Origin of the sequence: Algibacter lectus, from assembly GCF_004368925.1 — a bacterium.
Classification (GTDB): domain Bacteria; phylum Bacteroidota; class Bacteroidia; order Flavobacteriales; family Flavobacteriaceae; genus Algibacter; species Algibacter lectus.
Genome location: NZ_SORL01000007.1, coordinates 1227656 through 1285326, shown reverse-complemented (window position 1 = coordinate 1285326; position 57671 = coordinate 1227656). Strand labels below are relative to the sequence as shown.

General features: G+C 33.4%; 34 protein-coding genes (2 of these 34 running past the window's edge). 21 read left to right on the top strand and 13 right to left on the bottom strand.

The window, feature by feature from the left end; genetic code table 11:
- A protein-coding gene (locus DFQ06_RS05995; RefSeq protein WP_133966664.1) for a 6-phosphogluconolactonase crosses the window boundary here: on the top strand, positions 1-355 show its 3' portion. It extends 407 nt beyond the left edge of the window; only the last 355 of its 762 coding nucleotides appear in the window; its start codon lies off the left edge, out of view; its stop codon occupies positions 353-355.
- Between the two features lie 16 nt (positions 356-371).
- Positions 372-1931, top strand: coding sequence for a family 20 glycosylhydrolase (locus DFQ06_RS05990; protein WP_206672767.1), 1560 nt, complete (start codon positions 372-374; stop codon positions 1929-1931).
- 43 nt (positions 1932-1974) lie between these two features.
- On the opposite strand, the gene DFQ06_RS05985 is transcribed toward DFQ06_RS05990, so the two are convergent.
- On the bottom strand, positions 1975-2997 hold the full coding sequence (locus tag DFQ06_RS05985) for a LacI family DNA-binding transcriptional regulator (RefSeq protein WP_133966662.1): 1023 nt from the start codon (positions 2995-2997) through the stop codon (positions 1975-1977).
- Positions 2998-3281: 284 nt separating this feature from the next.
- Here DFQ06_RS05985 and DFQ06_RS05980 point away from each other — a divergent pair, with 284 nt between their 5' ends.
- Positions 3282-4886: a beta-N-acetylhexosaminidase gene (locus DFQ06_RS05980; RefSeq protein WP_074935676.1), complete on the top strand. Its 1605-nt coding sequence runs from the start codon at positions 3282-3284 to the stop codon at positions 4884-4886.
- 319 nt (positions 4887-5205) lie between these two features.
- On the opposite strand, the gene DFQ06_RS05975 is transcribed toward DFQ06_RS05980, so the two are convergent.
- The 10 genes from DFQ06_RS05975 to DFQ06_RS05930 all read right to left on the bottom strand — a co-directional run bounded on the left by DFQ06_RS05975 (position 5206) and on the right by DFQ06_RS05930 (position 19924).
- On the bottom strand, positions 5206-6414 hold the full coding sequence (locus DFQ06_RS05975; RefSeq protein ID WP_133966660.1) for a glycoside hydrolase family 117 protein: 1209 nt from the start codon (positions 6412-6414) through the stop codon (positions 5206-5208).
- A 24-nt stretch (positions 6415-6438) separates the two neighbouring features.
- Positions 6439-7452 (bottom strand): L-rhamnose/proton symporter RhaT, encoded by a 1014-nt coding sequence (locus DFQ06_RS05970; protein WP_042504568.1) that lies wholly within the window; start codon positions 7450-7452, stop codon positions 6439-6441.
- Positions 7453-7493: 41 nt separating this feature from the next.
- Positions 7494-8528: an aldose epimerase family protein gene (locus DFQ06_RS05965; RefSeq protein WP_133966658.1), complete on the bottom strand. Its 1035-nt coding sequence runs from the start codon at positions 8526-8528 to the stop codon at positions 7494-7496.
- A 24-nt stretch (positions 8529-8552) separates the two neighbouring features.
- Positions 8553-9647: a mandelate racemase/muconate lactonizing enzyme family protein gene (locus DFQ06_RS05960; protein ID WP_133966656.1), complete on the bottom strand. Its 1095-nt coding sequence runs from the start codon at positions 9645-9647 to the stop codon at positions 8553-8555.
- 15 nt (positions 9648-9662) lie between these two features.
- Positions 9663-11849 carry a glycoside hydrolase family 3 C-terminal domain-containing protein gene (locus DFQ06_RS05955; RefSeq protein WP_133966654.1) on the bottom strand — a complete coding sequence of 729 codons (2187 nt, stop codon included), beginning with the start codon at positions 11847-11849 and terminating at the stop codon, positions 9663-9665.
- Between the two features lie 63 nt (positions 11850-11912).
- On the bottom strand, positions 11913-13367 hold the full coding sequence (aldA, locus tag DFQ06_RS05950; protein WP_133966652.1) for an aldehyde dehydrogenase: 1455 nt from the start codon (positions 13365-13367) through the stop codon (positions 11913-11915).
- A gap of 17 nt (positions 13368-13384) precedes the next feature.
- Entirely contained in the window at positions 13385-15919 is a 2535-nt protein-coding gene (locus DFQ06_RS05945) for a glycoside hydrolase family 2 protein (RefSeq protein WP_133966650.1), read from the bottom strand.
- Positions 15920-15940: 21 nt separating this feature from the next.
- The gene (locus DFQ06_RS05940; RefSeq protein WP_208326566.1) at positions 15941-16705 is read right to left on the bottom strand and encodes an SDR family NAD(P)-dependent oxidoreductase; all 765 of its coding nucleotides are present in this window, start codon (positions 16703-16705) and stop codon (positions 15941-15943) included.
- 38 nt (positions 16706-16743) lie between these two features.
- Positions 16744-17760, bottom strand: a complete 1017-nt coding sequence (locus DFQ06_RS05935; RefSeq protein ID WP_074935668.1) for a zinc-dependent alcohol dehydrogenase — start codon at positions 17758-17760, stop codon at positions 16744-16746.
- 508 nt (positions 17761-18268) lie between these two features.
- Entirely contained in the window at positions 18269-19924 is a 1656-nt protein-coding gene (locus DFQ06_RS05930) for a tetratricopeptide repeat protein (protein ID WP_083415688.1), read from the bottom strand.
- A gap of 351 nt (positions 19925-20275) precedes the next feature.
- Between DFQ06_RS05930 and DFQ06_RS05925 the strand changes: the two genes are divergently transcribed.
- From DFQ06_RS05925 to DFQ06_RS05885, 9 genes are all read left to right on the top strand, one after another.
- The gene (locus tag DFQ06_RS05925; protein WP_133966646.1) at positions 20276-22786 is read left to right on the top strand and encodes a T9SS type A sorting domain-containing protein; all 2511 of its coding nucleotides are present in this window, start codon (positions 20276-20278) and stop codon (positions 22784-22786) included.
- 362 nt (positions 22787-23148) lie between these two features.
- Positions 23149-24624 (top strand): sulfatase-like hydrolase/transferase, encoded by a 1476-nt coding sequence (locus DFQ06_RS05920; RefSeq protein WP_133966644.1) that lies wholly within the window; start codon positions 23149-23151, stop codon positions 24622-24624.
- Positions 24625-24658: 34 nt separating this feature from the next.
- Positions 24659-25591 (top strand): family 16 glycosylhydrolase, encoded by a 933-nt coding sequence (locus tag DFQ06_RS05915; protein WP_133966642.1) that lies wholly within the window; start codon positions 24659-24661, stop codon positions 25589-25591.
- A gap of 487 nt (positions 25592-26078) precedes the next feature.
- A complete protein-coding gene (locus DFQ06_RS05910) occupies positions 26079-29162 on the top strand; it encodes a SusC/RagA family TonB-linked outer membrane protein (RefSeq protein WP_042504622.1) in 3084 nt (1027 codons plus the stop codon).
- A gap of 19 nt (positions 29163-29181) precedes the next feature.
- Entirely contained in the window at positions 29182-30915 is a 1734-nt protein-coding gene (locus DFQ06_RS05905; RefSeq protein WP_042504573.1) for a RagB/SusD family nutrient uptake outer membrane protein, read from the top strand.
- A gap of 12 nt (positions 30916-30927) precedes the next feature.
- Positions 30928-32511 (top strand): hypothetical protein, encoded by a 1584-nt coding sequence (locus tag DFQ06_RS05900; RefSeq protein WP_133966640.1) that lies wholly within the window; start codon positions 30928-30930, stop codon positions 32509-32511.
- Positions 32512-32603: 92 nt separating this feature from the next.
- Positions 32604-33782, top strand: a complete 1179-nt coding sequence (locus tag DFQ06_RS19545) for an Ig-like domain-containing protein (protein WP_235833500.1) — start codon at positions 32604-32606, stop codon at positions 33780-33782.
- A 360-nt stretch (positions 33783-34142) separates the two neighbouring features.
- On the top strand, positions 34143-35336 hold the full coding sequence (locus DFQ06_RS05890) for an HYR domain-containing protein (protein ID WP_133966638.1): 1194 nt from the start codon (positions 34143-34145) through the stop codon (positions 35334-35336).
- 286 nt (positions 35337-35622) lie between these two features.
- Complete coding sequence (locus tag DFQ06_RS05885; protein ID WP_133966636.1) at positions 35623-36426, top strand: T9SS type A sorting domain-containing protein; 804 nt, start codon at positions 35623-35625, stop codon at positions 36424-36426.
- Positions 36427-36516: 90 nt separating this feature from the next.
- On the opposite strand, the gene DFQ06_RS05880 is transcribed toward DFQ06_RS05885, so the two are convergent.
- Positions 36517-39084, bottom strand: a complete 2568-nt coding sequence (locus tag DFQ06_RS05880; protein WP_235833499.1) for a glycoside hydrolase family 2 TIM barrel-domain containing protein — start codon at positions 39082-39084, stop codon at positions 36517-36519.
- Between the two features lie 236 nt (positions 39085-39320).
- The gene (locus tag DFQ06_RS05875; protein ID WP_042504575.1) at positions 39321-40190 is read right to left on the bottom strand and encodes an AraC family transcriptional regulator; all 870 of its coding nucleotides are present in this window, start codon (positions 40188-40190) and stop codon (positions 39321-39323) included.
- A 217-nt stretch (positions 40191-40407) separates the two neighbouring features.
- Here DFQ06_RS05875 and DFQ06_RS05870 point away from each other — a divergent pair, with 217 nt between their 5' ends.
- The 9 genes from DFQ06_RS05870 to DFQ06_RS05830 all read left to right on the top strand — a co-directional run.
- A complete protein-coding gene (locus DFQ06_RS05870) occupies positions 40408-43650 on the top strand; it encodes a DUF1553 domain-containing protein (protein WP_133966634.1) in 3243 nt (1080 codons plus the stop codon).
- A gap of 31 nt (positions 43651-43681) precedes the next feature.
- Entirely contained in the window at positions 43682-45196 is a 1515-nt protein-coding gene (locus DFQ06_RS05865; protein ID WP_133966632.1) for a DUF1501 domain-containing protein, read from the top strand.
- 11 nt (positions 45197-45207) lie between these two features.
- Positions 45208-46314 carry a twin-arginine translocation signal domain-containing protein gene (locus tag DFQ06_RS05860; protein ID WP_074935656.1) on the top strand — a complete coding sequence of 369 codons (1107 nt, stop codon included), beginning with the start codon at positions 45208-45210 and terminating at the stop codon, positions 46312-46314.
- Positions 46315-46335: 21 nt separating this feature from the next.
- Complete coding sequence (locus DFQ06_RS05855) at positions 46336-47730, top strand: DUF2231 domain-containing protein (protein WP_133966630.1); 1395 nt, start codon at positions 46336-46338, stop codon at positions 47728-47730.
- Between the two features lie 11 nt (positions 47731-47741).
- Positions 47742-49229: an alpha-L-fucosidase gene (locus DFQ06_RS05850; protein ID WP_133966628.1), complete on the top strand. Its 1488-nt coding sequence runs from the start codon at positions 47742-47744 to the stop codon at positions 49227-49229.
- A 184-nt stretch (positions 49230-49413) separates the two neighbouring features.
- A complete protein-coding gene (locus DFQ06_RS05845; RefSeq protein ID WP_042504578.1) occupies positions 49414-52548 on the top strand; it encodes a SusC/RagA family TonB-linked outer membrane protein in 3135 nt (1044 codons plus the stop codon).
- 17 nt (positions 52549-52565) lie between these two features.
- The gene (locus tag DFQ06_RS05840) at positions 52566-54380 is read left to right on the top strand and encodes a RagB/SusD family nutrient uptake outer membrane protein (RefSeq protein WP_042504579.1); all 1815 of its coding nucleotides are present in this window, start codon (positions 52566-52568) and stop codon (positions 54378-54380) included.
- A gap of 11 nt (positions 54381-54391) precedes the next feature.
- Positions 54392-55954 (top strand): hypothetical protein, encoded by a 1563-nt coding sequence (locus tag DFQ06_RS05835; protein ID WP_042504580.1) that lies wholly within the window; start codon positions 54392-54394, stop codon positions 55952-55954.
- A gap of 156 nt (positions 55955-56110) precedes the next feature.
- On the top strand, positions 56111-57671 hold the 5' portion of the coding sequence (locus DFQ06_RS05830) for a sulfatase family protein (RefSeq protein WP_133966626.1). Its footprint extends 122 nt past the window's final position; only the first 1561 of its 1683 coding nucleotides appear in the window; it begins with the start codon at positions 56111-56113; the stop codon falls past the right edge of the window.

Below are 57671 nucleotides of genomic sequence, written 5' to 3'. Positions count from 1 at the left end.
GAATGGCCATTTGGCTTTTAACGATCCGCATGTAGCCGATTTTAACGATGCTGAAATTGTAAAAGTAGTTGAGTTAGATGATGCATGTCGCATACAACAAGTCAATGATGGTTGTTTTGAGTCTTTTGAAAAAGTGCCTGAGAAAGCAATCACATTAACCATTCCAACGCTATTAAAAGGAACACATTTATTTTGTGTAGTTTTAGGAGCAAAAAAGAGTGAAGCTGTTAAAAATGCCCTTACTGAACCTTTAAGCACATCTTGTCCTGCGTCTATTTTAACAACGCATGCCGATTGTAATTACTATTTCGATAAAGCTGCCTATAAAGGCATAGAATCTTTAGAAAACGCATAAAATTGTAGATTAAGATATGATGAATTATAAAAATATTTTTAAATTATTATTACTAGTAACTTTGATGTTTGCTAATACTGTAAATATCACAGCGCAAACAATAGCTTCTACGGAAGATTTTAAAGTCAAAGGGTTTCATTTGGATCTTCGAATACAGGTGATGACTCCAGAGGCGCTTAAAACTTTAGCGAATGAGCTTTCTGAAATGGGTATTAATACCTTAATTATGGAATGGGAAGGTACGTACCCTTATGAAAAACATGCCGTTATCTCAAACGAATATTCATATACTCGAGAAGAAGTAAAAGATTTTGTTTCCTACTGCGGTGGCTTAGGGATTAAAGTAATCCCTTTACAACAAAGTTTAGGGCATGTAGAATACATTTTAAGAAACCCAAGATATAGCAACTTAAAAGAAGATCGAAAAGATATTTCTCAATTATGTCCAATGGAAGCTATGGAAAGCAAAGCGCTTTTTAGAGATTTATTTTCAGATTTGGTAGAAACTCATAATTCAGATTATATCCATATTGGAGGGGATGAAACCTATTTATTGGGGCATTGTGAAAAATGTCAAGCAAAAGTAAAAGAAGAAGGTAAATCTAAATTGTTTGTAGATTACATGAAGATGATTACTGAACTCGTTATTGAATTAGGTAAAAAACCTGTTATGTGGGCTGATATTATTTTGAAACACCCAGAAGCAGCTTCAGAATTACCAAAAGAAACCATTTTTATAGATTGGAATTACGGGTGGAAAATTAATCATTTTGGAGATATTCCAAAGCTTCAGGAAATGGGATTCGAATTTTGGGGAGCGCCAGCCATTAGATGTCATCCTGATAATTGGTATGTAACCGATTGGACAACGCATTTTAAAAATCAAAAAGAATTTATTCCGTATGCAAGAGAGGCTGGGTATGAAGGCATGGTTATAACCTCGTGGTCTACCACAGGTGTATATGGTTTTACTTGGGATGTTGGGTATGATGTTATAGATATGGTTCAAATAAGAAACACCTATCCATTATCGGCTTTTCGTATTTTAATAGCGAGCTATACTAAGGCTTTAAATATGAAAGAAGCTTTAAACCCTGAAGATTTTGTTACCGAATATGGCAGAACAAGGTTTGGTTTAAATAAAAAAGATGCTTCAGTTTTATGGCATTTTTTATCAGCAGAACCAGAACTTATAAGTAATGGAAAACCTACTAAGAGTGAAAATATCGCTGAGGTTAAAACTAAATATAATGTGCTTAGAGAAGCATTATTGAAATTAAAACCAAAACAAAATGAAGCTGAACTAGATCAATTTAAATTAATGGCCGATTTAAGAGTACATTATTTAGATTTTAAAGAAGTGGAGTCTAAATATAATGCGCCTAGTTTTGTGTGGTCTCAAGCACCTATTTTGCTTAAAGCACTAGATATTATTTTAGCAGATGCGAAAGAACTGAATAAAAGATTTATTGCACTCAATAAAGGATTTTTGTATGATTCCGAATTAGAAGAACAAAATGAATTACGCGTGCAAGCGGTTCATGTACTTTATGATCGATTGGCTAAATTGAAATAAATACAAGACTATTATTAATTTATAGTTTAATCAGCTGAAACTACTATTTTATACTGGATTCACGAATTATTAGTTCTGTTTTTAAGGTAATAGTTTCAGAAGATATAGACTCATCTTTTTCTTCTATTTGACGAATTAGTAATTTAGTTGCAGCTTCCCCCATTTGAAAGGCGCGATCATTAATTGTTGTTAAGTGAGGCTCTATAATTTTAGAAATAGGATAATTACTAAAGCCTACAATGGCTACATCTTCAGGTATTTTTATTCCAGCCTTTCTAAAAACTTGAATAACACTTACGGCAGTATAATCATTAGCACAAAAAATGCCATCTGGTTTTGTTGTACTTTTTAGGTATGTTTCAGCGCATTTAACCCCTTCTTCGTAGCTAAGGTTATTTGTGAATAATATTAATGATTCTTCTACGGGTAATTTGTAATGCTTAAGAGCTGCTTTATAGCCTTCTAAACGTGCTTTGAAAATATTAGTAGTTTGGCTACCAGAAATATGTCCAACTCGCTTACATCCACTTTTTACAAGATGTTCAGTCGCTAAATAGGCAGATTCAAAATCATTGATAATTATTTTGTTTGTGTCAAAATCAGTGGGCACTCGGTCATAAAACACCAATGGGATGCCTAGTTTATTGATTTTTTTAAAATGATCACAATTTTTGGTTTCTATACTTAAGCATACAATAATACCATCAACCATTTTATTCTGAAGAATTTTTATAATTTCTTTTTCTCTTTTAAGTGAATCTTTAGATTGAAATATAGTAACATTATAACCATTGTTATACGCAAACTCTTCGATACCACTTATAACTAAAGAGTGAAAGTGAATATCAATTCTAGGGGCAATAACTCCAATAGTTTGGGTTTTTTTCTTTCTAAAGCTAGAAGCTATAGAGTTTGGTCTAAACCCCAATTCTTCAGCCATTTTTTGTACTCTTTTTTTTGTAGCATCACTAATGGCAGGATGGTTTCCTAAAGCTCGAGAAATGGTAGAGGGAGAAAGGTTCAAATCTTTTGCTAAATCTTTTAAAGTAATTCTTGAGTTCTTCATATTAATGGAAACAAACGTTTGCGGTTAAAGTTATCTCTATTATTTATTGCTAATTTAAAATTTACAGTGTTTAGGATTTTTCCTTGAAAAGGAATACAAATTAAATCAATAATAGTTGATAAATGTGTTTAAAACAATAAAATAGTTATGCAAACGTTTGCATAACTGTTTTATTGTTTTAAATTTGTTATTCACTATCAAAGTATTCGCTATTGTTTATAGTTTTTAATAGTAACGATAAAGTGAGATAGTTTTATACTTAAAATTCTAACCTTAACTATATTATGAAAACATTTAAAATATTCTATATTTTTCTTCTTTTTTTTATTTCTTTAGGAAATGCTCAAGTTAATATAATACCGCGCCCTCTAGAAGTTTCTACTGAAGATGGTTTTTTTGAATTGAACAATAAAATTGCTATCATATCTGATAAAGCTTCTAAAAATCAGGCAGATTATTTGGCTGCTATTTTAGATAAAGCTTTTGATATAAAAACAACCATTAAGAAAAGGGGGGTGGGGATAATTTTAAAAATAAATTCTGATCTAGAAATAACGTTAGGTAAAGAAGGATATCACCTTACATCTTCTAAAAAAGAAATTGTAATTGAAGCATCATCAAATACAGGTTTGTTTTATGGTATTCAATCACTGAGACAATTATTACCTAGTAATTTTGAGTTTTCTAAGCAATTGAACAAAAAAGTTTTAATTCCACAGGTAGATATTAAAGATAAACCACGTTTTGGATGGCGTTCTTTCATGCTTGATGAGTCTCGCCATTTTAAAGGAAAAGAGGTAGTTAAAAATTTATTAGATCAAATGGCTCTTCTTAAAATGAATGTTTTTCATTGGCATCTTACAGACGATCAAGGTTGGAGAATAGAAATAAAAAAGTACCCGAACTTAACTAGAGTAGGTAGCTATAGAGAAGATACTCAGTTAAGTAGAAAAAGTGATGAGCGTTATGGGTATTCACATCAAGGGTTTTATACACAGGAGGATATAAAAGAGATTATTGCTTATGCTGAAGAAAGACAAATTTTAATAGTTCCTGAAATTGAAATGCCGGGTCATGCAATGGCTGCGATAGCATCTTACCCTTGGTTGGGGATTTTAGGAGCAAATACTAAGGTGCCTGAGTTTTTTGGTAAATTGGACGATTCTTTCAATATAGCCAATCCAAAAGTATATCAATTTCTAACAGATGTTCTTGAAGAAGTATTTAAACTTTTTCCAGGGAATGTTGTCCATATTGGAGGAGATGAGGTGATGTTTGATATTTGGAAAAACTCCGAAATGATTCAAAATAAAATAAAAGAAGAAGGCTTGTCTTCTCCTGCCGACCTACAAATATTTTTTACAAATCAAATGTCCGCTTTCATGGAAAGTAAAAACCATAGAATGATGGGATGGAATGAAATATTGGGTGCCAATGTGCATGAATGGCAAGAAGACTCGGATGTAAAAGTAGAACAAAAATTAGCTAAATCTGCTATAGTTCATTTTTGGAAGGGTAATGTAGAACTTATCAATGAGGCGGTTAGCAATGGATATGATATTGTAAATTCTTTACATTCTATGACTTATTTAGATTATAATTATGATAATTTACCCCTTTCTAAAGCTTACTCTTTTGATCCTATTCCAGAAGGAGTAGATGAAAAATACACTAATAAAATACTTGGGTTGGGTTGTCAAATGTGGAGTGAATGGATACCTTCAGTACAACAAATGAATAATCAAATATTCCCTCGAATCGCGGCTTATGCAGAAGTCGGTTGGACTACTAAATCTAATAAAGATTATGAGGTTTTTAAAGAATCTCTAAATAGATACAAGAAGCGTTGGGAGCTATCAGGTATAGAATATCATAAAGATTTTAAATAATAATTAAATGAAGAAATCTTTAATAATAAGAAGTCTTTTGAAGTTATAAAACGCAATATGGATGTTCGTGAATACTAATTATAATTAAATAATTAGAAGCTTAATTCAATATATTCCTGACCAATGAGCATAGTGGAATACTAAACATTATTAAAGAAGATTAATATTTTTAGTTTTGGGAGAATTATAGATTAATTTTCCCAAAACTAAAAATATAGTATTAAATAGATAAGAAGTATTTTTAGCTAACAAACTATCTATAAAGGTTTCAAAAAATTTATAAATATCCTTATATTAAGGGCTGTTTATATAAAACAGTTTATTCCTCACCCACACCTTTAGCAGTATGCTTTTTCATTCTCCATGTTTTAAAACCTCTAATATATTGGTAATCGGAGTTTTTATATTCATGTGTTAAACCCCAACGTAATATTTCGGTAGGTTCTTTTTCGTTATCAGCAGTTCTATCTAAACCTATAGCATGTGGAGCTCCTTTTACTACACCTTTAATATCAAAGTTAATACCATCTGGAGACCATTGTACCGTGTTTTTCTCTGGACCATCTGTAGTAATTAATGCTGCTATACCGCCATTATAAGGCCAAACACAAATTTCGTGTCCGCTATTTGAAATCGGGTTGTATGGAGATTTTACGTAAGGTCCTTTAGGATTATCAGCAATGGCAACACCATGTCTAATTTGTCTGCCTCCAAAAGTAATAGCTTCTCCCATTTGTTCACCTTTATAGTACAAGTAGAACTTACCTTTGTATGGAATAATGCAAGGATCGTGTACTTTATGGCTATCAAAATCACCTTTCTTTTCTACAGCAAAGCGGTCTTGTTTTTCTCCTTTCCAAATACCATTATCAGCAGGACTTAAAATAGGCTCTTCACTCTTAGTCCAAGGACCATTTGGTGATTTAGACCAAGCTAAACCTACTTGATTTTTAACACGAACACTATATGGATTTTTAACCGTTTGGTAGCATAAGTAGTAGGTGTCTTCGTGTTTCATGATTTCTACGGTAAATACCGAGCGATCATCATAAGCGCCAGCTTCTCCTCGAGCTACCGCTAAGCCTTCTTCTTTCCATGTAATTCCATCTTCTGAAGTTGCATACCAAATATCACAACGATCCCAAGGGAACACTTTATCTTTAACTACATCGCCGCCAAATCCTTGAGAAGGACCAGTACTTCTACTGTACCAAACATAGTATTTTCCATCTTCTTTAATTAATGCGCTAGGGTCTCTTCTTACAACACCTTCTTCATAAGCTAAATCGCCTTTTAAATCGAAAACTTGATATTCAAAAAACCATTCATTTCCTAAATCTGTTGGCCATTTAAGAGCTCTTTTTGAAGCAGCACTTAAATATTCTTTATTGGTGATGCCTAAAAAATCTTGTTGTTCGTCAGAAATTAAAGTCTCAGTTTCTGTAACATCTTGTTTTTTTTCTACGTTATTGCATGAGGTTAAATTCATTGCCATAGCAATAGTTAATGTGTATATTATTTTTTTCATTTTCTAATGATTTAATTTTTTTATTTATGAAATTCCATTTCCGTATGCCACAATCACAATACCGACTACCATGCATACTAATCCAAAATATAAAAAGCTTTTTGCTTTTCCTGAAGCCTTTATCCATTCTTTAGTAATAATACCACTCAAAATAGCTGTAACTACACAAGATGTATTAAAGATAGCATAACCAACAGTATTTCCACTTTCTCCTAACTTAAAGGCGGCAAATGCAAATAAAGCTGAAGCCGCATAATGAAAAACGGCCATGATTAAAATAAGCATAAAGTTTTTGCTAAATGCAGGTGTTTTAAATTCTCCCCATGCTTTTTTCTGAGATAACTGCCACAAGAAATAAGCCGTCATTACAATACCTCCACTAATAAAAATAGGAAACATAACGGCAACAGCAGTAATCCATTCTGCATTACCAGCCGCTTGACAAGCCTCATGTAAATACGGGCGACCCGCAGCATTGGCATAACTAAAACCAGTGGCTAATAAACCTCCAATAATAGCAATTAAGATACCTGTAAGCATAGAGCCTTTTTTCTCCTTTTTTTCAGAAGAATTAGCCTCGTCTTTTTCACGTAGTAAACCTGCTTTTCCATTAGCAAAAACACCAACTAAAACAACAGCTAAACCTATTAGAATAGTGGTTAGTACGTTTGTTGCAGGTAAACCTTCTTCAATGTAAGGTAATAGAGAACCTACAAGAATAATGGTGCCTATAAATAAAGAAAACCCTAAAGATAACCCAATGTGATTAATGGCTTTACTCCACATCATAACACCAATTCCCCATAGAAAACTTGTTAGACCCATTTTAACCCAAATATCGGTGGGCATGTTTCCAAAAATATCACCGAAACCATTAATTAAAGTTATTGAAGCGATAATTGGCACGACAAACATGGTTAGTAAAAAAAATAAACTCCAAGTATTTTCATACTTAAAATCTTTGGTAAATTTTTCTGGGAGTGCGTACAATCCCAACATTAATCCTGCGAAAATCGCTAATAAAACGCCTTCAATCATAATTGGTTTTTTTAGTTATTAATTTAGTTCTGTTATTGTAATTACCATCCAAATTTAAAGATGGTAGTACTTTTAAATTCTTCACCCGCTTTTGTTATTGATTTTGGTGAGTTTTCAATGTTTGGCCCATTTTGATATCGATGAGTTTCACAACAAAAACCGCGGTATTTTCCATATTGTTCACCATTTTCTCTTTTAATAGCGTCCGATGTGTATTTTCCAGTATATAATAACATACAAGGTTCTGTTGATGATACTGTTAATGTTCTTCCAGATTCATCCGATGTAATTTGAGCTACTTCTTGAAGTTTAAAATCAGGATTATCAAATACATAAAAATGCTCAAATCCATCACCCATTGCAGTGTGTACATCTCCAATGCTTTTTCCTTTAGATAAATCATCAATCTTACCTTCTATATTTTCAATTGCTCCCGTTGCCGCACCTGTATCGTCCATTTTGTGCCTTTTAGTTGTATTTATTTTAGCATTATGGTTTTCTACATTTGAAGAAAAAGCATTTAAATTGAAATACGTATGATTTGTTAAAGAGAGCGGAGTGTCCTGATCTGGTTTGGCAGAATAGTCAATCCTTAACTCATTATTTGATGATAATGTAAATGTTACAGAAACTTCAACGTTTCCAGGGAATCCTTCTTCTAAATCCTTACTATAAAGAGACATTTTTACGGCATTATCAAAAGTTTCAGCTTTCCATATTCTTTTATCAAACCCAAGAACGCCACCATGAAGATTATTTTCTCCACAATTTTTAGCTAAATGATATATTTTTCCATTTAAAGTAAATTTTGAATCTTTTATTTGAGAACAATATCTTCCAATAGTACCTCCAAAGTATGGTGAGTTTTCAACATATTCTTTACCGAAATAACCATCTAAAGTATCAAAACCACAGGCAATATTTTCAATTTCGCCCTTTTTATTTGGAACCGTTATTGAAGTTATAGTTGCTCCATAATTAGTTATTTTCACTTCAATACCATGTTCATTTTTCAATAAAAACTGTTTAATTTCTTCACCTTGGTAATTTCCGAAAATTGAAATCTTTGCACTCATAAGATTTTTTTTAGATTTAACTTATTATTTAGCTTCAAAAGGCGCTAATTTTTCCCAATCGAAAATCACACCAATTCCTGGGTAATCTGGGGCAACAGCTCTATGGTTTTCTACCACTAAAGGTCTTGTTGTATATTCATCTATTGGAAAGCTATGTACTTCTAACCAGCCTGAATTGGGTTGTGCAGATACTAAACTTACATGCAATTCTTGCATACCGTGAGAGCAAGCAGGAACCCCATGTTTATCTGCCAATCGTGCTGCTGCTAGCCAACCAGTAATACCGCCACAGTTTGAGGCATCTGGCTGAATAAAGGATAGCTTAGCTTGGTCAAAAGCATATTCGAATTCATGAATAGTATGCAGATTTTCTCCCATAGCTAGCGGGAAACCTGTTTTATCGACAATTTCCCCAAAGCCTTTGTAATTATCTGGAATAATTGGTTCTTCAAACCAAGTGATATCATATTTTTTAAAACCTTCAATAGCTTTTATGGCTTTTTCAACAGTCATAGAATAATTAGCATCAACCATAAACGTAACATCTGGACCAATAAATTCTCGAACTGCCTTAATACGGTCTAAATCTTCTTGAAGATTATCTCTACCTATTTTAATCTTAACCGCTTTAAATCCCTTAGCTAAATAGCCTTCCATATTCTTTAAAAGCTTTTCAATAGGAAACATTAAATCAATACCACCACAATACGCTTTACAGGTATTATTAACGCCCCCAGCCATTTTCCATAATGGTAATCCTGCTTTTTTACATTTAATATCCCATAGGGCAATATCCACCGTAGAAATAGCAAAAGATGCAATACCACCGCGGCCTACGTAATGTACATGCCATTCTAAAAAGTCGTAAATACCATCAATATCGGTTCCGTCTTTACTTATTAAAACATTTGCAAAATCATGTTCAATCATGGCTTTAATGGCATAACCACCTTTTCCTCCAGTATAGGTATATCCTGTGCCTTCGCTTCCATCTTCTAAAGTGATGGTTGTGGTTACTAGCTCAAAATGATAATGGTCGCCATGTTTAGCATCCGACATAACTTCGGGTAATGGTACCGTAAATAGACGTACATCTACTTTTGAAATTTTTGTACTCATATTATAAGTCTTTTACTATTTTAGTTTAATTGTTATTTCAATAGGTTTTGCTGCTCCAAGTTTTAAGCTTCTTTTACTTGGTAACGCATTGCCTATCATTAATTTGTAATTTCCTTTTATCCACGCCTTTTCTCCTTCTAAATTAGTTTGATAGAAATCTTCATTAGAAATATTAAAGCTTATGTTTTTTGTTTCGCCTGCAAGTAATTCTACTCTTTTAAAGGCTTTTAAAGAATATTTTGGTAAGAAGCCTTGAGTATCTTCAGGCACTAAATAGACTTGAATAACGTCTTCAAAGTTTACTTTACTAGTATTCTTAATATCTACAGAAAAGGAGAAATCTTGTTTTTTACTAATACTTTTTAAATTGCCGCAAGCATTGGAGAACTCTGTTTGGCCATAAGTTAGTCCGAAACCAAAAGGATACATAGGTTCTTTTTCCATGTATTTATAGGTTCTGCCTTTCATACTATAATCATCAAAAGCAGGTAATTGATCTACGTTTTTAGGAAATGTAATTGGTAAGTGACCAGAAGGAGATACATCGCCAAATAGAATATCGGCAACGGCATTGCCGCCTTGCTCTCCGGGATACCACATTAATACAATAGCATCTACATAAGGTTCTACATCTTCTAGCGAAACTGGGCTGCCTGTGCCGATAACTAGAACTAATGGACCTTTTTTTACTTCACTTATTTCTTTTATATAATCTATTTGGCTTTGCGGTAGTTTTAAATCTTTTCGGTCACCTTTATGTTCAGATGCAATAGCATCAACTTCTTCACCTTCAATTTCGTTCGAAATACCAACAACTAGAATGGTAGCGTCAATTGTTTTTGCAACATTTGGTGCCCAATTAAGAGGATTTAAATTCTTTTGAAAAGGTAATACGCCTTGTCTGTAATTTAAAGAGGTTCCTAACGATACTTTTTCTGTAACACCTTCCAAAACCGTTACTAAATTGGAAGACATACCATAGTAATTTGCTATTAAAATATTACTTGAAGAGGAAAATGGTCCGGTGACATAAAGTGATTTTATTTTTTTATCAAGCGGTAAAACGTTATTATCATTTTTTAATAGAACTATAGATTGTTGCGCTACTTTTCGAGCAAGTTCTTTATTTTCTTCAGAGTTGATAACTTCACTACCTATACTATTATATGGATTACTTTCATCTTTATCAAAGAATCCTAATTTGAAACGTATTAAAAATAATTGTTTTAAACGTTCATCTAATAAGGACTCAGATATAAGTCCTTTTTCAACAGCAGATTGAATTTCATTATAAACCCATCCGCAGTTTAGGTTAACACCGGCAATAAGTGCTAATGCCGCTGCTTCTTCAATAGTTTTTGCCTTTTTATGGCCCTTTAAAATATCTCCTAAAGCACCACAATCGGAAACTATATAACCATTAAAACCCCATTGTTTTTTTAAAATATCATCTAACAAGAAAGTACTACTTGTTGATGGTTCTCCATATACCGCATTGTACGCACCCATAACACCTTGTACATTTGCTTGTGTAACTAAGGCTTCAAAAGCAGGTAGGTAAGTTTCGTTTAAATCTAATTTTGAAGGATTAGCATTAAAACTATGTCGTAGTTCTTCGGGGCCAGAATGTACCGCATAATGCTTTGCACAAGCTGTAGTTTTTAAGTATTTTGGATGATCACCTTGTAAACCTTCCACATAAGCAATACCTATTTTTGAAGTTAAAAAGGGATCTTCTCCGTAAGTTTCTTGTCCGCGCCCCCAGCGAGGGTCTCTAAATATATTCACATTTGGAGACCAGTAGGTTAAACCGGCATATTGACCTCTATTATTTATAGATTTTGAAACTTGAAATTTGGCTCTGCCTTCATCTGAAATTGCAGTTGAAACTTCCTTTATTAATTCAGGATTAAAAGTGGCTCCCATAGCTATTCCCTGAGGGAAAATAGTTGCCTTTCCGTTTCGTGCAACACCATGTAGAGACTCATTCCACCAATTGTATTCTGGTACGTCTAATCTTGGTATTGCTGGTGATGCTGAAACAAATTGACTGCATTTTTCTTCAAGAGTCATGGCTTGAACCAATAAATTGGCTCTCTCATTAAAGGGGATACTTTCATCATACCATTTAAAGTTATTTTGAGCATAACTTTGCAGGGTTAGAATAAATAGAATTATAAAGATTAAAACGTTGTTTTTCATTTAAATTTAATGCTATTAAATTGAATTGGTTTTGATTCATTCAAAACCAATTCAATTCACTAATTAGGCTTTATGTTTTATGTAAAAAGTTTTCTTTTCCATGTACTGTTCAAAACCATATTTACCATCTTCACCACCAGAACCAGATAATTTGTAACCGTTATGAAAGCCTTGGTGTTGTTCTCCATGACCTCTGTTTACGTAAATTTCTCCGTATTCTAACTCATCATTACATTTCATTATAGTATTCATGTTATTTGTAAAAACCATAGCCGCTAAACCATATTCACAATCGTTAGCATAACCAATAACCTCTTCAAAAGTTTTGAATTTTAAAACAGGTAAAATAGGACCGAAGGATTCTTCATGAACAATAGTCATATCTTGTTTAACGTTGGTTAAAACGGTTGGCTCAAACCAATAGCCTTTTTCAAATTGAGAACCTTCTGGTCTTTTACCACCAGTAGCAACAGTTGCACCTTCTTCAATACTTACAGCAACCAAATGTTCCATATGTTTTAATTCCGAAGCATTTACTTTTGGTCCCATATCTGTATCGTCTAACATCGGGTCTCCAACTTTAAGCGCTTTTGTGGCAGTAATAAACTTTTCCATAAAAGTTTCATAAATATCTTCATGAATATACATGCGCTCATTACAAGTACACACTTGGCCACAGTTATCAAAACGAGAATGTAAAGCCGATGCTACAGCAGCATCAATATCAGCATCTTCGAAAACAATAAAAGGTGCTTTTCCTCCTAATTCTAATTGTACATGCGTTAAGTTTTGTGCAGCGTTTTTAGCAATTTGTTGACCAACAGGTGTAGACCCAGTCATGGTTACCATTTTGCAGATAGGGCTCTCAACTAAAGCATTACCCATTGCTCTACCTGGGCCAGTAAGAATATTAATAACACCGGCAGGAATACCTACTTTATTAGCTAGATTTCCTAACTCTAAAGTTGCCAAAGGCGTTTCAGAAGTTGGTTTTATAACAATAGTATTTCCTGCTACTAGGGCAGGACCTAACTTACGTCCAGCTAATGCTAAAGGGAAATTCCATGCTGTAATAGCAACTACAACTCCTCTAGGTATTTTTTGAATCCATATTTGCTCGTTAGGATTATCTGAAGGGATAATATCGCCTTCAATTCTTCTAGCACCTTCGCAAGCATATTCAATAAAAGAAGCTGTAACAGCAACTTCCATTTTTGCTACCTTTAATAATTTACCTTGCTCTTTTACTAGCAATTCAGCTAAATAATCAGAATTTGCTTTAATTTCCGCAGCTAATTTATATAGTAAATCTGCTCTAGAGCGTGCAGGTAATTTTTTCCATTCTTTTTGTGCTTTATCAGCAGCTTTTAGAGCTTCAATAGCTTCTTCAGCAGTACCGTTTTGTACACGTGCTACTATCTCTTCAGTAGAAGGGTTTACAATATCAATGGTATCACCAGAAGTTGAAGTTCTCCATTCGCCATTAATAAATAATTGGTATTCTTTAATTTCTGCCATTTTAGTATATTTTTTGTTTAATTTTTAGTTTTAAATCCTCTTGCAATAATTGTGTCTGTTTCACTTTCATAAACTTCTCCATTTTCGCCAGTTAGTTTATCAAAAAACTGATTATAGTTGGAGTATTTATATGTTGCATTTCTTTGTCTAATTTCATTTCCCATGGCCTTAAACTCTTTAGCAGCAGCAGTATGGTTGCCGATTAAAAGCATGTATTTGTTTTTAGAAATTAAGTTGCTATTTTTATCTTTTAATTCTAAATTCACATGGAAATTATTTTTTACTTTTTTTAACACATCTACATTTAAATCCAACCATTTTTTAGAACTATTTTCATCAATTTTATCTATTTTAAATGATCCTTTGTTTAAAACAACAGCGTTATCATTGGTAATAGTATAACTTGCAATACAATCTTTGTATTCTTTATAAAAATCGTTTACAATCCAAATTTTACCATTAAAAGCTTCGTTGTTAGACCATCTTCTTTTTTCGAATTGAAGATTTATTAAAACAGGCTGATAAGCTGTTTTAACATAATTGAAGGAGCGCTTTTTTTGCTGATAATTATCAACAATACCCCATTTCATATCTGGCCAATAAGTAATAAAATGACAGAGTGCAATTCCACTTGTTTTTGGTTTGTTTCTTCTAAAATGCTCTATTGATAATTGAAAAATAATACCTTGAGCATCTTGAGTTGCATCAACAAATTCCTGAAGAGAACCTGTTTTTTCACTTCCAAAAGTGTCGAAATTTTGAGCTCGTAAACGGTCTAAATCTGCCCAATGATGTCCCCAGCTTGGACCTGGTGGCCATATTTCGTTTTCAGGGATAAATTTTCTTAAGCTTTCAACATTTGGTACTGAAGTAATAGCTAGTTCGGGTACAATAGGAAAATCTAATTTATTAATCCAATCTTCCATAGGAGCATGGCCCATGTTATAAAAATATGCTAAAGCATGAACTGCTTCTTTGGGTTTGTAGCCAGCTTCTTGTGAAGCTTCACAAGTTAAAGGTGAATCAGGAACATATGGTAAATCTATATTTTCTTGTAATGTTTTACCTAAACGCTCTAAAAAGTCTCTAGTGAATTTTGGATCTCCAGAACGTAAAAACATTTCTTCACCACCTTCCATCATTATTAAAGAAGGATTATTTCTACGTTCTTTAATTACAGCTACACCTTCAGCAATAGTTGTTGCTATAAAATCTTCATCATGTGATAAATTTCCAGTTCCTAGAGGTATAACGTCGTTCCAAACAGTAATACCAGCTTCGTTACATAATTCATAAAATAAAGGGATTTCAGAAGGGTGCCATCCAAAAATTCGAATGTTATTCATGTTTGCCTCTTTTGCTAACTGAATTAATTTTTTGTATTTTTCTTTAGACGTTCGACCTGTAAAAATATCTGGAGGCCCTCCCCAACAGGCAGAACGTATAAATATTTTTTTACCATTGATAAGTGTTGTTCTAGGGAAACTTACTTCATCTTTAGTAAAACCAGGATTCCATTCCATTTTAACTTCACGTATACCAAAAGTAGTTTCCTTAAAATCATGATTAATTTTATTTTCAGATATTGAAAGTTTAGATATATATAAGTTTGGTTTCCCTATATCCCAAGGCCACCATAATTTGGCGTCTTTAATTGAGATGTCTTTTTTAATTGTATGTTTACCAGGGGCAATTTTTTCTGTAAATACCGTGGTAATAATATCTGATTTAAAGTTTTTACCCTGAATTGTAGATGTAAAAGTTATGTCTTTTGCCTCAGCTTCTGTATTTTCAACTTCTACTTCGAGCGTTACCTTTGCGTTATTATTAGCTTCAATCTTAGGACGTAAGTAAACATCTTTAATTCTTGTTTTACCTGTATATACCATTTTTATTGGTCTATAAATCCCAAAAGGAATTAAGTCTCTCCAATAATCACCAAACCAAGGTGTTTTTCTGCCGGCTACTTTAGCATTAACTTGTGGAGGAGGAGCAAGCCTAATCATTAAAATATTAGAACTAGCTAGATATTTTTTACTGCTTCGTATGGCATGATTAATATCAAATGAAAAACCTGAAAAAGCTCCTTCATGACTTCCTAAAAAATGACCATTCAACCAAATATCACAGGCATAATCAACACCCTCAAAATCTAACCGTACTAATTGGTCGGTTAGATCTTGAGTAACATTGAATTGAAGCGAATACCACCATTCATAGTGCATAACCCATTGGGCTTTTACGCTGTTTCTTCCAAAATATGGATCATCAATAGCTCCAATTTTCCATAAATCGGTATAGACATCACCTGGCACTTGAGCAGCATTCCAAACTAAAGTTTCAATATCTTCAGGAGGAAGTTCGTGCAATCCTGCTTTTACACCTTCTCCCGGAAGCATCATTTTCATTTTCCACTTAAAACCACTCAAATCTTGCGATAATTGACTGTTGTTTTTGTGTGAAACTTCAGATCCGGGTTGTGCTATAGCTGCTAGAGATATAAAGAATACAAAATTTAAAATTATTAATTTTATTTTTTTATTGTATTTCATGGTTGTTTTGAATTTGTTGCATTATCGCCCCATCCAGCCACCATCTACTAGTGTGATAGAACCATGCATATAATCTGATGCTTTTGATGCTAGGAATACAATAGGTCCTGCAAAATCTTTAGGTTCTCCCCATCTACCAGCTGGTATACGCGCTAAAATAGAATCTGCTCTTTCTGGGTTGTTACGTAATGCTTCTGTATTATCGGTAGCAATATATCCTGGCGCAATACCATTTACATTAACACCTTTACCTGCCCATTCGTTAGCAAAAGCCATAATCATTTGGCCAATAGCACCTTTACTTGCTGCATAACCTGGTACTGTAATACCACCTTGGTATGTTAATAATGATGCTGTGAAAATGATTTTACCAGAACCACGAGCAATCATATCTCTTCCAAATTCACGAGTTAATATAAATTGTGAGTTTTGGTTTACTTCAATAACTTTATCCCACATATCATCTGGATGTTCTGCCGCTGGAGTTCTTAAAATAGTTCCTGCATTATTAACCAAAATATCTATTTGAGAGTGATTCGCTTTTACACTTTTTATAAATGTGTATAATGCTTTTCTATCTGAAAAATCACATTGATAAGCTGTGAATTTTTTTCCTAGGGCAGTTACTTCTTTTTCGATAGCACTACCTTCTAATTCTAATGTAGCCGATACTCCAATGATATCTGCACCAGCTTCGGCTAAAGCAATAGCCATACCTTTACCAATACCTCTTTTGCAGCCCGTAACTATAGCTGTTTTTCCTTCTAAACTGAAACTATTTAAAATACTCATCGTTTATATTTTTATGTTTTTTACTTAATTTATTACGCTTGACAGTCCATAAGTACCTTTAAACCATCAGGGTTATTGTCTATGTTTTCAAATACTTGTTGAATATTGCTTAGAGGCTGCACATCTGTAATCATATCTTCAAATGGTAATTCGTTTGCCGTGATTAGAGTAATTGCTTTTTCATAATCCTCTTTTTCATAAACACGAGCACCAATTAATTTTAATTCTTTCCAGAAGAATTTAAATAAATCAACTTCTTTTTTAACACCATGTATGGCAACCATAACAATACGTCCGCGAATACCTGCTACTTCACACATTACATCTAATGCAGGTTGTACACCAGCAACTTCAAAAACTACATCGGCTTTTCTACCCTCCGTTTTGCCACTCACATAATCAACAAGATCGACATCGATAGGGCTTACAGCATCAAAACCTAATGATTTTGCTTTTTCAATACGTTTTGGGTTTACTTCGGAAATAATAACTTGAGCACCAGCTTCTTTAGCAACCATAGCAACTAATAAACCAATAGGGCCACCTCCTAAAACTACAGCAGTTTCACCTTTAACTAATCCGCTTAAGCGTACATCGTGTGCTGCAACAGACAAAGGTTCTATTAAAGCTGCTAATTTTAAATCTGTATTTTCTTTTAGTTTGTGCAATGTAAATGCTGGCACATTCCAATATTGTTGCATAGCACCAGGGCTATCAATACCAATAAATTTTAACTCTTCACAAATGTGATTAAATCCTTTATCAGACGCTTTTACTTTTCTGTCATCCAATGGGCGAACAACTACTTTTTCACCTACCGAAAAACCACTTACTCCTTCGCCAACAGCTTCTATAACTCCAGACATTTCATGACCAATAGTTTCTGGAATGTTCACACGTTTATCCATCATACCATGATAAATATGCACATCTGTTCCACAAACGCCAACATAGGCTACTTTAATTTGAACTTCTCCAGTTTTTGGTTGTTCAATTTCTTTGTCGATTACTTTGAAGGTTTTATTGCCTTCGTAAACTGTTGCTTTCATTATTATAGATTTTATTTTATGTGAGTTTGTCTGTTGTTTAAAATTTGATGCTTTGCCAGAATTTTACCAGTAGAAATTCCCTTGTATAAGTGTTTAAAATTTTACTGGTACATCAGCAGGACAATTTTAATTAATTTATAAGCCGAGCTGTATCTGATATGGTTTTAGATATATCTCATATTGTCATTTCAAACAAAATCTAGCTTACTCCGTATACTTTGGTTATATTTTTTATAGCCTTTAGTAACTTAATTAGCCTCATAAAAAAGAACACATGTGTTGTGTGCATTAATTTTTAATTGAAAAGATTTTAATGAGATAAATGTTTAATACATACACGTGCTAAAACCTTTAGTAGTCTTAAATACGGACTAATAAAAGGTTTAAAAGCAGTGTAGTATCGAGCATGGCTAAATTAGAAGATAGAGCCATAAATAGCGTTTAAATCAACTTGATTTAAACTTTACAAAGGAGTTGAGAGTGCGTTTTAATACTGACAAAAACTATACTATAAAGAATTTATGTAATCTTCGAGGTTTATATTTCTATCTAGGTTCATTTTTTTTCTAATGCGGTGTCTTGAAGTGTGTACAGACTCAACAGAAATACCTAGCAATCGAGACATTTCTTTACTAGACATATTTAATTTTATTAAGGCACAAATTTTTTGATCGCCTTGACTGAGTTTTGGATATTTGGCAAAAATAATGTCATAAAAGTCCTTGTTAACTTCTATGAAACGTAATTTAAATTCTTCCCAATAATTGGTGTTATCCACAGATACAGATCTTAAAATTTTATTTAATTCACTTTTTTTAATGGTTGGTTCGCCTTCTCTAATTTTTGTTTTAAGGTTTTTCATGAACTCATCCTTTTCTATCAATTGAAGCGCAGAAGCTGCTAGTTCTTTGTTTTTAAGTTCTAAAAGTTCTTTAGCTTTCTTTATTTCCAACTCTTTATTACGCCTAATAAGTTGTTTTTCTGCTTTGTGTTTTGTTCTTAGATTTTTTATGTAGAAATACCCAATAATAAGGATAAAAACAACCGATACAAGTAAAATAATTCTTTGTAGATTTTTTATCTCGTCTTCTTGCTCTAGCTGTCTTAAATGCTGAGCTTGTATAAGTTTTTCTTGTCTGTCTTTTTCAAGTCTGTAAGAATCCTTGATTTCCAAAAGAAAATGATTGTTAGGGCTACGACTATCAAAGAATTTGGCATCCAAATCTTTTGCTTTTTGCAAGTTTGCAAAAGCATTTTTGTAATCATTTTGTTTTAAATATAGCTCTGTAAGTTTTTCGTAAATTAACGGTGTAAAGTCAATATGACTTTCGTATTCTGAAGATACGTTTAGCGCCTTTTTGTATAATGTTTCACTTTTATCAAGTTGCATTAAATTGAGATAAATATCACCCCAAAATTTGTAAAACAAGACTAAATATGAAGGTTCATTTTCCACAAACCACGGATGTATATCTTTAAAAATTACCAGCGCTTCTTCATTTTTATCTTGTAATGCCATAATATTGGCCTTTTCAAATTCTAAAAAAGACTCTGCTATAGCTGGTTTACTTTTAGAGAAATATAAATAGCTACTATCTAGGTATGTTTTAGCGAGCTCCGTTTTTTTTAACTCTCTATAACTTGTAGTTATTGAAAAATAGTAGGGTACCAGGCCTGATGCTGGAATTTTGTTTTGTTTTACCAAAGACTTGTGAATTTCTAATGCTTTTTTTAAGTATTCTAAAGCCTTGTCTTCTCTTTTAAAATAATTATATATACTACCTAATCTATTATAAACAAGAGATTTTGTTGTTTCGAGTTTTGTGTTATCGGTAAGTAATAAAGCATTCCATAATACATTATAAGAGTTGGCATATTGGGCTCTATTTCCATAAACTAGAGATAATTCCATTAAACTTTTTATAGCATTAACGGTGTCTTTATTTTTTAAGTAAGCTTCGTGGCTTTTTTGAAATAAGATGATTGAACTATCTGGCTTTTTAAAGCGCAAATCCATCGCCCTATCAAATGATTGTTTTGTATTGTTTTGAGCACTTAGACTTCCAGTAATTAAAAAGAGAATAAGTGCTAAAATATTTAAAACTCTAGTGCTTTTTAGGTGTTCTAAATTGTTGTAAAACTTAATATTTTTTTTTACCATCATTAATTTGTTTGTAATGCTGTTTAGTTATTAAAAATATAAACTTATTAAGTTAATGTTGAAAATAATACAAAATAAGTCTTGTTTTTAAAGAATTGTGTAATTGTTGGTGTGGGTAAATATATAATTTTGAATTTAAATTTAAGTATATATATGATTTCTTATATAGAAAATTATTTATACAAAGGAGTAAATATATTTTATTTAGTTGAATGTTAAGTATATCTAAAGGTGCGCAAATACTAAGAAGTTGGTTTGTCAAGTTTTTGTCAAGTTGAAATTAATGATATGCCTATGTGATTTATATACATTTATCATTAATACTTACAAAAAATCAATTTTATATAAAAAATCATGAAAAAAATTACCCTATTATTTTTTTTTGCATCAACTATTTTAGCTGCACAAAGTTCAATTTCTTGGACAAATGCACCAACAAACTTAACATTTTCACCTGGGCAGGTTGTAGATATGGAACTAACCTATAATACGCCTGATTTAGATTATATATGTGTTTGGATTCGCGAAGTTGATGCAGCAGAAAACACGGTTGTTCAATATGGAGCTTTCATGACTTGCCCGCTTGGTGGATCACCTACAGATACACATGCAAATAGTGATGTTATAAATTACAATTACGCAATTCCGGCTAATGTACCCGAAAGTAATACTTTGGCAGCCGGACATTTTTATAAAATAATTATTTTTTTGGTTGATGATGGCGGAGGCTCTGCGAACGGCAGTGTTGATGTTACCGTAGCATCAAGCATTAATGCTAATTCTAAAGTTACAGCGATCCTGAATGCAAAGCATATTGTAGGAGGTATTGAAATATTAGACCGTTCCAAATTTATTACAATTCATGCGAGTCAAACTGAAAATGAATGGAACGGAACTAATTTTACAGCAGATTTAAGAGATCATTTTTTGAATGGTTACGATGTTTACATGGGTAGAGATACTGGTGGTGTATCGTGGTTTTCAAATCAAATGCAAGAAGATCCAGCTAGAACAGGTTACGCTAATCCGGCACATATAGCATCACTAGGTTTAAATAGACGTAATACTTATGCGTCTCAAACAAATTTACATCCTTATGAAGCCAGAAATACTTTAATTTTAGGTGCTCAAAAATATCCATTTTGGACAGGCGAAGGACAAAAAGCAACAAACCAAGGTTGGAGTTTTGCTAACGGAACTGCAACTGGTGAATATATGGGGCGTTATATCAATGAGTTTCATGGCAATAATGGTCAACCCGTTCCCGAGTTTGTTGAAATTATAAATGAACCTGCTTACGAACACCTCGGCGGACCAGAGGATTATACCAATTCATTACAAGAAGTTGCAGATTTTCATAACGATGTCGCCATAGCTATAAAGGCTCAAGTACCCAATGTTAAGGTAGGTGGTTATACTGCTGCTTTTCCAAATTTTGAGAAAGGCGATTTTCAACGTTGGATAAATAGGGATAAGCTATTTATGGATGTTGCAGGTAATAACATGGATTTTTGGTCTATACATCTATACGATTTTCCTTCAATAGGAGGTGGGCAGAAAAAGTTACGCTCGGGTAGTAATGTTGAAGCTACTCTTGATATGATGGAGCAATACAGTTATATGTCTTTTGGAGAAGTAAAACCATTTGTAATTTCAGAATATGGCGCACAAATGCACGATTATTCAAATCAACAATGGAGTCCGTATAGAGATTGGCTTCATTTAAAAGCGCAAAATGCTCAATTAATGTCTTTTCTAGATAGACCAAATAATATTGCTTCTGCTATCAATTTCGTGATAGTAAAGGCTGAGTGGGGTTATAATAATGGCATTCCTTACAATCATCGTTTAATGCGTAAAGAAAACGAACCAACGAGTTATACAGGGCAGTGGGTATATACCGATATGGTAAAGTTTTATCAGTTATGGAGTGATGTTAATGGTACTAGAATAGATACGTTTTCAGATAATTTAGATATTCAAGTTGATGGTTATGTAGATGGTAATAAAGCTTATGTTATACTCAATAATTTAAATTTTACAGATGAAGAAATTGATTTAGATGTAATAGAAATCGATGGTTTATCTATTGCTTCTTTAATAAAAAAGCACTTGTATTTGGATGGAAGTAATTTACCTCAGTTATTAGAAGAATCTATAGCAGTAAATACTTCAACTGTAACTTTAAATGCTGAAAGTACCATGATTTTAGAGTATACTTTTAGTAATGCTATTTTAATTGATGAAACAACTACCGAAACAAAATATTATGCTACAACGTATTTACAGCCTATTATTGCAAATCAAACTACAAATTTTCAAGTAAATGATGTGTTAAAAAGCACGTTTGGTGAAGCTGTTTTAAGAGTAGGTTTGGGTAGATTGCATGGCACATCTTTACAACCTACAATAAAAGTAAATGGTACTTTGGTTGATGTACCAGAGAATTGGAGAGGAGATAATCAGGCACAACGTGAACGCTTTTTTGGAGTTTTAGAAATCCCTGTTCCTTTTAGTTTAATTCAAGCAGATAATACGGTTTCCGTAGAGTTTGGAGATACCGGTGGGCATATTAGTACATTAACTTTACAAGTATTTAATTTTAGTAGTGATTTAAGAAATTTAACTTTAGATGTTCAGGATAACAAATTAGCGCCTTCAATAAAGCTATATCCTAATCCAACTAAGGGTGTTATTAATTTTAAAGGAGCCGTAAACTACAATAATATTCATGTTTATAATATTGCAGGCTTAAGGGTTAAATCGTTTAAAAAGAATACCGAAATAGATATATCCGAACTTACTAACGGTATTTACTTTTTAAAAACAGATACAGGACATCATTTTAAAGTGCTAAAAAAGTAGTTTTTTCGAATTGTCTAATTTATGTGAAGTACCTTTTCTAATATTTACTTAAATAAAATATTTGATTTGTTATATAATTAATCTAAAACTAAATAGTATGAAAAAATTATTTTATTATTGAGTGGGACATTTGCTTTTGCTCAAAAAAATGTTTCATGGCCTCCATAAACGATCAGGCCAGACCAGGCTTTTTTTTAATTTAAGGCAGGAACTAATGCAACGCTAAATGTTGCACTCAGTTATGATTTCACTATCGATTATTCAGGTCAAGATGTTTCTGATCCAAATAATGTGATTTTAAACTTATAAAAAGCACGTGTTTTTTGTAAGTACTCGTTAAATAAAACCTTTAAGTTTAAAATATGAAAAAGAAAGTTTCAATTATATCTCTTCTAATTGTTTCGTTTTTGTGCGGGCAATCTACACTTCTTACGGCACAAAATCGTCCTAATGTATTAGTAATACTGGCCGATGATTTGGGGTATCACGATGTTGGATTTACTGGATGTAAAGATATTTTTACACCACAATTAGATAAATTGGCAAATAATGGTATTGTGTTTACAAATGGTTATGTAACACATCCTTATTGTGGTCCCTCTCGTGCAGGACTTATAACAGGTAGGTATCAGGCTAGGTTCGGAATGGAAATCAATTCAACCTATTCTCCTTTTGATCTGTATATGGGTTTACCGCTTGAAGAAAAAACCTTTGCCAAACGTATGCAGGAAACCGGTTATAGAACGGGAATTATTGGTAAATGGCACTTAGGTGCGGCAGCTCCTTACCATCCTAATAATAGAGGTTTTGATCATTTTTATGGGTTTTTATCAGGTGGACATACCTATTTTCCAGAACAAGTAAATACTATTATACCCCTAGTAAATAAAAAAGGAAAACCTAATTATGGAGCCAACGAAGGAGATTTTTATCCACTTGTTTTAAATAATGGGGCAGGAGAATTTAATGAATATCTTACCACGGCCTTAAGTCGTGATGCTGCCAAATTTGTTAAGGAATCAGATACGCCTTTTATGTTGTATTTGGCTTATAACGCTCCGCACATGCCACTGCAAGCTCCAAAAGAAACTATTGAAAAATATAAGCATATCGAAAGTAAAGAACGTCGCATTTATGCGGCCATGATTGATAAGATGGATGAAGGTATTGGTATGGTTGTGGATGCGCTTAAAGAAAGTGGAAAATTAGACAATACTATTATTTTCTTCCTTTCCGACAATGGAGGGGTCGCAACTACCGGATATAATAAAGAGATTTTTTCTAGTAATTATCCATTTAAAAAAGGTAAAGGCTCTATGTACGAAGGTGGGAGTCATGTTCCATTTATAGTGCACTGGCCTAATGGAGTTAAAAAACCTAGACAGTTTGAGGGGTTGGTTTCATCATTGGATATTGCAGCAACAGCTATTGCAGTTTCTGAAGCTGACACCGAGAATGCAAAACTTGATGGTGTGAATTTGTTGCCATACCTACAAAATGAAGTAAAAGGCTCTCCTCATAGTGCACTGTTTTGGCGAGCATCAGAAGGTAAGGGATGGGCTGTAAGAACTTCAACTTCAAAATTTTTATTAGAGAATAAAAATATGGCGCTTTATAATATGGAATTAGACCCATTTGAATCTAATAACCTTATAGAATCTAGTAACCTACAGCGAAAGAAAATGGCGAATTTGTGGAATAATTGGAATGCCAATAATCAACCTGTTATCTGGCTGCAAGCTAATGCCTATCAAAAAAAGCGATTAGAAATGTATAGAGAATTACATGAAGAATTAAAAGTAGAAGCTTTAAAACGTACTCCAAAAACAATTGAATAATTTGATTTTCACATTTTTAAAAAAGATAAAAGAAATGAAACATATAAGTTATATAATATTAGTGTTATGCGTTTTTGCTTTCAGTTGTGAGAAAGCTAATTCTCTTTTAAAAGAAGTTGAAGAGCAGGAACAAACTGATATTGAAGATTTAGGCTATGAAACTGAAGATAAATATATGCTTCCTGAGCAATTACCTATACCAAATGAAGGTAAGTTTTGGAAATATCAAGATAAATTCTCAAACGAATTTTCATCCGATAAATCATCTGCTGAATTTACAACTAACTGGCAAGATAAATTTTTTAACGGATGGAGAGGTCCTGATAAAACCAGGTATACCCCTTCTCGTTCCGCTATTAGTAATGGAGAGTTGATATATGAAGCGGCCATAATTAATGGAACTGTGGAAACAGGTTGCATTAGCTCAAAAGAAATGGTTAAATACCCTTTATATATGGAGGTTCGGGCAAAAATAAGTAACTCGCCTTTAGCGTGTGCTGTGTGGATGCTAAGTGAAGATTCTACTCAAGAAATAGACAATCTTGAAGCTTATGGTGATGTAACTAACGATTATTTTTCTAAGAGATTGCATTTAAGTCATCATGTTTTTATTAGAAGTCCATTTCAAGATTATCAACCTACAGGTGCAGAAACTTGGTATGCTGATGGTGAAAATACAGTTTGGTCCCAAGATTACCATAGGTATGGTGTATTGTGGTGGGGCCCCAAAGATTTGCGGTATTTTGTAGATGGCAAAGAGGTTAGAAGAACTCCAGAGAATCAAATAGACCCAGAGAACTACACAAATAGTACAGGTTTAAATAAGCCTATGTATTTAATTCTAAGTCAAGCAGCGCAAGGTTGGAGAGAAAGTAATGGTATTGACTACCTTACCGATCCAGGTGTAACAAACCCTGAAAGAACAAGAAATTATTTTGATTATATAAGGGTTTTTAAACCTGAGTAAATTGGTTAACAGTTTTAATAAAATTAAATTAAACCAGAGAAGTTAATTTCTCTGGTTTTTTTGTTCCAATTTTAAAAAGAAAAGTACAAATTACTGCTCTTTATAAAATAGTAAAGTGCTAAAAAAATAATTGTATAGTTTTCGAAGTAGTTGTGCATTTATTGATCTAGGCTGTATTTTAATACAGCCTATTTTTTTAACAACAATGACATTTTTGTTTTTTCAATTTAAACTGAGCAAGAAGCTCTTAATTTTTGCAATAAAAGCTTAATAATCTAAAATTTGAGATATGTTGTGTTCGTATTTTGTGTTTAAGGTGTTGGTTTTTAGGTGTTTGTTTTGTTTTTTTGGCTATTAATGTCAAGGTCATGTCAAGTATAAAAATGTTAAATTATTGTAGGGTAAAGTTCATGTCAAGTCAGTATTTCGCCATTTTTTTATCAAATTTATAATATTGGGGTATCAATTTTATAAACTAAATAAACTTATGAGTATTAAACTAACAATTATGAAATACGGGTTAGCGTTCATGCTGTTTATGAGTTATGGACTCATGCACGGCCAAAACCTAACAATTAAAGGAAAGGTGACCTCCGATGGGCAACCTTTGCCTGGTGTAAATGTTTTAGTAAAAGGAACAACCAAAGGTACTGTAACCGATTTTGATGGGTTGTATGAAATTAAAGCTGGAGGCGGCGAGGTCTTAGAATTTAGCTTTATAGGTTTTAAAGCAAAAAATGTTTCGGTTAATGGCAAAACACAAATTGATGTCGTTCTAGAAGAGAACTTATCTGAACTAGATGAGGTTGTAATTGTTGGGTATGGAACTCAAAAAAAGAAAGAAGTTACTGGGGCGGTTGTTAATGTAAGTTCTGAGGATATTGTTAGCGTAGCAACTTCAGATTTAGGTTCGGCCATTCAAGGAAAAGTAGCCGGTGTTAATATTCAGGCATCGAGTGGACGACCAGGAGAAGCAGCCAACGTACAAATTAGAGGACTAGGTTCTATAAGTTCAGGCGCTTTAGGGCCACTTTACGTTGTAGACGGCATTCCCTATGAAGGAAATCCAAACATTGCTCCAGAGCAAATTGAAAGTATCGATATCCTTAAGGATGGTGCTGCAGCTTCCGTTTATGGTACAAGAGCATCAAATGGTGTTATTTTGATTACTACCAAAAAAGGTAAAGTTGGTAAAATGCAAATTGACATTAATACGTATTCAGGTATTCAAAATATTACTTCAGGGACACCTTTAATGAATACTGTTGAGCAATTATATCTTTTAGAAGTAACTACCGAATTGTTGGGAACAGAACCATTAACGTTTTTCTTCAATGCAGATCCTTTAGATTATGATACCGATTTTGTGAGCGATGTTCAAAATAACAATGCTACTATTCAAAATCTAAATTTAAATATATCTGGAGGTCTAGAAAACTTAACGTTAAATTTTGCTACAAACTACTTTAAGCAAGATGGTGTTTTAATAAATTCTGGGTTTGATAGATTATCAAATAGATTAACGGGACAATTCACTAAAGGAAAATTTAAAGCTTTTGCTACTGTTGGTTATACAGTAGAGAATCGTACACAAGAACCTTGGTCGCTTTATGAGTATGGCGTAGGGCAGCAACCATGGTCTAGACCATTAGGCGCTATTCCATCTGTTGGTGAAAATAGTGTAGAGCTAGATGTGGGTAACGAAATTTTTTATAGCTATTTATCACGTCAATTAGATAATGTTGATGAAAGAGAAACAAAATCAAACAACATAGCGCTTAATCTAGAATATGAAGTTGCAAAAGGTTTAAAGTATAAAGTAAACCTTGGTAGAAATGAATTTAATTATTTTAGAAAGTTTTTTAGACCTCAATATTTAGCATATACACGTACTGGCGATTATAGTGCTACGGCATCTACACCAAATGCTTTGTTAAATGAAGATTATATCTTTTCTAAAAGAGAGTCTATTGAGAATATTTTAAATTATTCAACGCGTTTCGGAAAGCATAACCTTTCTTTATTAGGTGTACTTTCTTATGAAAGATTTGAAAGAAGAAATTTAGGTGTTGGCGTTATTTATAGTGATGATGCAAGTAACGATTTACAAACTTTAGGAAGTGGTTCAGAAGGTATTAAGCCAACAAGTTATAATGAAACTACAACTCTAAGTGGTAAATTAGCTAGAGTACAATATAACTATGATGAAAAGTATTTGTTTTCTGCAAGTTATAGACGCGATGGTTCTTCTAAATTTTCTGAAGTTAACAGGTATGGTAATTTCTTCGGTTTTTCTGCAGGTTGGAATATACATGAAGAAAACTGGTTTAATATTGAAGCCATTAGTAATTTTAAGTTAAGAGGAAGTTGGGCAGAAGTAGGTAACCAAGGTATTGCACCATATTTATTTACGCCTATTATAGAGTCTGGAATAAATTATCCTTTTGGTCCGAATGAAGAATTAAATTTTGGAGCTATTCAAAGACGTTATGTAGATCCTAATATTAAATGGGAAACTACTTTGTCTAAAAACATTGGTGTGGATTTATCCTTGTTTAAAAACAAATTAGCTATAACAGCAGATTTGTATCAAAATGATAAAAAAGATATGCTACTTCAAGAACGCCTTCCTGCATCTTCGGGTACTTACCAAACTGGAGCTTCTGGAGTTTACGATGTAAAAGTTGTTAACGGAGGAAATATGGTAAACAAAGGACTCGAAATTGCCATTAGTTATAAAGACAAAATTGGTAGCGATTTTAAATACAGCTTATCAGGTACGTTCACTAAAAACATAAACGAAGTAACAGATTTAAACGGTATAGATAGAGGGTATGCTAACGGTAGACCTATAATTTCTATGGGTAATAATGTAGAATACACTACTTTTTTAGCTAAAGGTTACGAAGCTGGTGCTTTTTTCCTTCTTCAAAATGATGGGGTAATTAAAACTCAAGAGCAGTTAGATGAATATACTCAGTTAGATTTAAGTAGTTTAAGTACACCTCAGTTAGGAGATATGATGTACAAGGATACCAATAATGACAACAAGGTAGATGATAATGATAGAGTTTATTCAGGATCAGGACAAGCAGAGTTCGAAGCAGGGTTTGTATTAAATCTAGACTATAAAGGATTCGATTTTAATGTTTCAAGTTTTTATTCTCATGGTTCAGAAATTTATAACGGCGCCAAGCTATATGCTTATAAAAATGGAAGACATAGAGATTTATTATATATGTGGTCTCCACAAAATCCAACTGCAGATGTGCCTACATTCAGACAAAATGGATTCCATAGTAATGTAAAAGCAGGTTCCGATTATTTTATAGAAGATGGAACTTACTTAAGAATTAGAGCTATAACGCTTGGTTATACTATCCCTGATATTTCAAATACAGGAATTGAAAAAGCAAGAGTATACTTAACATCAACTAATCCATTCACATTTACTAACTATTCTGGTTACGATCCAGAAGTAGGAGGTGATGGTATATTTACTCGAGGTGTAGATCGTGGTAATTACCCAGTTACACGTCAGTTTATGTTAGGTTTTCAAATAAGTTTTTAAAAAATTAAAATTAATAAGTATGAAATTATTAAAAAACATAACTTTTACATTAATTTTTCTTTCTTCGTTTGCATTTGTTGCCTGTGATGAAGACAAATTTTTGGAAGAAATTAATCCGAATGCGATTACTACAGATACCTTTTGGAAGTCTGAAAGACAGTTTAATAGCGCATTAACTACCGTTTATGGTGCGCTGCAGTTTCAAAGTATAAGTGGAGGTGATTTACAATTTGAATTTATTTTAGGTGATATCGCCGGAACAGAATCTTGGTACAGACCACAAGCCTTTAGAAACTTAACGTTTAATGCCGGTATTTATCATGTCACCGATAAATGGAACGAGTTGTACGTTGGTATTTTTAGAGCCAATCAAGTCATTCAATATATCCAAGAAGCCGATGATAGTGTGTTTACTGGCGATGCTAAAAATCAAATAGAAGCACAAGCACGTTTTTTAAGAGCTTTCTTTTATTTTCAATTAGCTCACACTTATGGTGGAGCAGTAATTCATGATAAAGTTGCCGAAACTAAAGAAGAACTTGCTAAACCATTTTCTACTATCGAAGAGGTTACCGATGCTATTATTCTTCCAGATTTAGAGTTTGCGCAATCAAACTTACCACAAGTTTGGGATGGCGTGGATAACGGACGTGTTACTTGGGGTGCAGCAACAACATTACTTGGTAAAGTGTATTTGTATAAGAAAGATTGGCCAACAGCAGCAACCGTTTTTAAAAGTGTTATCGATTCTGATGTTTATTCATTAACAAGAAATATTAGAGATAATTTTGGACATGAAAATGAGTTTAATGAAGAATCTATTTTTGAAGTTAATTATTCTTTCGATTTATCTCCAGGAACACCAGGAAGTGCTGTAGATGATACGCCATTTCAAACAGGAGCAGAATCATCTACTATGGCTACAGCTGTAGGGCAATTAAACTATGGAGCTTTTAATACTATTATGCCTACTTATAATTTGCATGAAATGTTAGTTAATGATGAGGTAGATACAGAAAATTCAATAAACGACGATAATGTAGAATCTAGAAGAATGAATGCTACTATTGCAGTTCGTAACATGGAAGGCACGTATTATACTTTAGAATCTTCAGAGGTTAAAGGTTTCGGTTTTGGGCAAAGTGCATATATTAAAAAACATTCTAATTGGTACCATTTAAGTGCAGAGCCTGCTTTATCTAGGTCGGGTATTAACTTTAGACATATGAGATATGCCGATGTATTATTAATGTACGCAGAGGCTGTACTTATGGCAAATTCAGATTATGAAACAGCTATAAAATATATAGACATGGTTAGAAGCAGAGCTGGCGTTATTACGTTACAGCAATATATGGATAATAATGCCGGAATGTTTCCACAGTTACATGTTAGTAAACAAGTACACGGAACGCAACCTATGGTAGCAGCTAATGCAGAAACAGTGCTTACACATTTACAACGTGTAGAGCGTGTTGTGGAGTTGTGTTTTGAAGGCCATAGATGGAAAGATTTAGTACGTTGGGGTATTGTTCAAGAGGTGTTTGACGAGCTTAGAGCCGATGAGATTTGGAGAGAAGAAAATAAGGAGACAATTTTAAATGTTGGTTCTGGTGGTGTAGCACCATTAGATATTGTTGAGCGCATTAGACCAGATTTTGTTCAAAGTTCTGCGAATTACAACCCTGCACAACACAACTATTTCCCGATACCAAATCAAGAAGTACAAACCAATGATAATTTATTTAATTAAAAAAAGCGAATTATGAAAAATATAGGAATTTTTAAACTTATTCTCTTCATGGCACTTTTTGCAGTTGCTTGTGCTGAAGATGAATCGGTTAATTTAGTTGAACCAAGTCATAGAGCTATTGTTACTTCCGAAATGGATTTTGATAATACTATTAATGTTGGAGGTCATATCGATTTTGGCGATATTTCTCGTGGTGTGGAATCTAGAACATGGACCTTTCCAGAAACAGTTTCTAGAATATCTGGCACAGATGAAAACACATCTCCAAAAGATGTTGTAAAAGGTTTTTTCTATGAGCCAGGACAACATAATGTAACGTTACATCAGGTTTTTAAAGGCGATGTATATCCTAATGAAGATAGCACTGTACCTAATAATAGTAGAGAAATTGATACTACCATTGTAGTAACTGTACTTGGTGCGGTTGAGGCCTCTATAAAAGCACATTATATTAATGATGATGGAAGTACTGGAGCAGAATTAACTTTATCTGATAATGCTGAAAATGAAATTACGGCGAGTAAAGCAGTAAGATTATCTTATACAACAACAGGAGAACCTATTAGTTTTGTTTGGAATTTACCAGGAGCTAAACCAATACAGATAATGGATGCAGCTCCAGAAGTAGATGTAAAATACAGCAAGTTAGGATCTTGGGATTTACAATTTATTACTTCTAGAAGTAGACCAGGAGGTGCAGATACTATTAATGTGAAAAAATTCATTAAAGTAATACCTTCAACAGAACCTGTAACATTAGATCGCGTTTTCGAAAAAGAATCTCAAACTAAAATTGGTTTAGAATTTAGTAGAGAAATGGATCCGGAAACGGTAAATAAAAACAATTTTTCTGTTTCAATAGAAACCGCAGGAGGCGCTGTATTATCTCCAATAATACGTAGTGTTCTTGTAGATTCTGAAGAAGGCAATATTTTAGTTGTTGAATTGGATAATGAAATTATGTACAATGATGATGTTGTTAAAATATCATATACACCAGGAGATTTAGGAACGCTTGATGCTGTGGCATCCGAAGCATTTACAGACGCGGTTTTAACAGATTTTATAAAAGTGAATCTTTTTGATGATCCAACTTCAAATGTTGATAATTCATTCGAAACTTCAGAAGTTAGCAACTGGCCATATCTTTGGTGGGGTGCGCCATGGGATGCATATAGCATGAGTTTCTCTTTTGATCAAGCTCATTCTGGATCAAAAAGTATGTACTTAGAGTTTGAGCCAAATGGAGGAATGATTATAGGAAATACAGATGCAGATGGTAACAACGTAACCTTTCCAACAGAAAAAGGATTTAAATATGAAATGGGTGCATGGATCTATGTTGTAGATTTAGGTACTCCAGTTACATCAAACCTTAGAATGTTTTGGAGACCTTCTACAGATTGGGGAGTTGCAGATAATCCTAATTTTAATGCTACAACTCCAATAGGTGAGTGGTTTTATACCTCTGTAACGGTTTCTTTTGCAGCAGATGGAAACGAGAGTTTTATGCTAAGAGGGCAAAATGTAAATTCTGAAACACTTAAGTTTTACATGGACGATTTAACACTGTATAAATTAACAAATAGACCTTAATAAATTGTTGAGTTAGTTTTTATAAAAAGGGGAGGCTGTGTTTTTAAGCGCTCCCTTTTTATTCGTTTAACTCATAATTAAATCAATAAAAAATGTTAGAAATAAGCTTTTTAAGTAAAAATATTAGTTTGCTAATCTTAGCGATAAGCTTAAGTTTGGGCAGCTGCAGTAATGATTCTAAAACAGAAGATCCAGCTGAAATTATAGATTATAAACCTACAGCAAATAATGATGAGTTAACTGTTGAAGAAGATAGTACAGCAGGTACTGCTAATCAGGTAAATGTTTCCATAAATGATAATATTGGAAACGATGGAGGAGATGGAGATGATTATAACCTAGAAACTACCGCTAGTAATGGAGGTGTTACTGAGGTTAGTGATGGCGTTTTTGAATATATACCAAATGCAGATTTTAATGGTGATGATAGTTTTACTTATACCATTACAGATAAAGACGGAGATCAAGATACCGCAACGGTAAACATAATAGTTAATGATGTTGTTGATGGACCTACTGCAGAAGATTTTAACAATATAGACCCAACACAACCGTCTTTTACGTCTATAGATAACACAACACCAGATGGGAAAAAATGGGTTAAGTTAGAGAGTATGTCCGATGAGTTTGAGGCGTGGGATGGTAATAAGTGGTTTAAATCTACTTGGAATTATGGTATACCTGTTTTCATGACTTCTGCTGCTACCAACTCAGGAGTAACCGATGGTAATCTTTGGATAAAAGCAACATTAAACGAAAGTAATCCAGAAGATCGATGGTTTCAAACCGCTAGAATACATTCAAAAGCAGAGACCAGTTTTCCAATGTATACCGAGGCTAGAATAAAAGCCGCTCATATTTCAGCTTATAATACCTATTGGTTAAATAATGGCGATATTAATAATAGAGATGAAATTGATATTATTGAAAATAATTCTAAACCTTCTTGTGTAGGCTGTTCTCAGACAGCAGATTTTCCTAATCAAATGAATTCGCAATATTTTCATGCAGATTCTAGTAAATCTCCTGTAACGATTAGAGATGAAGATAATTTCAAGCGTTCGGGCTTATCAGACACTAATCCGCTAAAAAATGTAAAATGGAATGAAGATTATCACACATTTGGAGTTTGGTGGAAAGATGCTAAACACATTCAGTTTTATTTAAACGGAGAACCAGCAGGAAGTGTTGAGGTTGGCGAAGATCGATCTGGAACAACATATACCGGTCGAGAATTTAGTAGAGATTTAGAAATTATTTTTGATTTATGAACAAATGAAGCTGTTTGGGTTGGTGGTCTTCCTCCTAAATCTGATTTGGCAGATAATACCATAAACACCATGAAAATTGATTGGGTTAGAACTTGGAAATTAGAAGACGAATAACACATTGATTACCGAATGTAAATGAAATAAAAAGTCTTTTTTTTGAATATCATATTGGGCGTAATTGAAAATTTGAGTTTAAAACTTTAAAATTTCAATTACGCTCATTTTTTTTAATGATAATAGTGGTTTACCAAGGTTTAGTGATAAATTTTAATGATATAAAACCATTTGTTATAGTTTGAAATACATATGAAAAGTCGATTTTTTTAAATGAAGACTAAGTTTGTAGAATAAATAAATATTATGTTTCAAAAAATAGAAAAATATACGTTTTTAGCGCTAGCGTTATTTGTTATTACAGCATGTAGTAATAATGATTCTGATGAAAAAGAAGAAGTAATACCTATAGATACAACAAAGCCAACAATAACATGTGAATCTTCGATTTCGGTTTTTATTGATGCAGGAAAAAACGATGCCATTATTAATTATACCGCACCTGTAGGTACTGATAATGTGCTAGGTGCCGTAACTGCGCAAACGGCTGGTTTAGCATCCGGATCATCATTTCCAATTGGTACAACAACAAACACTTTTGTTACTACCGACAAAGCAGGGAATACGGCTTCATGTAGTTTTGATGTTGTTGTTATGGAACCTTCTGGAGATAAGCCTTATGCTGTAGTAGATGGAGTTGAGGTGCCTAGCGGAAAAAAATGGGTAAAAGTAGAAGATATGTCGGACGAATTTGACGGTACTACTTTTGATGATAATAAATGGCATAGATATCCTTCATCAGATGGATTTAGTTGGATAGGAAGACCACCTGCATTATTTGAAGCAGATAACGTAACAGTAGCTAATGGTAATTTAAATATTACTGTTGAAAAATTTGACGCTCCAAAACGTGTTAACGGTATAGATTGGACTCACGGTGGAGCTATTGTGAGATCTAAAATTACAGCTAAACCAGGCTATTATTACGAATGTAAAATGCAAGCCAATAAAACAATAATGTCTTCTACATTTTGGATAGCTTTTAAACAAAACTGTAATACAGGACCTGTTAGAAAACTAGAGTTAGATATTCAAGAATGCGTTGGCCGACTTACAAATACGGCGGCTTGGGCTGATAATTTTGATCAAATATATGCATCGAATACATGGAGACATGAAAGAGATTGTGATACTGAAGTTACAGGGTCTAAACAAAGTCCTGCCAAAACTATTTTAACCGAAAAAAATAACTCAAGATATTTTGTGTACGGTTGCTGGTGGAAATCACCAACGGAAATATTGTTTTATTTAGACGGGAAATTAAGTCATTCCATTACTAATCCTCCAGCAGATTTTGATTTAGAAGGCCATATTACCATGGCTATTGAAACCTACGATTGGAATCCAATTGATGCCAATACTATTTTTGATACAGGGTCTTTTGATGACTTAACAACAAAATATGATTGGGTAAGAACTTGGAAGTTAGAAAATCAATAAGAATATAAAAGTAAAAAAGGATAAGTTTTAAAAGTATTCCCTAAGTATAAATTTAGTTAGTTTTAGTTAGTTTTTTTTAAGTAGAAAAGTCGTCTGAGTTGTTTCGGGCGACTTTTTGTTTTCTGATATTTTACATCTGAAACCAAGCATAGGTTAATAATTGAACTATTTCATAACTAGAGTAATAGAGATTAAACATATGTGTTATTCTAAAAAACATACCTATTGCTATAATCTATTATAAATTAAGAGATTTGGTATTATATTAACTTAAATAACTTTTATAATGATTAAAAAATTACTTGTAACTTCTTGTTTAATAATGGGGAGTTTAGCTTACGGACAGTATGCAATGGACTTTGAATCTGGAACATTAACTCCAATTGTTAGGGCAGGTGCGGCAGCACAAGCCACCGCTGTTAATGCCTCTAACCCTTCAACATCAGGAATAAATTCTAGTGCAACGGCTTTTCAAATAACTTTAACAGATACAGCTCCGGCATGGAGATGGTTGGCTATTCAAAACCCTGGAGGAACTTATGGAGCAACTGATGGAACTTGGTGTAAATTTAAAATTTTATCGACTAATGAAACCGCGGTAGATGTACAGTTAGAACCTTGGTTTGGAGGTGCTAGATATTTAACAAATACGGTTTCACTTTCTGGTTTAACACTAAATACTTGGTACGAAGTTGAATTTAATTTTGAAGAAGCGGTAAAAGAGTCCGATAATAGCATTCTTGCAGGAACTGAGCCAGGATATCTATCTAGATTAGATATTAAACTTAATGCTACAGGAACTTATGATGGTGATGTTTTTTACATTGATGATATTCAGCAAAACACTAATGTTACTTTAAGCACAGCAAAAACAGAAGCAATAAATCAGCTTGCAGTTTACCCAAACCCTACAAGAGGTGAAGTAAATATTGTAAGTCCAGGTGTCACTATTAAAACTGTAGAGGTTTATAACGTAGTTGGTGCTTTGGTTGGTGCTTCTACTGATTTAACAAATTTTAAAAGCGGGGTTTACTTTCTAAAATTAAATACCGATGCAGGAAGCGTTACTAAAAGAATAGTTAAACAGTAAATATTTTATTAGTCACAAAAAAAACGAAAATCAACTTGATTTTCGTTTTTTTTTGTGACTAATTTTAATGTAATTAATAAGTTGAAAAGCTTATTTAATATTTATTTTTATAGAGCTAGAAGGTAAGCCTTCCGATGTTGCAAGAACTTCAATATCATCCGCTTTGTCCATAGCTTGTATAATTAATAAAGTGGTTCCGTTATAGGTTGTATTCACGTTAGTTTGAAATTTTTGAACACTCTTTTTCCATCCATTATCAATTCCTAATAATTTGGCATTTCCTTTTATTTCATAAGTAATTTCTTTGTTATCCGTTTTAACAGGGTTACCGTTATCATCAGTTAATTGTACAATAATATGCGAAACATCATAATTGTTAGCGTTGATAGATTTTTCTTCTGTAGAAAGCTTTATTTGCGTTGCCTTTCTTGCTGTAATTATTTCAGAAGTTATTTCTTTTCTATCCTTATAGCCTTTTGCAACTAAATTACCATCAGCAAAAGGAACGCCCCATTTGTAAATGTGGTCTTCAAAATCTGATAATTTCTTTTTGCCAAGAGATTTTTCATTTAAAAACAATTCTATTTCATCACAGTTAGAATATATTTCTACAGATATCATTGCGTCTGTATTATAATTCCAATGTTCGTTTACGTCTTGCCATTCCCAAAGTGCATGCTTCCATTTTTCAGGGTTTTTAGCAGTGATTTTGCCGTTAGAATCTATTTTATTTAATGATTTTTCAATGTTTTGAGTAGCAATATAAAGGTGTGGTTCGTTAGTCCATAATGTTTTCATCATATGGTACGATCCTTTTTTGAATCCAGCAGTATTTAATAAACCAGAAGGTTGAACACGAACAGGCCAAGGCGATCTAATTTCACCCATATAATCTATCCCTGTCCATAAAAATGTTCCAGAAATATGAGGGCGTTCCATAATGGCTTTCCACTCGTGGTATTGTGCTAAATTTTCGGTACCCATTATAGGTTTATCTGGGTAGTTTTTATGACCATAATCGTATAAAACACGTCTGTAACTATAGCCAATAACATCTAAAGCGTCGGCATATCCAGATAAATGGCTAGCAGAAGGTAAAATAAAGTTTGCCGTAACAGGACGTGTTGTATCTAGAGCTTTAGTCCATTTTGAAAGTTTTTGCGCTGTTTCGCCTATATCATATTTTCCTCTAGGTAAGGTTTCTAGTTGATGCTTAATTTCTTCAACAGAATATGGAGGTTCATCCCAAAAATAATTTCCATTCCAGTTCATATTGTTAAAAAATCCGGTTGCTGCAGCATTCCTTGGGTAGGTCCATTCTATTTCGTTTCCAATACTCCATTGAAAAATAGAAGGATGATTTCTGTGACTTAGCATTACAGCTTCTAAATCTTTATGAGCCCATTCTTGAAAATGTTCACCATAACCACGGGTAATATAATCGGTGCTTTTAGATTCGTTTTGGTTTAGACGTTTGTCTTTTGGGTTATCCCATTCATCAAAGAATTCATCTTGAACTAAAAAGCCCATTTCATCACAAAGGTCTAAAAGCTCTGTTGATGCCGGGTTATGCGAAATTCTAATGGCATTACAACCTCCATCTTTCAAAATTTGCAATCTGCGTTTCCAAACACCTTTTGGCACTGCGGTGCCAACAAGACCTGCATCGTGGTGTAAACAAACACCTTTAATTTTCATGTTTTGGCCATTTAAAAAGAAGCCTTTATTTGTGTCGAATTTAATGGTTCTAATTCCAAAATCAGTTTCGTAAGTATTAATATCCTGGTCCTCTTTTATAATGGTAGTTATGGCTTTGTAAAGATTCGGGTTGTCAATATCCCATAACGATGGATTAGCTATTTCAATTTTTTGAGTAACATTTTTTAAACTATTCGCTGCAAGACTTAAGTTGCTGCTAGTCGAGGCAACTTCTATATTGTTTTGATTAACAATACTTGTTTTTACCACAACATGTTCTTCCGAAGAAAAATCGTTTTTTACTGAAACTATTATTTGTGCTGTTGCTTTTTCTTTTGAAACTTCTGGAGTTGTAACAAATGTTCCCCAAACTGGAACGTGTATTTTGTTAGCTGTAATAAGCTGTACGTTTCTGTAAATACCAGCGCCTGTGTACCAACGACTATCGGCATATCTAGTATGATCAATTTTTACGGTTAGCACATTGTTCTTTCCGTTTTTATTTAAATACGAACTTAAATTAAAATAAAAAGGAGAGTAGCCATAAGGGTGGAATCCTAATTTTTTACCATTAATCCAAACTTCAGAATTGTTGTAAACGCCATCAAAAAGAACATAGGTAACTTCGTTTTCGTTAAACGGTTTATCAAATGTTTTTCTATAATAACCATAACCTTTACTTGCTAAGTAGCCGGTTGCCTTGGCATCGTTGGCTAATAAAGAATCGAATTTACTTTCTACAGCCCAATCATGTGGTAAATTTAGTGTTCTCCAATTTTCATCATTAAATTCGGGAGTGTTAGCTAGAGAAATACTATCATTTGATAATTTAAATTTCCAATCAAAATTAAAATCTTTAATATGTTCTGTAGCAATTTTGTTGTCTTCTGCGGGTTTGCAATTAAATAAGGCTATACTTATAAAAAAGCATAACATGGGTTTTAGATTTTTTAAATTCATTTTTAGTTTATTTGGTTTTAGTGATTTTTATTTGAATTCCATTAAGCCAAACAATACAATATTGAAGGCCGTTTTTTTTAGTAGATTTATATTTTTAAAACTTAATTAGAGCAAATTAAATATTGCATTTATAGAGCTACTTTTAAAATTTAAAAGTAAAGTTGTTACTTAGGTTGATACATAATAAATGTATTGTTTTATAACACATTTGATTAATGGAATAAATATAGTATTGATTATATGGTGACTTGCTCTTTTCTAAAAGCAGCGGGTGTTTTTTTAGTATGTTTTTTAAAGGTTCTAGAAAAGTATGCTAAGTTTTCAAATCCTACTTTTTGAGCAATTTCTTTAAGAGAACTAGTTGTGGTTAATAACAGTAATTGCGCGCGTTCTATCCTTTTGGATTGTATATATTTATTAGGTCTAATGCCATGAGTTTTATAGAAAAGTCTTGAGAAATAATCTGTACTATAATGGCACTTGTTAGCCAATTCGTCTATAGTTATTGGCGCATGTAGATTTTCATTAATATAGTTCTGTATTAGGTATATAGCTTTATTTGGGGTAACGTGGTCTTTATTGATTTTGTGGTTGGTTATAAATTTGGATAACAAAGTGGTCAAAATCCCTTGGGTTTCCAGTAACTCTTTGGCGTTTAACGTATCGTTTTGCTTAATAAAATCTTGCAAAGTTGGTCGATTGTCGTATGTTTTTGGGTTACTGTTTTTTATTTTTCTGTTATTATTTAATTCTACGAGCCGCTGAAAATAGTAAAGACAGTTTTGATCTGCTTCAATTTCATATTCAAAATCTTTTATTCCATATATAGAAAGTCCGTTACTAATATCTTCTAAAAAACTTATATAGTATTGTTCGTGGTAGTCTTCGCAGGTATATCGAGCATAAGTGTAACTTGGTACGAGATAAATATGGTTTGGTTTTAAATCAAAAACCTTATTACTGTGGTAAACTTTTGCTGAGCCTTTTGTGATATAGTACATGCGAGTAAACGGACTAATCACGTTATCAAAATCCCATAGAGCATTTAATTTGGCATAACCGGTATTAAGTAATGTTAATCTTAAAGACTGAAAAATTTCTAACATTTTTTTTGATTAGTTTGATTACTGATTTTTTTAAAGAGACTGTTTTCAAAATTACACCAATTCACTCATAAAACTACAAATAAAAGGTGTGTTTTATACTTGACAATAACTGAACATGTCGGAAATGTGTATTTTTAGGGCTGATTTATACAGTTTTAACGGAATTGTAAAAATTATCTTTGAAAGATCAACTAACTATAATTTTATGTTCAAAGGTATGAGTTTTTACACCCTGATTCTAGGGGTGTTATTTATGTTTTCGTGTGGCGGACCAGATTTGCCAGAAGCTGTTTATGTAGCTTATAAAGAGCTACCAAAAAGCATAGATTTTAATCAGCATGTTAAACCTATTTTGTCGGATAAATGTTATTTGTGCCATGGGCCAGATGCAGGTAATATTAAAGGTGGTTTACAATTGCATACAGCAGATGTAGCCTATGCCGAGTTGCCAGAATCGCCAGGTAAAGTAGCTATTACACCAGGGAATTTAGAAAAAAGTGAATTTTTTCATCGTATTATTTCGGATGATCCAGATTTAATTATGCCCGAGCCCGGATCTCATCTTACTTTAACCAATTATGAAAAAGCAGTTCTTATTAAATGGATTGAAGAAGGAGCAGAGTATAAAGAACATTGGGCCTTTTTAAAACCCGAAAAACCAGAAATACCTAAGGTAAAGCAAACTGAATTTGTTTCAAATACCATTGATAATTTTGTTGTTAAGCAATTAGAGAACTTAAAATTATCACCTTCAGAAAAAGCGGATAAAGAAATTTTATTACGTCGTGCTTCTTTCGATTTAACTGGGTTACCTCCAACTTTAGAAGAATTAGATGCTTTTGTAAAAGATACATCGCTAAATGCTTTTGAGAAACAAATAGACCGTCTTTTAGCATCGCCTCATTATGGTGAACACATGACTTTGGATTGGATGGATCTTTCGCGTTACGCAGATACACATGGGTATAGTAATGATAGATATCGAGATACTTCGCCTTGGAGAGATTGGGTCATTGAAGCTTTTAATAAAAACATGCCTTATGATGAGTTTGTTACCTGGCAATTAGCAGGCGATATGTTCGAAAATGCGACACGAGAGCAAAAATTAGCAACAACATTTAATAGATTACACCCTCAAAATCTTGAAGGAGGTATTATTGATGAAGAGTTTAGATCGGAATATGTAGCAGATAGAACCGCAACTGTTAGTCAAGGTTTGTTAGGTTTATCTTATGCTTGTGCTAAATGTCATGACCATAAATACGACCCGATTTCTCAGAAAAACTACTTCGAAATGTACAGTTTTTTCAATAATGTAGACGAAACGGGATTAATTCCGTGGGATTTGGCAACACCAGTGCCTGCAATGATGCTTCCTACTAAGGAACAAGAAGAGGTTTTAGCTTACTTAGAAACTTTAGTAGACGATTCCGAAGAAAAAGTAAAAACAACAACTAGTAAAGAAAAGCCTAAAGCCGAAAAGTGGATTGCTAGTAATCAATTCAAAAAAATACCATCAAAAAAGCAACCTAAAGGCTTAGTGGCTGCATTTAATTTTGATAATGAAAAACTTATCAATTTAGCAGGTGGTAATGGGCAGAATAAAATAAGAATGCGTCAGCAATTTGTTGATAACGAAAAGGCTATTTATAAAAAAGGAGCAAGTGGTAAAGGTCTTTTTATGAATGGTGATACTTGGTTAGATTTAGATAACATTGGTATTTTTCAAAGAAGTCAACCTTTTAGTATTGGCATTCAGGTTTACATTCCTAAAGACTTAGAAACAGGCGTGATTTTTCATAAAATGAATAGTCCAGAACTGCATAGTTTTAGAGGGTATCACTTAAAAATTAAGGATAATAAAATAGAAGCCTTATTAGCGCATGTATATCCTGATAACGCTATTGTTGTAGAGTCGCTTAACGATGTGCCAAAAGAAAAATGGGTGCAATTAACCATGACTTATGATGGTTCTAGTAAAGCAAATGGCGTGTCTATATTTATGGATGGTGAAAAATTACAAACTAAAACTGTGTTTGATAATTTATATAAAGACATTGTTTTTCATGGCTTAAGATTATATGGTAAGGATAGTCCGCGTCTAGAACCTGGTTTACGTATTGGAGCAGTTTGGAGAGGAAAAGGAATTAAAGATGCTACTATTGATGACCTTATGGTATTCAATAAAGAATTAACAGAAATTGAAGTTTTACAAATTGCAAACCCTGATAATTTAGATAAAATTAAGCAAAAGGAATTAGCGGATTTAAATGAAACTGAAAAAGAAAAATTAGCTGAGTATTATTTAGCTAATAATTCTGAAGCTTATAGTTCTGCGCTTAAAGATTTAGAACAAAAGCGTTTGGTGTTAGCAGATAGTATAGATCCTATTAAGCAAATTATGGTGATGAAGGAGAGTAAGCTTAATAGACAAACTTATATTCTAGATAGAGGTAATTATGATTCTCCTACGGATAGTGTTTTTCCAAATGCTCCCGAAGATATATTTCCTATGACGGAAGATATGCCTAAAAATAGATTGGGGCTTGCTAAATGGATTACACATAAAGACAATCCGTTAACAGCTCGAGTAACAGTAAACAGATATTGGCAAAATATCTTTGGTAGAGGACTTGTAAAAACGTCAGAAGATTTTGGAAACCAAGGTGAGTTGCCAAGTCACCCAGCATTATTAGATTGGTTGGCTATTCAATTTATTGAATCGGGTTGGGATGTAAAAGCTTTGCATAAAACCATAATGATGTCTAGCACCTATCAACAAAGCTCTGTTATTACTGAAGCACTTTTAGCTGTAGATGGAGAAAATAAATGGTTAGCACGAGGCCCATCAACCAGATTATCTGGAGAAATGCTTCGTGATAATGCCTTATATGCTTCAGGTTTATTAAACACCAAAATAGGAGGGGAAAGCGTAAGGCCATACCAACCAAAAGGTTTATGGAAAGTAAACGGTGATACTTATGTGCAAGATGGAGAAGAAGGTTTATATAGACGAAGTATGTATACTATTTGGAAGCGTACCGTACCAAACCCAACAATTTCAATTTTCGATGCACCAACAAGAGATTTGTGTACTACTCGTAGGCAAAAAACAAATACACCACTTCAAGCTTTGGTAATTTTAAACGATCCTACTTACATAGAAGCTTCTAGAGTTTTAGGAAAACAAATTACAGAAGCCGATGATTTAAAAACGGGAATTACCAGTGCTTTTAAGAGGTTAACGGGACGCCAGATCAGCAATGAAGAATTAGATTTATTAACTGCTTTGCAAAAAGAGGAATTTAAAAAATTTGATGCTAATCTAGAGAAGGCAAAAGGATGGCTCCAAACTGGTGCTTTTGAAATCGCTGAAACAGATAATAAAGCCCTTATTGCGGCAAATGCGGTTGTAGCAAGTACTATTATGAATGCTGATGCTAGCATAACCAAAAGATAAAAAGCTAAACTCTAAATAAAGAAAAGACATTATGTGTAACGATCACCACAATAAACTAACATCTAATAATAGAGATTTACAAAAAATTGAACGGCAAATAGACCGAAGACATTTTTTAAAGAAAACCTCTTTAGGCCTAGGTGCCATAGCGCTAAGTAGCTTACTTGGATCAGAAAAAATGTTTGGGGCTACAGGCAACAAAACTAAAGAAGATTTAATTCTAGAGAACTACAATAAAAACAGGCTGGGCTTACCACACCATTTGCCTAAAGCAAAACGTATAATTTACTTATTTCAAAGTGGAGGACCTTCGCAAATGGATTTATTCGATTATAAACCAAAGTTGGTCGATATGTTTGGCAAAGAATTGCCAGAGTCTATTATTGGCGGACAACGTTTAACAGGGATGAGTGGCAGCCAAAGCACCTTGCCAATTGCACCGTCTACATTCAATTTTAAACAATACGGAAAATCTAAAGCGTGGGTAAGTGACGCCATGCCTTATTTATCTGAAGTTGTTGACGATTTATGTTTTATGAAGGGCATGCAAACCGATCAAATTAATCATACGCCGGCCATAACCTTCATGCAAACGGGGCATCAATTACCAGGTAGACCATCAATTGGTTCTTGGTTAAGTTATGGTTTAGGGTCCGATAATGAAAACCTTCCAACGTTTATAACATTAGTTTCAAAAAATGGAAAAGGGCAACCTCTAAAATCGAGTTTGTGGGGTAATGGTTTTTTACCAACAGAACATCAAGGTGTACAATTTAGATCTGGTAAAGATCCGGTATTGTATTTAAGCGATCCTGAAAATTACGATGGTAACGATAGAAGACACATGTTGGATTATTTAGGAGGTTTAAATGATATTCAAAATGATGCTTACGGAGATCCTGAAATTCAGGCAAGAATGTCTCAGTACGAAATGGCCTTTAAAATGCAAACTTCTGTTCCGGAAGTAGCCGATTTATCAGATGAACCAGATCATATTTTTGAATTATATGGTAAAGATAGTAGAGACCCTGGAACTTATGCGGCCAACTGTTTAATGGCTAGAAAGCTATTAGAAAAAGGAGTGAAATTTGTTCAATTATATCACCAAGGATGGGATCAGCATAATAACTGTCCGGGAGGATTAAAAAATCAATGTAAAAAAACAGATCAAGGTACAGCAGCTTTAATAAAAGATTTAAAGCAACGTGGTATGCTAGATGATACCCTTGTAATTTGGGGAGGCGAATTTGGAAGAACGGTTTATTCTCAAGGTCAATTAACAAAGGAAAATCACGGAAGAGATCATCATCCAAAAGCATTTACAATGTGGATGGCTGGAGCAGGTGTTAAGCCCGGGTTTTCTTATGGAGAAACAGACGATTTTAGCTATAATGTGATAAAGGATCCTTTACATGTACATGATTTTCATGCAACACTAATGCATCTGGTTGGTGTAGATCACGAGCGTTTAACCTTTAAACATCAAGGGCGCCGATATCGATTAACTGATGTTCACGGTCATGTTGTAAAAGATTTATTAACCTAATCCTAAAAGTTATGTCATCAAGAAGAAATTTTATAAAAAAAACAGGTTTAGCTGGGGCTGCTTTAACCGCTATGCCGTCATTTGGATTTCATATTATGAGAAAACCAAAGGGCAAAGAAGTTATTTTAGGTCATGGCGATTATCAATATAAATTAATAAAAGATTGGGCTAAAATGAGCTCCATTGAAACACCTTTGCTTAACTGCCACGAAATGCAAATGGACAGTAAAGGCCGATTAGTTATGATTGGAGATCATCCAAAAAATAACGTAATCATTTTCGATAAATCTGGGAATGTAATAGATTCTTGGGGAACGGCTTATCCGGGTGGACATGGTTTAACGATATCAGACGAAGGTGGAGAAGAGTTCTTGTTTTTGGCCGATTCTGGTTGGTTTTTAAACAAACAAGGAGGCTGGACAAAACATAATGGTCGTATTAGTAAAACCACAATGGATGGTCGTGTTGTTTTCGATATCGGTCATCCAATTACTATAGGTATTTATAAACCAGGAGAATCTTTTTGTCCTACAGAAACAGCTATTGGGCCTAATGGCGATATTTATGTGGCCGATGGTTATGGTATGAGTAGAATTATTCAATATGATTACAACGGCAGATACATAAGACATTGGGGAGGAAGTGATAATCCTGATAAAAATTACCAAATAATGAGTGCTCACGGTGTAGCTATAGATTACAGAGAGAAAGGCAACCCAATGGTTGTTGTAACCTCTAGAAATCAAGCTAGTTTTAAATGGTTTACGCTAGATGGTAAGTATATTAAAACATTACACTTACCGAATATGCAAGTATGTAGACCGGTGTTTGATGATACTAATTTATATGCTGGTGTTTGTTGGTCTCAGCCCGAAGTAGGAAAAACAGATTGGACACAACCAACAGGATTTGTTACTATTTTAGAAGGCGACAAAGTGGTTTCAAACCCAGGAGCAACAGCACCTATTTATGTAAATGGAGAACTTCAAAAATCGTATCAATTAACCGATAGACCAATTTCTCACGGTCATGATGTTTGTGTCGATAATGATAAAAACTTATATATCTGCCAATGGAGAGCAGACAAAACACCTCCTTTAAAATTAGAACGCATTTAAAAAATATAAAGAAAAAGATATATGGATAATAGTGTTCCAGATTTTGTATTGTTTTTAGGTAGATTTCATCCGCTTGTAGTGCATTTGCCTATAGGTTTTTTGTTTTTTGCTTTTGTATTGGAAGTTTTTAGTCGATGGAAAAAAAATCCAATGTTAACCACAGGTATTCCTTTGGCATTGCTTTTAGGCGGAATAAGTGGTGTAGTAGCTTGTGCTTTGGGATATATGCTATCTTTAAGTGGCGATTATGAAGCAGACGCTTTAGATACGCACTTTTGGTTTGGTATAGCAACTACGGCAATTGCTTTTATAGCATGGTTAATTCGAATAGAAAAAATAAAAATAGCCAAATTAAATCGTTTGCAACCTAATATTTCATCACTAACCTTATTGGTTATTCTATTAAGTGTTACAGGCCATTATGGAGGTAACTTAACACATGGAAGTGATTATTTATTAAAATATTCCCCTTTCGGGAAAGAAGAAAAAACAGAACTTGTAGCTGTAACAAAGATAGAAGATGCTCAGGTTTTTAATCATTTGGTAGGTCCTATTTTAGATAATAAATGTGCTAGTTGCCATAATGAAAGTAAGAAAAAAGGAAGTTTGTCTTTCCACGATTCTATAGCGATTTTAAAAGGAGGGAAAAACGGTAAAATAATAATTTCAGGAAATGCCTCGGAATCGGAAATGATTAAGCGTGTACTTTTAGAACCACATCACGATGATTTTATGCCACCAGAAGGCAAAACCCCTTTAACAGAAGAAGAAATAGCCATATTAACCTATTGGATAGATAACGCTAAAGGAAATTTTGATGCTACTGTTGCAAACGTTGAAACTCCAGAAGATATTTCGGGTATTGCGAGCACTATGCTGGGTTTATCTACTTCCGGAGCAAAAGGGGTAGATATTGCTTTACCAACTGTAAATATGGTAACAGCTAATCAAATTGTAGACCTTGAAAAAGAAGGGTTTACTTTAAGAGAACTTGTTTTCGATTCAGGTTTGTATGAGGTTGTTTTGACTCCAAATACAGTGGTTAAAGGTGATGGTCAAGCGGCTTTAAAGAAACTTGAGAAATTACTTACCATAAAAGAGAATATTATTTGGTTATCTTTAGAGGATAATCAATTAACAGATGAAAGCTTGAAAATAGTTGGTCAATTACCTAACATTCAAAAGCTGAAATTAAATAAAAATCCTTTGTCAGATACTGCTATTACTGAATTAGTTAATTTAAAAAATTTAACGAGTTTAAATCTATACGGTACTCAAGTAACCTCAAAAAGTTTACAAACTATTGCAAAGATAACGAGTTTAAAGCATGTATACGTTTGGAAAACTAACATTAAACAAGAGGATATAGATGAAATGGCATTAAACGATTATCCTGAAGTTATTTTAGGATTATAAAAACAACTTTTATGAACAAAAGCATATTTATAAAAAGCATAATTTTTCTTTTGTTATTATCATGTTCCTCTAAAAAAGGTTCAAAAGCAAAAGAATTAAGTACGCCAAAATATACAGCAGATTGGGAATCATTGCAGAAATATGAAGTTCCAGAATGGTATAAAGATTTAAAATTTGGTATTTATTTTCATTGGGGACCATATTCTGTACCGGCATATAAAAATGAGTGGTATTCTATTTGGATGTATAAAGAAGGGCATGATATAAATAAGTATCATAAGGAAACCTATGGGAATTTGGATACATTTGGATACAAGGATTTTATACCCATGTTTAAAGCTGAAAAATTCGATGCTGATGTTTGGGCCGATTTATTCGTAAAAGCAGGTGCGCAATTTGCAGGGCCTATTGCAGAACATGCCGATGGTTTTGCCATGTGGGATAGTGATTTAACAGAATGGGATGCTAAAGATATGGGGCCAAAAATAGATGTTGTTGGCGAAATGGAAAAAGCAATAAAAGCTAGAGGTTTAAAATTTATTACCACTTATCATCGTCATTGGTTATATTCATGGTATCCTACCTGGGATGAAAATACTGATGCTTCTAATCCGCTTTATGAAGGTCTTTATGGACCAAAAGTTCCGGAGGGCACTTTTGTTATGGCAAACAAACCAACAAATCCTTTACCAGATGATAAATTTAATCAAGAATGGTTGGATAGGTTGACCGAATTAACAACCAAATACGATCCGGATATTGTTTGGTTTGATAATAAAATGGATATTATAGGTGAAGACTATAGAAAACAATTTTTAGCCAATTTTTATAATCAAGGACTAGCTAAAGGTAAAGATGTTGTGGTTACTTATAAGTTTACAGATTTAGCGATAGGATCGGCAGTTTTAGATTTAGAACGTTCTAGAATGAGTGAAAAGAAAGACTTCACTTGGTTAACAGATGATTCTATAGATTGGAATGCTTGGAGTAATATTCAGAATCCGGCTTATAAATCAACCAACAGATTAATCGATTTCTTAGTCGATGTTGTAAGCAAAAATGGAGCCGTTCTATTAAATATAACACCTACTGCAGAAGGTGTAATTCCTGAAGAAGTTGAAAAGCGACTATTACAGATGGGCGAATGGTTAACCGTTAATGGAGAAGCTATTTACGGAACTCGACCATGGAAAATTTATGGGGAAGGCCCTGCCGAAGTGATTGAAGGTCATTTAAGCGAACATAAAAATAAAGACAATACAGCAAAAGATATTCGGTTCACTACAAAAGGAGAAACCTTATATGCTACAGTTTTAGATTGGTCTACAGAACCTATTCACATTAAATCATTATCTAATAAGGATCAAACCATTAAGAGTATTGAACTTTTAGGTAGTGATGAAACCATCATTTGGGAACAAACTAGCAGCGCATTAATCATGCAACCATCAAAAGTAAAAATTGGTGATTATGCTTTTGTTTATAAAATAAACTTCTAACAACATTTACTCCTCAGTTCTACATGGGTTTTTATCGAAAACCCGTGTTTGTTGGCTTTACAAAGCCCTGTTTTAACAAATTTTTATGATTTTATCCATATGTTTTGTTTAAAAAATCATTTGTTACCATTCAAAACGTGAAGAAAAACAAAATTTGTAGAACTAAACTTTAAACAATACAAATATGAAATTTAATTTACTTGTTGGGTCTAGACACAAAACTTTTTTAACAATACTATTTTTTGTTATCAGTCTTGGTTTAGTGCAGGCACAAACAAAAACCGTAACCGGAAATGTAACAGGAGAGGGACAGCCTCTTCCTGGGGTGAGTATCTTGGTTAAAGGAACAGCTACGGGAACTGTTACCGATTTTGATGGAAACTTCGAAATTAAAACAGATTCTAAAGGTGTGCTAATTTTTACCTACATAGGTTTTTTAGCGCAAGAAGTTCCTGTTAATGGACAAACCAAAATGAATGTAGTTCTGAAAACCGACGTTGCCACTTTAGATGAGGTTGTGGTAATTGGTTATGGAAAGCAAAAGAAAAGAGAGCTTACAGGAGCTGTTGGGCAAGTTCAGGCAGAAGCCATTGAGCGCATATCAACATCGGATGTTGGTAATGCACTTCAAGGACAAATTGCTGGTGTAAACGTTACATCGAGTAGTGGGCAACCAGGTTCGGATGCTGTTATTCTAATTAGAGGGGTTAACTCTGTTTTTGGTAGTAACACACCTCTTTACGTTGTTGATGGAATTCCTCAAGATGGTAACCCTCAGTTGAGTGTTGCGGAGATTGAAACAATTGATGTACTTAAAGATGCTGCTTCTGCTGCTATTTATGGTACAAGAGGTTCTGCTGGTGTTATTTTAATAACCACAAAAACTGGTAAAGTTGGTAAAATGAATATCAGCGTAACGAGTTACATGGGAGTTCAGGATATTACTTCTAGCGTGCCTTTAATGAATTTTGAAGAATCTGTTTATGAGAATTTTTTACGAGTAGGTCACCTTAACGGAACTTTTCCAAACAATTCATTTACAACGTTAGAGCAAAATCCAAACGATTTTACTAACGATACCTATTTAATGGATATTTTACAAGTTGATAATGCTCGAATTCAAAATCACACCATGAATGTTTCTGGTGGTAAGGGTGGACTTATGTATAACGTATCTATGAATTATTTTGATCAAGTAGGATCTTTAATTAATTCTGGTTTAGAGCGTTTAAACGTTAGAGCGAATACAACTTATAAAAAGGATAAGTGGACGGTTACTACAGGTATTGGTTTAAGAACCGATCAACAGCAGTATACTCCATGGGGAATTTTATTAGATGGTTACAGGTATAAACCTTACCAAAAATTAATTGATCCTAACTCTCCAACTACAGAAGATAGTGCGGGTAATAATACAAGTAATGATGCTGTTAACTTAAGTTATTTAACAGGAAAGCTTAAACAATCTGATATTAGAACAGGTGATAACATGAGTATGCGTGTTCAAATAGATCACCAGTTAAACAAAAATTTAAAAGTAACAACTCGTGCATCTATTGGTCGTAATAACAATATGCGTACTACAATAAATCCATTATTCACAGCTTATGCTACAGATGGAACGCTAATACCACAACAAATTAGATCAGGAGTTAAGGAGCAAAGCAGTAGAAATACCAGTGCTACTATTGATGGTATTATTACATTTAATAAAAAGTTTGGTGATCATCAAGTAGGACTTGTTGGAGCATTATCTACAGAGAAATATACATTTAAATCGTTCTTTGCTCAAAAATTCGATTTATTTAATAACGAGATCACTACATTAAACGGAGCAACTTTAGATGCTAACGTTGGTACTGGAAGCGGTTGGGGACAAGATAGAGTGAATACTTTAATTGGTATGCTAGGTCGTGCTCAGTACGATTATAAAGGTAGATATTTATTAAGTGCGAGTTTACGTCGTGATGGAACAAGTCGTTTTTCTGAAGATAACAGATGGATTTATGCGCCATCAGCTTCTGCTGCATGGATTATTTCAGATGAATATGGTTGGGATGATATCTTTGGTAAAACTTTCAACTTCTTAAAAGTTAGATTTAGTTACGGTACTACAGGTAACCAAAGTATACAAGATTATAGTACAGATCCAACTATTTCTATTGGTAATGATTATGTTTTTGGTACAGGAGCGAATGAAGAACTTGTATTAGGAGCCGTTCAAGAAGCTTTTAAAAACCCTAATGCAAAATGGGAGAAGAAAATTGAAAAGAATTTTGGTTTAGATTTCGGGTTTTTTAATAACAAACTAACACTAACAAGTGAAGTTTATGATGGATCTAGAACTAATATGTTATTCCCAGTTATTTTACCTCCAACTGTAGGTGGTGGAAACAATTCTACTGTAATTCTTAATGTAGGAGATATGCGTAACTATGGTGTGGAATGGAGTGCAAATTATAAACATAGAGGAAAATTAAATTGGAATCTATCTGCAAACTATGCGGCCAATAACAATTTAATTACTAGAATGAGTGATTCTAATAAATTCTCATTTTTAGGAGGAAGTCAAGTAGCTCCAGGTTTACCTAGTGAAGATTTAGTAACAGCTTTAAGAGAGGGATATCCAGCAGGTGCTTTCTTTCTTATAGAAACTAATGGTTTAGTAAAAACAGAAGCAGAATTGGCTGAATATAGATTATTAGATCCTACTGCTAATTTAGGTTCGCTTAGGTATGTAGATCAACCTACTGTAGACACCGATAATGATGGTGTTGCCGATGCAGGTGATGGTGTGTTTGATCTTGATGATAGAGTTTTTAAAGGAAGTGGAGCTCCAGATTTTGAAGTTGGGTTAAACTTTAATGCTGATTATAAATCGATAGATTTTTCAATGAACTGGTATGCAGCTGTTGGAGGAAATATTATAAATGGAAGTAAGGCTTACGCTTACAAACAAGGTACTCACAGAGATTTAGTGTATCAATGGTCTCCAGCAAACCCAACATCAAATATCCCTGCCGATAGAGGTCGTGATAACTTTAATTACAGAGGTTATACCGACTTATGGTTACAAGATGGAAGTTTTGCTCGTTTAAAAAACACAACTTTAGGATATACATTACCTAAAAAATGGAGTAATAAACTAAATATCACAAAACTTAGATTTTATATAGCAGCAGATAACCTTATTACTATTACTAGCTACGATGGTTTCGATCCAGAAGTTGGTAATGATGGTTTAAATACAAGAGGTATTGATCAAGGAACATATCCTATCAGTACACAATATAGAGCTGGTGTTGAATTTAGATTTTAATAAAAAAAATAAGAAACATGAAAAAATTAATATTTAACAAAATAGCTGTTGTTTTACTGTGTATTATATGCAGTACTTCATGCTCGACAGAAGAATTTCTGACTGAAACAAATCCCAATGAGTTGTCAACGGGTAGTTTTTGGAAAAACAATCTAGATCTTAACTCGGGGTTAACCTCTGTATACAATGCTTTTAAGAACACCAATAATTTCTTAATAGTAGAAGAAAACTGTAAAGCAGATATGACTTGGCCTGGTTTCGGTAGACCAAATTCTAACAATCAATTTTCACCGTTTTATATATATACCTACAATGATTCTCAATCACAAATTAACAACAAGTGGTCATCATTATATGTAACTATATTTAGAGCAAATCAGGTTATTGAAAATGGTACGCGATTAATGGCGACTTATACAGATCAAACAAATATTGATTTTGCAACTCAAATAATGGCGCAAGCTAGATTTTTTAGAGGGATTGCTTATTCATATTTATACAATACTTTCAACCAAGGTAGTGTGCCTATTTTTGATTTTGTTCCAAAAGGTGAAAGTGAGTTTTATCAACCTTTAAGCCCTGCTTCAGAAGTTAAAGCTTTTTATTTAGCAGATTTAGAGTATGCTTATGAAAATTTACCTCCAATTTGGAGTCAGAACGTAGATTTAGGACGTGTAACTTCAGCAGCGGCAGCAGCAGAACTTGGTAGAAGTTATTTATATGAAGAAGATTATACTAAAGCTTCAGAATATTTTAACGACATTATAACTAATCCAGAATATCAAAGAGCTTTAGTAGATAATATTGATGATAATTTTTCAGCAGCAGGAGAGTTTAATTCAGAATCTATTTTGGAGGTGAGTTATTCTGTTAACTTTAAGTCTGAGTTAAATGCTTTTGATTCTCAAAACGTTTCCAACTCACTAGCTAGAGCTTTTGCATCAGGTAATGTTGGTGGCTACAGAAGTGGCATACCTAGCTGTTGGTTACAAATGGAATACAAAAATGAAAAGATGGATTTAAACGATCCACGTAATTACGTGCCTTGTGAAGATGGAAGTGAAGGCTGTGATCCGATAACATTAATGAGACCTAGATCATATTCATTACGTACTTCTTATACATTAGCGTTGGTTGACGATATAGATACACCATATTATGGAGGGTTTTTAGCAGGAGCTATTACACCTTTCAATAATAAAGAAAATGCTTATTTTAGAAAGTATACAAATTGGGCAACCGTAACTACTGAAGCCGATTTTATACCAAACTCACGTTCTCCTATCAATATTCGTTTAGTGCGTTTAGCTGATGTATTATTAATGCAAGCTGAATGTTTAATTAAAGGAGGAACCGATGATAGTAACCTTGAAGAAGCTCTAGTTTTAGTAAACAAGGTGAGATACCGTTCTGCTTTGCAATTGTTAGGGTTAGATGGAACTGGAGAGCATCCAGCGGCAGATCATGATAATGTGGCGTATAATGCACAAAGCTTAATGGAGCATTTAATGTATATTGAAAGACCCTTAGAATTATCTGAAGAAGGTCATGCCGTTCGTTTTCTTGATTTGAGACGTTGGGGAGTTCTTAAACAACGTTTTGAAGACTTGAGTACCAGAACTTATTATGGAATGCATTATGAGACAAAAGATAAAGATGGTAAAACAGTTACAAGATGGAATTCTATTTTACAAGAAGGAACTCCTCCATTAGCTACCGATTATGTCTATAAAGATTACGAACAAGCTGCAGTAAATTATAATGAAGCTTTACATGCTTACTATCCTATTCCAAATAGTGAAGTAACAGCTAACCCTAATTTAAATAACTAAAAAAAAATAACATGAAAAATAAATTAATTTTAATAGCATGTATCATTTCACTTTTTGCGGCTTGCACAAGTAGTGATGATTATGATGCTCCGAATTCGTTTTCAGATGTGTCATGGTATACAAGTGCGTTTAGAAGCGCTACACTGGGTGTAAGTGTTAATGATTTCGCTTCTTTTTCAGATTTGTCTCAAGGTGAGTTATCTCATTCATGGACTATTGAAGAGGGGAGTTTCTTTTTAGAAGGCCCGATCACTAGATCAGATTCTGTATATGATGAATTTATTATTGAACCAAGATCTTTAGAAACCGAAGATAAAACAGTACATGTATTATTTACCGAAGGTGGACTTAAAAAAGTTAGACTTTATAATGTGTTTAAAGATTCTGTAGCATTTAAAGGAGGAGACGATTTTATATTTCCAGCTAAAAGAGAATCAGGGCAATGGGTTATTGATACTACGTTTATTGTAGATGTATACGATACTATTGTACCTCAAATTTTAATTCGTCAAAATGGAGTTGTAATTCCACATGAATCAGTTTCTGATATTATTACAGTAGAAGCAGGTTCTACTCTCGAGTTGGTAGATGTTACAACTATTGGTCGTCCTAATACAAGAAGTTGGAATATAGCAGGAGTAACAAATACAGACTCGTTAGCAGTTATCCAATTTAATAAACTTGGTGAGTTTAAGGGGAATTTAAATTTAAGCAGACAAGGGGAAGAAATACCTGGAGATTATGAAAATTATAAAATTCCAGCAACCTTTAATGTAATTCCTTCATCGCTTCCATTTGAAGTTTCAGCAGAATTAATTGAATTAGAAAATCAAACAATTGAAGTTCCATTTAATGGAGAGTTTGCTCCTTTTGGAGATCAAGAGCCTTTCTTTACAGTTAACGTAAATGGATCTCCTTTTACAATTTCTTCTCTAGCTAGAAGTGCTACGGATGCAACTAAACTAGAAATCAAATTAGTAGATCAAATCTATAGATCAGATGTTATAACAGTTACTTATGATGGTAATGGAACGTTAGAGTCTACAGATACACGTAGTCCTGTTGCTTTTACAGATTTACCAGTTGCAATGTTTCAACATGAAGCTATTAAGTTTGATTTTGAAACAGGAGCAGGAAATTTTGTACCAAGAGATGGAGAAAATTTAGCAACTACTACTATTGAAATATCTACAGAGCAAGCAGCTAGTGGCACCAACAGTATAAAAATGGATGCAGCGGCATCAGGAAATTGGTCAGCTTGGATTAATTATACTGATACTTTTACGCTACAAGCTGGGGTACCTGTAATGTATGAATATAAAATATACAAAGTTTCTGGGACAGCAATAAATTTCTTAGCTCCATGGATTAATAGAGGAGGAAATACGACTGTGCAACAATTTTGGCATAATACCATCCAATCGGCTCCGTTTGATGAATGGACTACCATAAGAACTCAATTAGCGACACCATCAAATACAGCTAATGATTACAATATGTATTTTAGACATAGTGGATCAGGAACTATTTATTTAGATGATGTACGTATTATTGAGGCAGATGAAAGACCTTAAATCATTTTCTAATTAAGATATATTCAAAAAAGGTTTCGCATATTTTGCGAAACCTTTTTTATGTTAACATAAACCATAATTTATCGTAATAAAAACATATGTGATATTACTTGTTTGTATATATATGGATATTTACATGATTAAAAAAAATACAAAATGAATAAAATTCTTGCACTCTGTTTAGCAATCATAGCATTTTCTTCTTGCTCAGAAGGAACAAAAAAGAAAACAAAAACAACGACTACAAAACAACCAAATATCATCTACATCATGTCAGATGATCATACCACACAAGCATTTGGTATTTATGGCAGCAGGTTAGCGAGCTTAAACCCAACACCAACATTAGACAAAATTGCAAGCGAAGGTATTATTTTCGATAATTGTTTTGTAAATAATTCAATTTGCACACCAAGTAGAGCGGCCATTTTATCGGGTCAACACAGTCAAGCCAACGGTGTTTTAGATCTAGAAGGCGCACTGCCTATGGATAAGCAATACCTGCCTATTGAAATGAAAAAATTAGGTTACCAAACAGCCATGATTGGTAAATGGCATTTAAAAGAACAACCAAATTTCGATTACTTTAATGTGTTTACAAAACACGGTCAGCAAGGTTCGTATTTTGATCCTTACTTAACTGAAACCGGAATGCATTTTGCTGAAGAAAAAGACCCAAGTTATGAGGGCAAACAATATAAAGGGCACAGTTCAGACATTGTTACCGATATTTCTATAGATTGGTTAAAAAACAAGAGAGATCCATCTAAACCTTTTGTGTTATTTCATCAATTTAAGGCGCCTCATGACGATTTTGAGTTTGCACCACGATATTTAGATTATTTAAAAGATACTGAGATTCCTGAACCCGAAAGTCTTTATGATAATGGAAATAATGGATCGATTGCAACTCGAGGTCAGAATGATTCTTTAATTGATGTTATTGGTTCATCAGTTTCAAAAAGAAACACGATTAGGCATATGGGTATGCGTCTTTGGAGCAAGCAATACACTAAAAACAATAATCCTGATTTCGACCCTACGCAGGCAGATGGTCTAAGTGAAAAAGAATATATACACGCTACTTACCAAGAGTATTTAAAAAGATATTTACGTTGTGTAAAAGGAGTTGATGATAATGTGGCACGATTAATTAAATATTTAAAGGCCGAAGGTTTATATGAAAACACAATTATTGTTTATACAGGTGATCAAGGGTTTATGCTAGGAGAACATGATTATATTGATAAAAGATGGATGTATGAAGAGTCTTTAAGAATGCCATTTTTTGTGCGTTATCCAGAAAAAATAAAAGCCGGTACAAGAACCGATGCGATAATAAATAATACAGATTTTGCACCTACACTTATTGAATTAGCAGGCGGAAAAGCTCCAGAAAAAATGCAAGGTCATAGTTTTAAAACTATTCTAGAAACAGGCAAAGAGCCAGAAGGTTGGCAACAATCTAGTTATTATAGATATTGGATGCATATGGCCCATGCACATGCTAATCCTGCACATTTTGGTATTAGAACAAAACAGTATAAACTAATTTTCTTTTACGGGAAATATTGGGTAGATACAGATAATCCTGAAGCAGATTGGAATAAGAAAAGTTGGGGTAACAGATTTACTTTGCACACACCAGCTGCTTGGGAATTTTACGATTTAGAAGCAGATCCTAAAGAAATGAATAATGCTTACAGCGATCCTAAAT

Excerpts from the sequence above, each read along its gene's own strand:
- DFQ06_RS05990 (WP_206672767.1), top strand. The coding sequence starts at position 372 with ATGATGAATTATAAAAATATTTTTAAATTATTATTACTAGTAACTTTG.
- DFQ06_RS05985 (WP_133966662.1), bottom strand. The coding sequence starts at position 2,997 with ATGAAGAACTCAAGAATTACTTTAAAAGATTTAGCAAAAGATTTGAAC.
- DFQ06_RS05980 (WP_074935676.1), top strand. The coding sequence starts at position 3,282 with ATGAAAACATTTAAAATATTCTATATTTTTCTTCTTTTTTTTATTTCT.
- DFQ06_RS05975 (WP_133966660.1), bottom strand. The coding sequence starts at position 6,414 with ATGAAAAAAATAATATACACATTAACTATTGCTATGGCAATGAATTTA.
- DFQ06_RS05970 (WP_042504568.1), bottom strand. The coding sequence starts at position 7,452 with ATGATTGAAGGCGTTTTATTAGCGATTTTCGCAGGATTAATGTTGGGA.
- DFQ06_RS05965 (WP_133966658.1), bottom strand. The coding sequence starts at position 8,528 with ATGAGTGCAAAGATTTCAATTTTCGGAAATTACCAAGGTGAAGAAATT.
- DFQ06_RS05960 (WP_133966656.1), bottom strand. The coding sequence starts at position 9,647 with ATGAGTACAAAAATTTCAAAAGTAGATGTACGTCTATTTACGGTACCA.
- DFQ06_RS05955 (WP_133966654.1), bottom strand. The coding sequence starts at position 11,849 with ATGAAAAACAACGTTTTAATCTTTATAATTCTATTTATTCTAACCCTG.
- aldA (WP_133966652.1), bottom strand. The coding sequence starts at position 13,367 with ATGGCAGAAATTAAAGAATACCAATTATTTATTAATGGCGAATGGAGA.
- DFQ06_RS05945 (WP_133966650.1), bottom strand. The coding sequence starts at position 15,919 with ATGAAATACAATAAAAAAATAAAATTAATAATTTTAAATTTTGTATTC.
- DFQ06_RS05935 (WP_074935668.1), bottom strand. The coding sequence starts at position 17,760 with ATGAAAGCAACAGTTTACGAAGGCAATAAAACCTTCAAAGTAATCGAC.
- DFQ06_RS05930 (WP_083415688.1), bottom strand. The coding sequence starts at position 19,924 with ATGATGGTAAAAAAAAATATTAAGTTTTACAACAATTTAGAACACCTA.
- DFQ06_RS05925 (WP_133966646.1), top strand. The coding sequence starts at position 20,276 with ATGAAAAAAATTACCCTATTATTTTTTTTTGCATCAACTATTTTAGCT.
- DFQ06_RS05920 (WP_133966644.1), top strand. The coding sequence starts at position 23,149 with ATGAAAAAGAAAGTTTCAATTATATCTCTTCTAATTGTTTCGTTTTTG.
- DFQ06_RS05915 (WP_133966642.1), top strand. The coding sequence starts at position 24,659 with ATGAAACATATAAGTTATATAATATTAGTGTTATGCGTTTTTGCTTTC.
- DFQ06_RS05910 (WP_042504622.1), top strand. The coding sequence starts at position 26,079 with ATGAGTATTAAACTAACAATTATGAAATACGGGTTAGCGTTCATGCTG.
- DFQ06_RS05905 (WP_042504573.1), top strand. The coding sequence starts at position 29,182 with ATGAAATTATTAAAAAACATAACTTTTACATTAATTTTTCTTTCTTCG.
- DFQ06_RS05900 (WP_133966640.1), top strand. The coding sequence starts at position 30,928 with ATGAAAAATATAGGAATTTTTAAACTTATTCTCTTCATGGCACTTTTT.
- DFQ06_RS19545 (WP_235833500.1), top strand. The coding sequence starts at position 32,604 with ATGTTAGAAATAAGCTTTTTAAGTAAAAATATTAGTTTGCTAATCTTA.
- DFQ06_RS05890 (WP_133966638.1), top strand. The coding sequence starts at position 34,143 with ATGTTTCAAAAAATAGAAAAATATACGTTTTTAGCGCTAGCGTTATTT.
- DFQ06_RS05885 (WP_133966636.1), top strand. The coding sequence starts at position 35,623 with ATGATTAAAAAATTACTTGTAACTTCTTGTTTAATAATGGGGAGTTTA.
- DFQ06_RS05880 (WP_235833499.1), bottom strand. The coding sequence starts at position 39,084 with ATGAATTTAAAAAATCTAAAACCCATGTTATGCTTTTTTATAAGTATA.
- DFQ06_RS05875 (WP_042504575.1), bottom strand. The coding sequence starts at position 40,190 with ATGTTAGAAATTTTTCAGTCTTTAAGATTAACATTACTTAATACCGGT.
- DFQ06_RS05870 (WP_133966634.1), top strand. The coding sequence starts at position 40,408 with ATGAGTTTTTACACCCTGATTCTAGGGGTGTTATTTATGTTTTCGTGT.
- DFQ06_RS05865 (WP_133966632.1), top strand. The coding sequence starts at position 43,682 with ATGTGTAACGATCACCACAATAAACTAACATCTAATAATAGAGATTTA.
- DFQ06_RS05860 (WP_074935656.1), top strand. The coding sequence starts at position 45,208 with ATGTCATCAAGAAGAAATTTTATAAAAAAAACAGGTTTAGCTGGGGCT.
- DFQ06_RS05855 (WP_133966630.1), top strand. The coding sequence starts at position 46,336 with ATGGATAATAGTGTTCCAGATTTTGTATTGTTTTTAGGTAGATTTCAT.
- DFQ06_RS05850 (WP_133966628.1), top strand. The coding sequence starts at position 47,742 with ATGAACAAAAGCATATTTATAAAAAGCATAATTTTTCTTTTGTTATTA.
- DFQ06_RS05845 (WP_042504578.1), top strand. The coding sequence starts at position 49,414 with ATGAAATTTAATTTACTTGTTGGGTCTAGACACAAAACTTTTTTAACA.
- DFQ06_RS05840 (WP_042504579.1), top strand. The coding sequence starts at position 52,566 with ATGAAAAAATTAATATTTAACAAAATAGCTGTTGTTTTACTGTGTATT.
- DFQ06_RS05835 (WP_042504580.1), top strand. The coding sequence starts at position 54,392 with ATGAAAAATAAATTAATTTTAATAGCATGTATCATTTCACTTTTTGCG.